Origin of the sequence: Virgibacillus senegalensis (assembly GCF_000821245.2) — a bacterium.
In the GTDB taxonomy this organism is placed as follows: domain Bacteria; phylum Bacillota; class Bacilli; order Bacillales; family Amphibacillaceae; genus Sediminibacillus; species Sediminibacillus senegalensis.
In genome coordinates, this window is sequence record NZ_LN611423.1 from 225,124 (window position 1) to 265,612 (window position 40,489).

Genomic DNA, 40,489 nt, shown 5'->3' on the forward strand with positions numbered 1-40,489 from the left:
CCACTGAAAAAGTCCTTTCTAATCCAGAAGAGATTTTAAAGTTTGTTGTTGATTCTCACGAATCGCTTATCGGTGGATGCTTGCCGCGGGCACGGCCTCAGCTAACTTGGTCAAGAAGATCACTTAACCAAGTGGATCTTCGGCTCGCGCTGTTCCCGCAGGCGTCACCACCGATCGCTCATCGTGGAATCAACAGAGGGTAAACGAAAAAGAAGTGATTTTCTTTGAAGGGCACCAGAAAATGACGTCATTGACCCCAGCTTACTAGCTCACTTCCGTCGTAAACGTCTGAAAGACATCAACCTTTTAGATCTCCTGAAGGGAAAAACCGTGGAGGTCGCGCTTGAGAAAGGCGTGATTCAATCGAAGTCTCTCATCCTTGATGCGACACACACCAAAGCACGATACAATCAAACATCTCTTCAAGAAGTATTGCGCTCCCGTTCCAAAAACGTCCGAAAAATGATTTATTCTATCGATGAATCCATGAAGGAATAGAGGGCACAAATCATTGAAATTAGATAAAAGCGGTCTGTATGGAAATCAAATTCCATACAGACCGTTTTTTTAAAATTCTACTTTTCAAAGACCTTCAGTTTTTCAGTGGCCTCTGTCGGCCGTTACGTTTTTTCGACCGAGGAGGTGTTTCTATCATCCTACTTAAGCCCCTTCCATCAAATCCCGTCTATGATAGCCCAGATAGCCAATTATCATCAAAGCGATGCTAATGACGATGATTGTAAGGAAGCTTGGAGCATTAAAATCTTCTAATGGCATTCGAGATAGCCAGCTTTGAATGGCCGTTTTGGAAAACCACTCCGGCAAGTCTAAAATGTTACCAAAATAGTTCAACGCAAAAGAGTAGCCAAGATAAACATAAACCACTTTACCTAATCGAGGTGCCCAACCGAGAGCTAATGCCGCTAAACCAATAAAAAATAATACGGAGGGTAAGAAATTGAAACCAGCAGCAAAAAAATCAACCATATCCATCGTTTCGTTCCCCCCCATGGCTGCGCTAGCTGTCCCTCCGAGACTGCCTGCTGCTAAGAAAATGCCTGCCAGGCCTGCCAAAACGGCTAAACCCATACTGGTCCAATAAAATTGGCTGCGGGTCACTTTAGTCGCATAAAGCTGACCTAAGCGCGATCGCCTTTCTTCTGAAAAAAGTTTGTTTACAATGACAATAGGTAAAATTGAAACCAAACTGATCATGACCACCATGATCGTTCCTGTGAAGGATTCTTCAATCGATACGCCTGATTGGGCAAACATTTGCTCCATCATTTCATTACTTCCAAGGAAGGTTTGCATGTCTCCATAAATGGAACCATAAGCAGCTCCCATAATGACAAACGCAATCAACCAACTAATCATGACGCCTTTGTTCATTTTAATAAACAAACCACGGACGGACAGTAAGGATTTCTTGGCTCTATCTCGTCCTTCTCTTTCAGGGAGATAGCCAGCCCCCAAATCCCGGTTTCCTTCAAGCGTAAAAGCAAGGACCACCATCATGATACTGAAAATCAAAGCAAAGATGAGCGGGAGCCAGTTATTATCCGTAAAGGGATAGGTTAAATAAGTCCATCCTAAAGGATTGACCATGGAAAAGTCAGCATTGGAGACATCTGTCCCCGCACGAACGATATAAAGCAAACCTATGATGCCAAGGGATGACCCCGTTGCCCCAGATGAAGCAGGCATAATTTGTGCCATAACCAAAGCAATCACGGCACCGAGAATCCCAGCCATTCCGATGGATGCTCCAAATAAAAAAGAGCCTTCAACAGAAATCGTATCAGCACCAAAGCTTAGCATCACTCCACCAATAAAGAGTGCTAATAAAACGTTGATGAAAAGGATTTCTATCATCGCAGCAAGCGAGTTTGCCTGGCGACCAATTTGAAAGGAGCGCACAAGTTCCAGCAGACCATGATCCTCTTCTTTACGAGTATGACTTACCACATGTAAAACAGCGATGACCATCGCAAATAAACTGCAGAAGAGTAACATTTCGTGTGCATACATGGCACCTAAAGTGTAATCAGCTGCTGTTTCGACAGGCGTAGGGCCAACCATACTTATCATAGCTGGATTCTGTAATGTTTCGAACATTCCCTTTAGCCCCTGCCCTTTGGTTATTTCTTCAAAAGCTGGAACATAAGCAGCTGAAAATAAACCAAGTCCCAGCACCCAAACCATGATCTTTTTCCAATCACGTTTTAGAAAAAGCAGAAACAGTGTAGGCCAACTTGCAAGTTTTTCCTTCATCGATTGTCAACCTCCTTCCAGGCGATTATCCTTCATAATGACGCATGAACAAATCTTCAAGGGTTGGCGGGACGGATTCGAATTTCTTAACCCCTAATTTGCTTGCTTTTAATAAAATGTCATCAAGGTGTTGGTTATCCACGGAGAATGTCGCTTCGTTATCTTTTTGGTTGAAATCAAATACACCCTTTAAACCAGCCATTTCTGCTACATCCTCCTTTGTTGCCAAAGTGACCGTAGAACGAGTCAGGTGACGGAGTTCATCGAGGGTGCCGGTTTCCACGATTTCACCTTGGCGAATGATGGCAACCTTGTCTGCCAAACGTTCTACTTCACTCAAAATATGAGAGGATAAAAGAATCGATTTACCAGCTTCCTTGATTTTTTCTACTTCCTCCTGGAATATGGCCTCCATCAAAGGATCAAGACCGGATGTCGGTTCATCAAAAATGTATAAATCCGAATCAGCAGCCAATGCGGCAATCAACCCTACCTTTTGGCGATTTCCTTTGGAATACCCCTTCGCTTTTTTCTTGGGATCCAATTCAAATCGTTTAATTAACTCGTCGCGTTTTCGCTTATCTCCCCCGCCGTGCAATTTAAGAAATAAATCAATTATTTCACCACCTGTCAGGTTTCCCCACAGTGTCACGTCTCCTGGAACATAGGAAATGCGTTTATGAATTTCAAGGCTGTCTTTCCAAACGTCCTTCCCGAATATTTTCGCACTACCGGCATCTCGTTTGATAATTCCAAGTAATATCCGGATCGTTGTAGATTTACCAGCTCCATTGGGGCCGATAAAACCGACAACTTCTCCAGCATTCACAGTAAAATTGACGTCATTTAACGCTTGAAACTTACCGAACTTTTTTTGTAAACCTTGTATGCTTACAATGTTTGTCATCACCATGCCACTCCTTAAATAGAATTATCGGCTCTTTCTGTCATGCCTTTTTAGATGAACGAGAAAAATACTTCTCTTCGGCCAAATTGCACAACAAGCTTTTGGGACATTGTTTTGTGATTCCATCACCGTAAATTGCCAAATTACCATGACACTCATTTATAAAAGCTATGCTTCAGAATGTGGGCATAACTCTCCCATTCTTTCAGATAGTAATCTCCAAACTCCCCGATATCTTCAAAGCTATTGAGTTGATGGATGGATTTCTCCCCAAAACCAAACATAGTCCAATTAAGAATTTCAATTGCTTTTTCGATATCGATATCTTCACGGAACTTGGTGTAATCAATATCTTTATAGATTAGCTTTGTCCCCTCCTCATAGATAGGATTAACTTTGTTCTTAATAATATCTATTACGTCAGCCGATTCCTCTTGAATGCAGGAAGCCAGGAAATCAAATGCGTGAGGATACTTTTTTTGAATGTGCATTTTCTGTAAGCCAATATTTTCAATTCTTTTAAATAAATCGGTTTCATTTAAATCAATTTGTTCATAAAGACGTTCAATCACCTGAATGCCGTATTCAATTAAATAGACGTAAAGATCTTTTTTGCTATTAAAATAATTAAATAAGGAACCTTTGGATATTTTTGCCTCTTTTACCATTTCATTTGTGGATGCTTGATCAAATCCGTTCTGAATAAATTCCTTTATTGCCGCATTAATAATAAGTGTTTTTTTCTCTGGGTTTAATTTATTAAAGCTTACGTTAATAATCGTGATCTCCTTCCCTCGATTATATTGACCACATTGGTCATTTTTATCTTAGCATTAGTGACCACGCTGGTCAATGATGGGCTTAAGATTATTTAATCATAGCTTCAGATTGATATCCAGCTTTGATACGACAAGAAAGAATCGCCTCATCGCCTTTACTCTTTATGAGGATTTGTTTTCCTAACGAGGAGAAGTTTGAGTTAAGTTATGAAGCGGTAGGAAGGAAAAAAAGTGGTGTCTCTTGTAGAGATTGCGCTCAACCATGAGGGAGTGAGTGAAAGGGAGAGAAACGACGGGCAAAGACGTACGAAGAAAGGGACAAAATAAATGGCTTATTGAGTGTTTGGATGATTTCTTGAAGAACATGTCTTCAACTATGCTTTCAGGAAATCCCAAACCAGGGAAAGCCAGTTGGGAACACAGAAGAAGAAGCGTTTGAGCAGCCTTAAATGAAGTACTTTAACAAAGTTATCCTCATCGATAGGAAAGGCACCAGGAGAAAAGGTGCTGATGGAATGAAGCAGAAGTATCTCCATCTGAAACACCAAATTCTCCTCCACTTTACAATCTCACAATCACTTCCGTGCCGTCTTGAGCTTTCACATTAACTAACTCCAGACCTTTGTTCTTTTTAAGTTCTTTAACAATACGTTTTAGTTCTTTTTTATCTATGGAAGGAATCGTAAAAGATATATTTTTCTTATCCAGGTGAGGTTTAGACCACCTGTTAGCATATCGGATCAATAATTTGGAGGTTAAGATGGAAGCGCCGAAGTCTAAAAGGACATAGGGGACTGGTATCATGAACTTTGCTTCATTTGTTTTCACCTTTACACGCAACATACTCTGCACCCTCTATTCAATAACTATTGAAACGGTATCACCGTTCGCCGACTTCACATCAACAATTTGGCCGTCCAGTTCATTTTCGATTGCTTCTAGAATCATATCGATATCTATATCTTTCACATATTGTTCAGACTGAGGAATCTTGGAAGCGATGTTGTGACCCGCTGATAGAATAACCTGAACCAGCTTGATCGGAAGGTTTACATTTACGTTGTCATTTTCAGTAGACACAACGCGTATTTTTAATGTTTTATCCATGTAACTAGTAGTCTTAGAAGGAGTATCACTTGATTCAACGGAAGTACCTTGTTCCTTTTCTTTTAAAACTTGAATTAATTCAGCGCCCTTTTCCGCATCAACCTGACCTTCTTGAACCATTGTCAAAACTTTTTCAATCTCCTTTTTCATTTAACATTCCTCCTATTCATCTTTTAACATTTTGATTGCTTCATCTGCCGTAATTTCTCCCTGTTCAAGCATCATAACAACCTTTTTCTCGTCTACTTCCTTCTTCTTCTTTCGTTCATAACCCAATGCGGATGCAATGTCGTTCAGCTTGCCCCGAACGGTTGGATAGGAAATTCCAAGTTCTTTTTCAACCTCTTTAATATTGCCTCTGCATACGAGAAAAACTTCAACAAAATGAAGTTGCTCTTTCGTTAGAGAAGCAAATTTGAATAATTCAAATTCGTTCTCGATAGTCGTCTGGCAATGTGAGCAATGCAGTTTCGTAATTTTCAGTGTTTGTGAACATACGGGACAATTGGTTAGTAGTGGATGTGCCATGTTAGATTCCTTTCTTTTTGTTTGATTTGATTATATACAATAAAATTAATAAAGTAAATAAATTAATTAAACAATTTTAATTAAAGTATTAATTATTTTCATTTATTGTTTTATTATATTAACGCTAACTGACTAAAAAAACTCCTTAACAGGAAAGTCTCGACAACCAACTTTTGATTTTTAAGTTGTTTTTCATCGATAGATAAGAAAGACGAGGCGGCCAATAGGGCCAACAATACAAAAAAGCTTCCCATATGGATAACCCTTATGAGAAGCTTACTTTATAATGGTGACTTAATTTACCCAGCGGATAATATTAACCGGCAGGAGCCGCGCCGTTCTGCCTTTGACCAAGCTCTTGATCGAGAAGCAATAATGCTGAAGAATTTTCTCCTGCCAATTTAAGACGATCCACTATCGTTAATACTTGTGCTTCCTCATCAATTTGTTCTCTTAAAAAGTCCTGAATAATGACTGTCGTTTGCGGATCCACTTGTTTAATATAATCATAAGCTTGGCGGTACCAGTTCGTCACATACTGCTCATGCTCCAGAACCTTTTGAAAAGTTTCGAGAGGTGTTCCGAAATCAGTAGGTTGAGCTGGAACATCGCTCAGTTTCACCACCCCATTTTTCCCGGTTAAATAATCGATTAAGGTCAACATATGTGTACGCTCTTCCTCTGATTGAAGTCTGAGCCACTTTGCCATACCTGTATAATTTTCGCTGTCTAAATAAGCCGACATTGCTAGATACAAAGTTGTTGAAATGTGTTCAATTTGAATGAGGTTATTTATAAGTTGTTGCACTTCTTCTCTAACCATTTGACACTCCCCTTTCTTTCATTTTTACCCTTATTAGGTTATGCACCCAAAAAAATTTTTGTTCTCAAAGAAAGGTGTCGGTAACAAGTAGTATTGGACTTAGCCAATTTTGAATTAAATGGAAGCTTAGTAAACCACAAACCGGTGTGGAAGGCTGCTTAAATTCCCTCCCAAGCACTGCATTGTACAGACTTAACACGAGACCATTCTCTCTTATATCTTGCAGTATTTCGTGTTCAAACAATTCATAATTATACTTTGTTACACGATAAGTAAAAGGGAGTGCTATGTGTGCTCCGCGAAAAAAAGAGGCTTGCCAAAAGTGCTGTAAACTTTTGGGAAACCTCTGTTAAACTCGATTTGAGCAAAAGTGTTAGCATTTCGCTCTCTTTACTAAATTGATTCTTTGCAGTTTCTTATCTTCTAGTTGAAATTTATAGAGAGAATATACTCAACCGCCATTAGCAATAGTACTATCAAAAGCGAAGTGACAACATTAATAGATAAATGGGCCACGGCGATAACGAAAGCCAGGACCAAAATTAGCACCCCGACGAAAACGAGAGCGAGGACCAAAACCTCGACGGAAGCGGTAACGAGGGCCGACACCGAATCCACCTATGAAGAATGGCATAAAAATTCCTCCTTTAGTAAATGATATTGTAGGTTATGCCAAAAAGGTGGACGCGGATAGAGACATATATGGAGAAATCTTTAAAAAAACTGCCGATGAATTTCTCATAAGTTACGGTAGTGGTACTAAGCATTTTCATTACTATCATTTCTTTCATAAGTAATTTTTCAACTAAAAAAAGAATCCTTTATAACCAGCGAATAATTGTCCACCATACTTATCAAGTGTAGATTGAATGAATGCTATCAGTTCTGTTTTATCATTCGTCTTCACGTATGTTTTTGTATATTCAGCTAGTTTATCAGACAGATCTTTATCGTATGATTTAAGGTTTCTAGCAACCCACTTTCCTTCACCAAACCAATTCCCCTCCACCCTTAAAATCAGTTCCGTTAACGTATTGATCAACTTATTTAAAATAAAGAAACTTTCTTCAAAGTCTTCTGAACTTCTAAAGTCTGACAAAAAATCTGTGATTTGATACCTTGCTGCATTTATTTTGTCGTCATCCCAAAGCTGTGGACCTTGTTCATAAAGTATTCTTGCCTCTCTTTGGAGTTCCTTTCCATCCCCTTGTTTATCCTCTATAAGTAAACCCTCTGCACACATTTTTATGATGGTGGGCATCCCTTTATATCTAGCTGTTTGAAATTCAAGCTCCAGAGATAAAGCTGTATAAATAAATGCTTCGATTTTCCATCCAAGAAAGTGAAAACATTCAAGTCTCGGTGTTTCTGTTTCATCAATGATAATCAAGTCAAGATCGGATTCCGTTGTTAGATTTCCATAAACGGCGCTCCCACCTAACCAGGCTATATCTGACTCAGGAAAGTGCGTAATGATAAACTGTTGAGCTATTCGCTTGATCGACTCTCTCATATGAAATACCTCCCATACCAGGATATTCACCTAAAGGATTAGTGTTCTAGAACGCAGGTGCTATCTGTAAAACAAATTCCTGTGCTCCCATCCATTTGCTTGGGAGGCGACAAATAATTTCCCCCTTCATTTTTGTCCCATTAACTTTTCCATATTTTTAAGCATAAGATGTTGGGTAAATACCAATTCACGTTTATTTGGCTCAAGAGGAGTGTTATTATGGGAGCTATCAATGGGACAGAATTTCTTAACCGGATAAATCAGCTAAATACAGAAATTTGGCTAGATGGAAAAAAGATTCAGGGGAAAATCTCTGAGCACCCTGCCTTTAAAGGGATCCTTCAGACAAAGGCTNACCAAAATTAGCACCCCGACGAAAACGAGAGCGAGGACCAAAACCTCGACGGAAGCGGTAACGAGGGCCGACACCGAATCCACCTATGAAGAATGGCATAAAAATTCCTCCTTTAGTAAATGATATTGTAGGTTATGCCAAAAAGGTGGACGCGGATAGAGACATATATGGAGAAATCTTTAAAAAAACTGCCGATGAATTTCTCATAAGTTACGGTAGTGGTACTAAGCATTTTCATTACTATCATTTCTTTCATAAGTAATTTTTCAACTAAAAAAAGAATCCTTTATAACCAGCGAATAATTGTCCACCATACTTATCAAGTGTAGATTGAATGAATGCTATCAGTTCTGTTTTATCATTCGTCTTCACGTATGTTTTTGTATATTCAGCTAGTTTATCAGACAGATCTTTATCGTATGATTTAAGGTTTCTAGCAACCCACTTTCCTTCACCAAACCAATTCCCCTCCACCCTTAAAATCAGTTCCGTTAACGTATTGATCAACTTATTTAAAATAAAGAAACTTTCTTCAAAGTCTTCTGAACTTCTAAAGTCTGACAAAAAATCTGTGATTTGATACCTTGCTGCATTTATTTTGTCGTCATCCCAAAGCTGTGGACCTTGTTCATAAAGTATTCTTGCCTCTCTTTGGAGTTCCTTTCCATCCCCTTGTTTATCCTCTATAAGTAAACCCTCTGCACACATTTTTATGATGGTGGGCATCCCTTTATATCTAGCTGTTTGAAATTCAAGCTCCAGAGATAAAGCTGTATAAATAAATGCTTCGATTTTCCATCCAAGAAAGTGAAAACATTCAAGTCTCGGTGTTTCTGTTTCATCAATGATAATCAAGTCAAGATCGGATTCCGTTGTTAGATTTCCATAAACGGCGCTCCCACCTAACCAGGCTATATCTGACTCAGGAAAGTGCGTAATGATAAACTGTTGAGCTATTCGCTTGATCGACTCTCTCATATGAAATACCTCCCATACCAGGATATTCACCTAAAGGATTAGTGTTCTAGAACGCAGGTGCTATCTGTAAAACAAATTCCTGTGCTCCCATCCATTTGCTTGGGAGGCGACAAATAATTTCCCCCTTCATTTTTGTCCCATTAACTTTTCCATATTTTTAAGCATAAGATGTTGGGTAAATACCAATTCACGTTTATTTGGCTCAAGAGGAGTGTTATTATGGGAGCTATCAATGGGACAGAATTTCTTAACCGGATAAATCAGCTAAATACAGAAATTTGGCTAGATGGAAAAAAGATTCAGGGGAAAATCTCTGAGCACCCTGCCTTTAAAGGGATCCTTCAGACAAAGGCTTCCCTATATGACATGCAGCATGATCCTGCATTGAAAGATGAGATGACTTTTCTTTCACCAAAGACGGGGGATTCTGTCGGGCTATCCTTCTTGCAGCCCAAAACGAAGGAGGACTTACTAAAAAGGCGAAAGCTAAGTGAGCATTGGGCAAGAAAAACGGGAGGCTTTATGGGAAGAAGTCCCGATTACCTCAATTCGGCTGTGATGAGTTTCGCCTCTTCTTCTCCTGTATTAAGAGGAAGAGCCAATTGTTTTCCGGAAAATATCCAATCCTTATATGAAATGGCGATGGAAAAAGACCTTTCATTCACCCATACATTTGTCTCCCCTCAAGTAAACCGTTCCAAGACCTATTATGAATCCTCTGAGAAAGAACCCATTGTCGCCCGGGTGATCGATCGAAACGAGGAAGGGATCGTTATTAAAGGTGCACGCCTTTTAGCTACACAAGGGGGAATAACCGACGAAGTACTCGTTACTAGTATTCCTAATTTTTTGCTAGATGAAGAGGAAGCTTTTGCCTTTTCTATTCCATCAGATATGAAAGGTTTAAAATTTATTTGCAGAGAGTCATTTGTTGGTGGGGATTCTCTTTTCAATTACCCCCTAAGTTCTCGGTTCGAAGAAATGGATACCATCCTTGTTTTCGACAATGTACTCGTACCATGGAATCGGGTATTCTATTATGACAATGGACTGGCAGCTGCAGAATTAGCCTTCCAAAGTTCTTTTCACGCTTTTACGTCCCATCAAGCCGTGATCAGACAAATTGTCAAAACCGAATTCATTTTAGGGCTGGCAGAGCTTCTAGTACAAACCATTAACGTGAGCGAGTATCCACATATTCAAGATAAACTGTCAGAAATCATCGTCGGACTTGAAACAATGAAAGCTCTATTGGAGAAGGCTGAACATGATGCCGCTTTAGACAAGTGGGGTACCATGCGCCCAAATGTTGTTCCGCTCCAGGTAGCCAACAACATCTTCCCAAAAATTTATCCCCGCTTCACTGAAATCATTCAATCGATTGGTGCCAGCGGACTGGTTGGTTTGCCTACGGAAAATGCATTTCATTCCTCTATCCGATCCGATCTCGATCAATATCTCCAATCCGCCACGAAGAACGCAGAGGATCGAGTGAAAATATTCCGGTTAGCCTGGGACCTGACCATGAGTTCATTCGGAACGAGACAAACGCAATATGAAAGGTACTTTTTTGGAGACCCGATCCGATTATCAGGCCGTCTATACAAATCCTATCCGCTTGCTGATTATGTAAAAGAAGTTAGCACATTCTTAGACTTGGAAACGGAAGAATAAACGAAGAGCACTCTCCCGCTTTCCCTACGACCATGAAGGCGCATTATCCAGCACAAGGCGATCCATTTCAATAATCGCCTTTTTCACCTTCTTTTTTACGGTATACACAAGCAATGAAATTAGAAGGCTTCCCAAAAGTTCCGTGAACTCCTGAGAAGCCTCCGTTACGATATATTGGTGATAACAATAACTGCTCTTGAGAAAATACATAGATAGATCATTCAGTTATAGGGAGTTGTGGTTTTTTGCAGAAAAAGAGTGCTAATCACAATCGATTAGCACTCCCTGTAGTACTTATTTTAACTTCATAACATCCGCAATCATTTTCGGCAAATCCGTATTGTCATGGAATCCTACAAACTCATCTGCTTGCGGTCCATACACATAAAGTGGAATGTGTGCTCCAGTATGATTGGTGCTTGACCAGCCAATCTTTGCGTAGTTACTTACAATCGTATTGATTGCAAGCTTAGGATTGCTTGCGTCTTCAATGGCTTGTACCTCTTCTTCTGATAACGCTAGCCCTGTGTACTCTTCCACTACTTCCCTTACGTTGGAACGTTCTTCATTTAATTGTGCGGCCATGTATTCACCAGTGGCGGTTACATTGCCTAAAACATCAGCACTTAATTCCATCGATTCATTTGCACCAGTTGTCATTCCACCAGTGTCATGGTCCCCAGCAACAACAACCATTGTTTTCCCATCTTCTTCTGCAAATTTCAATGCCTCTTCTACCGCTTTCTCAAAAGCAGCTACATCAGACATTGCCCATGCCGCATCGTTGTCATGTCCAGCCCAGTCAATTTGGCTGCCTTCTACGACAAGGAAGAATCCATCCTTATCTTCTTCTAAAACATCAATAGCTTGTCCTGTCATTTCAGCAAGACTTGGCTCTTCTGTTTCCCCACGATGTAATTCAGGAGCAAGTGCATCTTCTGCAAATAGACCTAACAATTTGTCCCCATCTTCAACATTCAAGTCTTCTATGTTTTGTAATTGATCACGCGTTTCTACAAAATTAAATCCTTTCTCATCTGCTTCTTCTATTAGATTACGCTCTTCCTGGTTTCCGCCTTCAGAGGATGGAAGAAAGTTATTTTTTCCTCCACCAAGTATTACATCTACTTCACTCTCAACTAGTTGTCTCGCAATTTCCGTTTCCTTGTTACGATCATCTACATGTGCTGCAAAAGAAGCAGGAGTAGCATGTGTAACCGTTGAGGTCGCTACTAAACCAGAAGATTTACCCGCTGATTCAGATTTTTCAAGGATAGTCGGTAACACTTCTCCTTCTGGATCAAGCCCGATAACCCCATTGTTTGTTTTTTCACCAGTTGCCATTGCCGTTCCCGCTGCTGCAGAATCTGTAATATCACTATTTGCAGAATTTGTTGTGTACATCCCTTTTAAATGCGCATCCCATATCGCATCTTCGCCTTTATACACACGGTAATTCGCAGCATAATCCGAGCTAAACCCATCTGGAATCATGTAGATGACATTTTCTACTTTTCCATTATTCGGTTTCCCTTTGTCACCAGCTTGATCAGACTTCGCTGCATCTACCACACCCAAACTTGATCCTGAGAATACAAGACCTGCGCTTAAAGCTAAAACACCCAATCTTTTATACATCATACCTCTCCTCTCAAATCCTATTTCAATTACTAATTTAGTAGAAAGATATTGACTGCGTATTAACGGCAAGTTAACGTTCAGTGAAGAATTTTCAATCTATTTGCCTACTACTTTCTTCACGGGCAACTTGAGAGGAACGGAAAGGTAAAAAGCTAAACGGTGTTTATATAATTTATTCATTATCTTGGCGACGAAGGAATTTGGGGTTCACATTGTGGATTCGAAAAATGATAAGGAGCATATCAATTAGTGTAATAGGAATCTACTTTTTCTCAGTAAAATTCATCCTTAACGAAGATAATTCGCGTACTTTTATAAATTTTATGGTATTTGTTTTAAGTCTTTTGGTAATAGAAGTATTCAACTTTTTTACTCGTTTGGAAGTTAGTGCTGGAACAGCTATTGTTATTGCTTTTATCACTTTGGTTTTAATAACCCTTAACTTTAGTTAGGAAGGAAATCGAAAATAAAAGCGGGTAATCTATCCATCTCAGCGATTAGTTTACGACGAATATGTAGACCATTATGTATTTGGACTAATTATTATAAATCCTCAGAAAAAAACACCTATTAGCTTGGGTATACGGTTTTTTCTTTTTCTTGGGAGCTGTACTTTTTAAATTTCCTTCTGTTTTAGATGCTTTCTTCTACATCACATACTCCCTCTCCTTTATAAAGAAGTGCGTTTATCTTATCATATCAATTTATTAAAGTAAAAAATTACTAATTACTATAAAAAATGGTGAAAACAAGGAAGATGTGCAGGAACAATGGTGTCAAGGCCGTTTAATTTTCTACAAAATCGGCAGGTTAAAATTATAAGCTACCGCCTTATTCGGCGGCTTTGTTTTTCATTCGAAAGCTTGGCCCTTCGACAGAAAATACTCTGGAATGATGGAGAACCGATCTAATTGCTGTCTCAATAATTCCCTCTCCTAACACTTTTCCCCACTGGCTGAAGGTTTGTTAGACGTTAAAATGACCGAACTATTTTCATACCTTCGACTAATTACTTGAAATAAATAATGTCCTTCATTGGTTGATAGATTCAATTACCCCAATTCATCAATAATCAGGGTTGAGGAAACGATAATCACTATATTTGGATTACCAATACTTTTCTCTTATAAGAAATTACCCTTATTTACCTATATTTTAGTAAATTTATCCATATTTATATATCCGATGTACAAAAGTTTTGTTACCATAGTTATAGAATGTTTTATACTAGGTTATTTTAATGGAGGTGGATGAATTGTTACTAGCTCATATTAGGAATAGTGACTATGCAGAGCAATCTGTTCAATCGCACTTAGAAGAGGTATCTTTAATCGCACGTGAATATGGCGACTCTGTAAACTTGGGAGCTCATGCGGAATTGGCAGGACTTTTACATGATATGGGTAAATTCACACAACACTTTACAACTTATTTACAAAATGCCGTTTTCAAAAAAGAAGTTACCAAGAAAAAAATAGACCATTCTACTGCAGGTGCCAAATACTTATATGATCGTTATTATAATCAAAATACCTTTCAGAATTACGTGGTTGAAACAGTTGGCATGGCGATTTTATCTCACCATTCGGGATTGCAGAATTTTATACACCTTGACTTAAAACCCTCTGACTATTTAAGGCGGGTAACCAATGTAGAACTACCTCACTATGATGAAGTGGTTGAGAATTTTGAATCGATAGAAGGAAATGAACAAAGAGTGAAGGCTCTTATCGAAGAGGCTACCAATGAATTTAGGGCATTCATAAAAAGTATAAAACCTTTCGCAAAACCTAATGTTTATTTGAACTTGATGCAAAAGTTAGTGTTTAGTTGTTTGATTGATGCTGATCGGACTAATACCAGATGTTTTGAGGAAAATGAAGAAAATAACCAGTCGCCCGAAAATGAGAACGTATTCAAGGATGGGTATAAGGAGCTTATGGCCCAGGTTACAAAATGGAAACACCAACAAGTGACACAAATAAATCAATTACGCAATGATTTATCAGAAAGTTGTGACCAATTCGCTAACAAATCTTCAGCTATCTATACATTAACTATTCCAACCGGTGGTGGTAAAACCTTTGCGAGTCTCCGTTATGCACTAAAACATGCCCAAACTCATCATAAATCCCGCATTATTTATGTAGTACCCTATACAACGATACTGGAGCAAAATGCAGAAGCTGTAAGAAGAATTATTAAGCAGCCTGAAGCTGTTCTTGAGCACCATGCCAATGTAATAGACGATGATAACTTGGATGAGGAAATGGATTATTATCAAATACAGAACCACAAGAATCTCCAATTAGGAAGAGACAATTGGGATTATCCGATTATTTTTACAACAATGGTACAATTTTTGGATGCCTTTTTTCAAAAAGGAACAAGAAAAAGCCGTCGATTACATAATTTAACTAACTCTATTATTATCTTTGATGAAGTGCAATCTGTCCCCTATCAACACTCCGAATTATTTAATGCAGCTGTGAACTTTCTACATATTGTAGGGAACAGCAGCATTGTGTTATGCACTGCAACACAACCCGCAATAGATAAATCGAACCATCCCATTCTACTAAAAGAAAATTCAGAGATGGTACCAAACCTTAATAGAGTAGTAGATGCGTTCAGACGGGTAACCTTCCACAATAAAGTAGAACGTGAAGGGTGGGATGTCGATCAAATAGGAAATTTTACTGAACAGATTGTACAGAAAGTAGATTCGGTATTGATAATATTAAATACAAAAACAGTAGTAAGAAAGTTATACGAGCGTCTAGCAGAACAAGAAGAAGCTTATGTTGTCCATTTAAGTACATCTATGTGTCCCTCACATCGAAAGGAAAAGCTAGCAGAAATTAAAGGAAAACTGGGGAAAGAAAAGGTTATTTGCATTAGCACGCAGCTTATTGAAGCTGGTGTGGATATTAGCTTTGAATCTGTCATCAGGTCTCTAGCCGGCCTAGATTCAATTGCCCAGGCAGCAGGGCGTTGTAATCGAAATAAAGAAGTAGAGATTGGAGACGTATATCTTATACGCGCAAAAGATGAACATCTTTCTAAATTACCAGAAATTCGTATTGGTGGGGAAGTAACAGAAAACTATATTCTGTCTAATCCTCAATACGCCGAGATGTTATTAAATCCTGAAACGATTAGAACATACTTCTCACATTTTCAGGCAGAAGCCTCTCGCGAAATTTTGAGAAACCCAAAAAGGTTAGATTATGAATTAATAGATCTGCTTAATGGGTCGTTCGCAGCGAAACAAAGCCCACAGACAAAATCCACGGGAATGTTCAAAACGATAGAACGATATTTTGAAGCCATATCTTCACCTACAACGGGTGTTCTGGTTCCATTTGGGGAAGGTAAAAATATTATTGCACGTTTAAATGAAAACATAAACGACCATACACTATTTAATCAATTGTTAAAACAAGCCCAACAGTACAGTGTTAACCTTTATGATTATGAATTGCAAAAATTAAGTTCTGAGAATTTAGTTACACCGCTCTTTAATGAGGCAATCTTTTGTCTGAATGATAAGGCGTATCACGAACAATATGGTGTCTCGTTAGAAGGAGAAGCAACATTAGATAACTATACCTTTTAAGGAGGTGAAAATAATGAGAAATCAGATTGAATTCATTGTTTATGGTAAATATGCCCTTTTCACTGACCCTACAACAAAGATTGGCGGAGAAAAATTCACGTATCAAGTACCAACATATCAAGCATTGAAAGGAATTGTGGAATCGATTTACTGGAAACCAACTATTACATGGTATGTTGATGAAGTTCGCGTGATGAATGCGATTCAAACGGAAGTAAAAGGGATTCGCCCAATAAAATATCAAAACAGTGATAATGATTTAATGTACTATACGTATTTACGTAATCCAGCGTACCAAGTCCGGGCTCATTTTGAATTTAATGAGAATAGACCAGACCTCGCCTATGACCGTAATGAACACAAGCATCATAACATCGCAATTCGCGCCACTAAAAGAGGAGGACGAAGGGATATCTTTTTAGGAACGCGAGAATGTCAGGGATACATTGAAGCATGTTCTTTTGGGGAAGGCGAAAGTTTTTATGATCATTACGGTGATATTAGCTTTGGACCGATGTTTCATGGATTCACCTACCCAGATGAAGGGGATCAAAAATTATTTCAAGCACGTTTATGGATGCCAACCATGAAAAACGGGATTATTTCATTCAAGCGTCCCGAGAATTGCGAGATTGTTAGAACAATACACAAAGATAGTATGAAACACTTTAAGAAGGGAACAAATTTCACTCCAGTTGATGAGGAGTATGAAACGATGTTTAAGGAGGTGAAGCGATGAGTTGGATGCAGCAATTAGCCGATGTTTATAAACGCAATGGATCACAAGTTGGAAAATTTGAAGAACGACGGAAACAACGTATAACATTGCTCCCGGTTTCACATGTGATGCAGAGTGCTCAAATAGAGATCTTAATCACTTCAGAAGGTGAATTTAAAAATGCAAAAGTCATTGACAAAGAAAATGCACGGACGATAGTTCCGGCAACAACAGCATCGGCAAACAGGGCGAGCACCAGTGCCCCCCACTTTCTGCACGATAAATTACAATATGTCGCAGGAGATTATGTAAACTATGGAGGGGAAGCAAAACGCAAGGGACATTATAACGATTACTGTAAACAAATGAAAGACTGGGCTGAAGCAAGAAATGCTCCTAAAAAAGTTAAAGCAATCTATTCGTATATTTCAAAGGGAACCCTAATACAAGATTTAGTTAACGAAAAAGTTCTTCCTATGGATGACAATAATAAAGTGATTGACAAATGGACTGCAAACAAAAAAGAAGAAAAGCCAAAAATCTATAAAGCAGTATCGGAAGGCGCTCTTTCAGCTTTTGTAAGATTTGATGTATTACATGAATCTCCGGATGACCCTGCTGTATGGGAAGATCATATATTGTTTAATAACTTTATAGATTTCCTAGAAAATTCACATGATCAGAAACAAGGTTATTGTTATGTGACAGGGAAACAAACAACCTTAACGACTCAACATGGATCTCGCATTCGTAATGCTGGTGATATGGCCAAATTAATCTCAGCAAATGATCACTCTGGGTATACATTCCGTGGCCGTTTTGCTGAGGCGACAGAAGCTGTACAAATTGGCTACAATGTGTCACAAAAAGCACACCATGCGCTAAGATGGCTGATTCAAAGACAAGGAACATACATTGATTCACGCTACTTTGTCTCTTTTGGTTTAGAACAGCCTGATGTACTTGATCCTTTTGACAACACAAAAGAATTAATGAAAGATGATATTTTTGCTCAAGATTTACTGGCTTTAAGTAAAGAACAAGTTTTAACAGAAGACGTAGTAGGTGAAGAGCTGAACAAAGCCTTACATGGAATGAAACATAATTTAGAAAAAGAAAATCTCAAAAATGTAGTAGTTATAGCACTTGACGCAGCAACCAAAGGAAGATTAGCCATCGTCTATTACCAACAGCTTAGTGCTGATTTATTTTATAATGCCATCATAAAATGGCATATGACGTGTCGCTGGATTCAAAGTTATAAAGAAGAAGGTACAAATGTCACAAAATCATATGTTGGAACCCCATCTACGTTCCGAATAGCCGAAGCAGTTTATGGCAGTAAAGCAGATAGCCGAGCCAAAAAAGATTTATATACACGGCTACTTCCATGTATCATCGAACAAAAACCGCTTCCCAAAGATATTGTACGGATGATCTATAATCGCGTTAAAAATCCGTTTAGTTTTACCAATTCTAATGATTCTTGGCAGGCAACACTCCATATTGCATGTGCACTCATTAATAAACAATATGAAAGTGAGGGATACACAGTGGCATTACAAGAAGACAATCATTCACGTGATTATTTATTTGGTCGTTTGCTTGGTATTGCAGAAGTTATGGAAAAAAGAGTTCTTGAAAAACGTGATGATAAAAGAGCTACCAATGCAACCCGTTATTTTAATGCTTTTTCACAGCATCCAGCTCGGACTTGGATGATTATTCGCAAACAGTTGGCGCCATATTTTGAAAATTCAAGTGATAATACGAGTTACTACGCAATGCTTTTACAACAAGTTGAAAACAAATTAAATACTGAACAAATGACCGATGATTCTCTCAAACCGATATTTTTACTTGGCTACAGTAGCCAAATTCAAAACATGTATACGAAAAAGGAGGATAATAAAAATGACAACATTGAATCATAAGATTGATTTCGCAGTTGTATTTACAGTCGATAAAGCTAATCCCAATGGTGACCCACTCAACGGTAACAGACCTCGTCAGGATTTTCATGGACATGGAGAGGTATCAGATGTAGCTCTTAAAAGAAAAATAAGAAATCGTCTGCAGGATGAGGGAGAATCAATACTTGTGCAGTCAGACGAAAGACGATCGGATGAATTTCGTAGCATTAAAGATCGCGTTGATTCTGTGGACGAACTGAAAAAGCTACTAACAAAATCTAAAACAACTGGTACTGATGAGCAAACAGCTGAAATGATTGCCAGTAACACCTGGTATGATGTGCGTGCTTTTGGACAAGTCTTTGCCTTTAAAGGAACCAAGATGTCTATAGGCATAAGAGGGCCAGTATCAGTACACACTGCAACAAGTATTGAACCTGTCGATATATCAAGTATGCAAATAACAAAAAGTGCTAATTCCATAACTAACGAGAAAGATCCCGGTCAAAAAACATCAGATACAATGGGAACTAAACACCGAGTCGATTTTGGAGTCTATGTCTTCTATGGCAGTATCAATCCACAACTCGCTGAACAAACAGGATTTACATATGAAGATGCTAAAAAACTTAAAGAAGCTTTAAAAACACTTTTCGCGAATGATGCGTCTTCTGCAAGACCTGATGGCAGTATGGAGGTAAACAAAGTTTTTTGGTGGGAGCATAATTCGAAGTTGGGTCAATATTCTTCTGCTGCTGTACATCGCACAGTAAATGTGAAACGAGTTAAAAATGATTTACCTCAGTCTATTCAAAATTATAAAATTACTGCAAATAAATTAGATGGATTGGCTGTCGAGGAATATGACGGACTATAAAGAAGATGAATATCTATTACTTTCAGGCATTCAGCATTTTGTCTTCTGTAAGAGACAATGGGCATTGATTCATATTGAACAAGAGTGGAAAGAAAATGTACTAACAGTGGAAGGTAATTACCTTCACGAAAAGGCAGATAATCCTTTTATACGAGAAAAAAGAGGAGAAACCATTTATGTCCGTGCTTTACCAGTCCATTCAAGAGAATTGGGTATCAGCGGTGTATGCGATATGGTTGAATTCATTCAAGATAAGGATGGTATTCCACTCGATCAAGAAGAAAATCTTTATCGTGCAAAACCAATAGAGTATAAACGTGGAAAGCCAAAAAAACATGATGCTGATATTTTACAATTAGTCGCACAGGTTATATGTCTAGAGGAAATGCTAGCCACCACTATTCATGAAGCAGCGCTTTTCTATAATGAAACAAAACGTCGTGAAAATTTTATGATCAACGAGGATATGAAGAGACGCGTCGTAAAAATGGTACAAGAAATGCATCATTATTATCATAGAAGATACACTCCTCGCGTAAAAACAGGGAAACATTGTTTACGCTGCTCTCTGCATAATTTATGTTTACCAAAGTTATTAGAAAGAGAAAAAGTATCTACGTATATGAATAGGATGTTGACAGATTGAAACAATTATTAAACACCGTTTATGTCTCTGAACCTGATATGTATTTGGCTTTAAAAGGGAAAAATATCAACCTGATGAAAGATAATAAGTCTATTGCACGTATTCCACTTCATAACATCGAAGCAATATCTACTTTTGGACACCAGGGTGCAAGCCCTGCACTAATGAGTGAGTGTATGGAGCAAAACATAAGCTTAACTTTTTTCACAAACAGTGGACGCTTCCGGGGTCGGCTAACTGGTAAAATAAATGGCAATGTTACATTAAGAAAAAAACAGTATCGTGTTTCAGATCATGAAGAGGAAAGCACTAAAATTGCTAAACATTTCATTGTAGGGAAAATCTTTAATAGTGAACAATTGCTGAAAAGAACAACTAGAGACCATGCTTTAAGGGTTGATGTCAATCGTATCAATCAAATAGTGAATAGATTACATGATTCTAGAAAAGAGGCTTTAAGCTGCAATAATTTAGATGAACTACGTGGTATTGAGGGAAATGCAGCAAATGCTTATTACAGTGTATTTGATGAATGCATTTTACATCAAAAAGATATATTTTTCTTTCGCGAACGTACTCGCAGGCCTCCCTTGAATCCTGTAAATGCTTTGCTATCTTTTGCCTATTCTTTACTTGCATCAGAATCGGCTGCAGCACTTGAAGGAGTTGGGCTGGATTCTTACGTAGGGTTTCTACATCGTGACAAACCAGGCAGAACATCATTGGCGTTAGATTTAATGGAGGAATTACGTTCAACCATAGCCGATAAGTTTGTTTTGAAGATAATCAATCGTAAACAGATAAACAGTAAAGACTTTGTTACTAAAGAAAATAAGGCAGTAATCCTTACAGATGAAGCCCGCCGTAATTTTTTACAGCTTTGGCAAAAGGAAAAGCAGTTAGAAATCACCCATCCCTACTTAAAAGAAAAAGTATCTTGGGGATTAATCCCCCATATCCAGGCGTTATTATTGGCTCGCTTTCTACGCGGAGACCTTGAGGCATATCCCCCTATTTTAGTAAGGTAGGTGTTAAAAAATGTTAGTATTAATCACATACGATGTGCAAACATCTTCTGAAAGCGGGAAAAAACGTTTGCGAAAAGTTGCCAAAAAGTGTGAGGAATATGGTGTTCGTGTACAAAACTCTGTATTTGAGTGCATAGTTGATAGTACCCAACTAAAACAACTGCAAATTGCACTTGAAGAAATTATAGACCCCTCAGTTGATAGTTTGCGTTATTACCGACTAGGTAATAATCATGATACTAAAGTGAAACATATGGGTGCTAAACCGGCAATTAAAGTCGATAAACCTTTAATTTTTTAGCTGCGAACCTTAAGTGAACATAATAATACCGGGGGGTTCGCGTGAAATATTGGTGGTTCACCTCTCATAAAAGTTTAAATAAACATGTGATAATTCTATTAACAAGAAGAAAAATCAATATATAGTATTATATTCGATACGTATACCTATATCTCGCTGTCGCTCCCTAGATTGGGAGCGTGGATTGAAATTCCAGGTTAGGACTCACTGTTTCCCCTCCTAAGTCGCTCCCTAGATTGGGAGCGTGGATTGAAATTTGTTTTGCTGTTAATTTAGCCATTTATGTCATCAGTCGCTCCCTAGATTGGGAGCGTGGATTGAAATAGAACATAACCAGCATGCTTTTCCATTGATTGCAGGTCGCTCCCTAGATTGGGAGCGTGGATTGAAATAGTTTTTCGGCAGCTGCCTGTTGCAATCCGGGTGTCGCTCCCTAGATTGGGAGCGTGGATTGAAATAGGCCGGTATATTGCATCAACTCATATTTTGCAAAGTCGCTCCCTAGATTGGGAGCGTGGATTGAAATATCGTGCGCGAAGAAACGGACATCGACAAAATCGTCGCTCCCTAGATTGGGAGCGTGGATTGAAATAATGACATCGTTCATTTGCTCGCCCTCCGTTTTGTGTCGCTCCCTAGATTGGGAGCGTGGATTGAAATCCTCGGTCCATTTAAATCCACGTGGATGCATGATGTCGCTCCCTAGATTGGGAGCGTGGATTGAAATAAACATTATCAGAAATGGAAAGCCAACAAGACCAAGGTCGCTCCCTAGATTGGGAGCGTGGATTGAAATCAAATTTTAAAGCTATTGCCTTCATGCGTGTATGTCGCTCCCTAGATTGGGAGCGTGGATTGAAATCATATCAAGCCCTGGTTCTTTTCAAAGCACTCCGGTCGCTCCCTAGATTGGGAGCGTGGATTGAAATCACGTCTTGGCCACAATAAGATTTGTATTTTTCCGTCGCTCCCTAGATTGGGAGCGTGGATTGAAATTAGCCATCAGCTGTTAACGGCAAGCCTTCCGCCCGTCGCTCCCTAGATTGGGAGCGTGGATTGAAATAAAACTTTCACCAGTCCGTCTGGTCGTACTTAACCGTCGCTCCCTAGATTGGGAGCGTGGATTGAAATAGTGCGTCGGAACAATCAACATCCAACTTTATGGTGTCGCTCCCTAGATTGGGAGCGTGGATTGAAATCGTGATGGAATAGGCCCGGTTGAAGGCACCGACCAGTCGCTCCCTAGATTGGGAGCGTGGATTGAAATAACATATCGAAGAAGGGTTGATTGATACGGTCCTGTCGCTCCCTAGATTGGGAGCGTGGATTGAAATTTCAAGTCGATTTGTCCGTCGTGTCCGATGATGATGTCGCTCCCTAGATTGGGAGCGTGGATTGAAATAATGCAAGACAATTCGCATTCGCGGCGACCGAAAGTCGCTCCCTAGATTGGGAGCGTGGATTGAAATTCCTCTACGGTGCCTGGCGTATATCCAATCGACCGTCGCTCCCTAGATTGGGAGCGTGGATTGAAATGAACACCTACGGGAACACGGTTGGACCGCAACCATGTCGCTCCCTAGATTGGGAGCGTGGATTGAAATTGCCAAGTCCAACTTCCAAACCTTGAATCTGGAGTCGCTCCCTAGATTGGGAGCGTGGATTGAAATTCTTAGAGAATACACCGGTCTGAAAGACATTGAAGTCGCTCCCTAGATTGGGAGCGTGGATTGAAATTCTACTCTTAATTTCCAAATCTCTGCCAACCGCTGTCGCTCCCTAGATTGGGAGCGTGGATTGAAATGAGTATCTTTTGTTTGTCTTCCGCCTGCTGAACTAGTCGCTCCCTAGATTGGGAGCGTGGATTGAAATTCTTATTTGCTTGTAGAGGACTTCCTGAACGTCCGTCGCTCCCTAGATTGGGAGCGTGGATTGAAATTTCGCAGTGAGTACGAAATCATCGAGCGCCCGGGTCGCTCCCTAGATTGGGAGCGTGGATTGAAATGTGCCTCAACCGCTTCTCTTAACACAGCCATTAAGTCGCTCCCTAGATTGGGAGCGTGGATTGAAATCTCGTTGCTGCTGTACCACTCGCTTAGCCAAGCGAGTCGCTCCCTAGATTGGGAGCGTGGATTGAAATTGGCGTTGTCGAAAACCCTTCCGCCGATAATACAGTCGCTCCCTAGATTGGGAGCGTGGATTGAAATCGGAGTCATCCGTTAAATGGCTATCCTATCGAGTCGCTCCCTAGATTGGGAGCGTGGATTGAAATCTTCTGTGATGAATGGTATCTCCGCCGTCCCGTTGTCGCTCCCTAGATTGGGAGCGTGGATTGAAATCTGATGCATTTTTCGAGGGGGATGACACTTTTAGTCGCTCCCTAGATTGGGAGCGTGGATTGAAATGAAGTCCTTTGCTGTCTCTTCTCTTCCGTACTTGTCGCTCCCTAGATTGGGAGCGTGGATTGAAATAATGATCGAGGTGGTCGAAGGATTTACCAAACCGTCGCTCCCTAGATTGGGAGCGTGGATTGAAATACATAGCTTTGAAATTGATTCAAGTGCCAGGGCTGGTCGCTCCCTAGATTGGGAGCGTGGATTGAAATAAATATCATGTCGATCAGTTCTTCATCCCGTTCGTCGCTCCCTAGATTGGGAGCGTGGATTGAAATAGCCGGGCTACACGCCAAGTGACGAACAACAGACGGTCGCTCCCTAGATTGGGAGCGTGGATTGAAATAATAAGGATTACACATTAATAGGAGACGCTTTTACGTCGCTCCCTAGATTGGGAGCGTGGATTGAAATGGTACTAAAGAAGGCAATCGTCGACTTACAGCCGGTCGCTCCCTAGATTGGGAGCGTGGATTGAAATTCTGTGATTTGGTTCAACAAGTAGGTATCAAAATCGTCGCTCCCTAGATTGGGAGCGTGGATTGAAATATCCTTTGCTAAGCACACCGAAATAAGTTATACGTCGCTCCCTAGATTGGGAGCGTGGATTGAAATATTATGAATCATACACCAACAATCACATCATCCCGTCGCTCCCTAGATTGGGAGCGTGGATTGAAATAGCTTTGCGATGGACATATTTCGTCAACTGTCTGACGTCGCTCCCTAGATTGGGAGCGTGGATTGAAATAAGTCGTTGGCGTGGCGAATCAAAACCATTGTCGTCGCTCCCTAGATTGGGAGCGTGGATTGAAATAATTTAAAAAGTTTTCCAAGAAGCAGCTGAAAGTGTCGCTCCCTAGATTGGGAGCGTGGATTGAAATAAATTAGTAAAATTAAATATCAAATACAATACGGGTCGCTCCCTAGATTGGGAGCGTGGATTGAAATCGTGAAAGGTAATCCGTTTCACTTTTGCGCGATCGGTCGCTCCCTAGATTGGGAGCGTGGATTGAAATTAAAGCGGATGTATTGATTACACCAAATAGCAAGTCGCTCCCTAGATTGGGAGCGTGGATTGAAATGGGAGCCATGACAATCGGTTTTGGCGGTTTGGGGTCGCTCCCTAGATTGGGAGCGTGGATTGAAATGTAAGCCAATCCATTATGCCACCCCACTCATGGCATGTCGCTCCCTAGATTGGGAGCGTGGATTGAAATAGCCATGTCATTTAAGGCATCATCTGCTTCCGACAGTCGCTCCCTAGATTGGGAGCGTGGATTGAAATAATTCCATCCCTCCTATTGTTCAGCTCGAAACGAGTCGCTCCCTAGATTGGGAGCGTGGATTGAAATTTGCAGCCCTGGCGCTTTCTCTCGGTTCTCTCGGTTCTCTCGGTCGCTCCCTAGATTGGGAGCGTGGATTGAAATAGCGGAAAGCAGGTGTCGAAGACGACGGTATCTACGTCGCTCCCTAGATTGGGAGCGTGGATTGAAATACCAGCTGTATATCGCTGGTTTTGGTATCATCGGTCGCTCTCCCTAGATTGGGAGCGTGGATTGAAATACTGTAGGAGAACAGGATGACGACGGAGAATGGACGTCGCTCCCTAGATTGGGAGCGTGGATTGAAATCGCACTGTTAACCGTGAATAGTTGGCATAAACAGTCGCTCCCCAGATTGGGAGCGTGGATTGAAATATCAAGGGCGATTTCTTTGTGCTTGATGATGCCCAGTCGCTCCCTAGATTGGGTGCGTGGATTGAGATACAGGGCCTTTTGCAAAGTCCCTGCCTACATTATGTCGCTCCCTATCGGCCAACCCACCCATGCCGGAAATCAGTAGATTCGTTGTCTCTATCAAGGAGAGACCGGTCAGCAGTCCGGCTACCTCAGCAGCTACAATAATGGCAAATATGACATTCACCCGCATTAAACTCAATGCAATGAGAACAAGAACTGAAATAATAACAACCCATTCCATTAACCTTCCCCCTTATGACTTCTATTCAGAAATTGTAATACCACATGCGCTGCAATCCGGCTTGTCATGTTACGAAAGTCAATCGTCGGATCAATTTCAACGATATCGATGGCACGTACAGGTTTTTCACCGCCAAGATATTGCACCGCCTCCAGAAGCGTTTCGCTGTCCATGCCTCCCGGGCCGATTGCGGGGCATCCGGGAGCAAACGCTTGATCCAATACATCCATATCAACGGAGACATAGATTACATCGACTTTTTCTTTCAAACGACTTACACTTTCTCGTAAAATATCAGTGATGCTGCGCCGCCGCACATCCCTCATCGTATAAATGGATACACCGTGGTGCTTCCCGTAATCATGGTATTCGCGGCTATTTGAAAAATTGCGGATGCCGATTTGGACGAGGTTTTCTCCTTTTAACGCACCGGACTCTATTAGATTTCGGAAAGGCGTACCGTTGGAAGGACCCCCATCTGTTAAATTCCGCAAATCATGATGGGCGTCGAATTGAATAACGCCGACTGTTCCCCTTGCTTTGGAAAAAGCTTTGATACTCGGGGAGCTTATCGAATGGTCACCTCCGAAAATGATCGGAGTCATTTCTGTCTGTGATCGGAATACTTCATAAAATGCATCTTCAATGCGTTGCTGGGATTTAATCAGGTCCGTCACGTGCATGTTCACGTCGCCAAAATCATGTAATTGGATAGACTTCAGATCCACATTGTCCTCGATGGCATATGTGGTGTAGGAAGAAAAAGCGGAACGGATGGCCCCGGGTGCACTCGCCGCACCAGAATGACTGATAGACGGCTTGGAAAGCGGGGCACCAAGAACACCAAAGCCTTTCACTTTTTCCCCATTCCATGGCACGATGAGTTCGTGCGCCTTTGTCACTTCACTATCTTTGAAAATCGCTTTTCCCGCAGGGCATAAATGGGGGATGTCAGCCATGCCAACCACCTCTTTCAAACACTTTTTCACCGTTTTTCCATACAGTGTTAACATGATTCACTCCATAATGATATGGAATATACAAGTAGTTTGACGCATCCCAGATGACGATGTCCGCAGCTCGGCCCACAGCAATTATTCCTGCTTGATCCCCGCGGCCGATTGCATGAGCCGCATTCACTGTTACCGCATGCCAAATTTCTTCCGGAGTCATTTTCAGGTTTAAAGCAGCCAGATTCATAATGAATTGCAAGTTTTCGGTTACGGAACTACCCGGGTTGAAATCGGTCGAAAGTGCAACCGACACCCCAGCTTCTATCATGTCTCTCGCTCTTGCATGCTTTTCTTTCCCAAGATAAAACGACGTACCGGGAAGCAATGTAGCAATCACATTGTTTTCCGCAAGCATTTGGATGCCTTTATCGCTTGTGCCGACGAGGTGATCAGCTGAAATCGCCCCGACTTCCGCCGCCATTTCCGCTCCCCCGAGAGGATTAATTTCATCGGCATGAATTTTAACCTCGAAACCGGACTCTTTTGCTTTTTGTAAATACTCACGGGACTGCTCTACACTGAAAACACCCGTTTCACAGAAGATATCAACAAATTCGGCAAGGTTTTTTTCTTTGATTTCGGGAAGCATTGCTATCATTTCATTTAAAAACGTATCAGGGTCGTTTTTATAATCTTCAGGTATCGCATGGGCTCCCAGGAAGGTCAAAACCACATCAAGTTTGTGCTCCTCCTGAAGTTGTTTCGCAACCTGCATTTGTTTCATTTCCGTTTCATAGTCAAGCCCGTATCCGCTTTTCGCTTCCATGGTTGTAATTCCATAGCTCATCATCCGGTTGAGATGAAATCTTGCTTTTTCGAGCAGCTCTTGCTCCGGCGTTTCACGCGTGGATTGCACGGTCGAAAGAATGCCTCCGCCCTGTTTCAAAATATCAAGGTATGGCACGCCTTGTTGTTTCAACGCCATTTCGTGCTCACGCGATCCGCCGAATACGAGATGCGTGTGCGGCTCGACGAGTCCTGGTGTCACTAATTTTCTTTGACAGTCAATTTTTTCTTTTGCCTCGATGTGTTTTAAGTCATCTGTTTTTCCAACAGCAATGACCTTGCCGTCTTTGATAGCGACTGCGCCGTCCTCCAAAACATCGAGCTTGCTCATATTTCGGCCTTTCACCGGCCCCTCGCTGCCATCCATCGTTAACAGTTGACCGATTTGATATAACAGTATATCTGCTTCTTGTGTCACTCTTCTCCACTCCCTGTAAAAGATAATGGGAAGCAGACAGTATTCTGGACTGCCTGCACTCCCGTAATGTCTATTCCATCATTGGTAAATGAACACCTTTTTCTTTCGCGGTTTGAATCGCAAGATCGTAACCGGCATCAACATGGCGGGCAATACCCATACCTGGGTCTGAGGTGAGGACTCGTTCCAAACGTTTCGCCGCTTCTTCTGTCCCATCGGCAACTATAACCATACCCGCGTGCATAGAATACCCCATTCCGACACCGCCGCCGTGGTGGACGGACACCCAGCTGGCCCCGTTCACACTGTTGATCATGGCATTTAAAATCGGCCAGTCGGCAATTGCGTCACTGCCGTCCTTCATCCCTTCTGTCTCTCGATTCGGCGATGCAACGGAACCACAGTCAAGATGATCGCGACCTATGACGATCGGTGCTGAAATTTCACCAGATGCGACCATATCATTAATGATTTTTCCAAACTTTGCTCTTTCTCCATAACCGAGCCAGCAGATTCTGGAAGGAAGTCCCTGAAAAGATACCTGCTCCCTTGCCATTTTGATCCACTTGCATAGGTGTTCGTTATCCGCAAACTCTCTTAATATCACTTCATCTGTTTTATAAATATCTTCTGGATCACCCGAAAGCGCAACCCAGCGGAACGGACCTTTTCCTTCGCAAAACTGCGGGCGAATAAATGCCGGGACGAACCCAGGGAAATCGAACGCACTTTTTAGACCCTCGTTATACGCTTCTTGCCGAATGTTGTTCCCGTAATCAAATGTAACAGCACCCGCCTTTTGCAACTCAAGCATCGCCTGAACGTGGTCTTTAATGCTTGATTTCGCTCGCTTCAAGTATTCGTCAGGATTGGTTTTTCGAAGCTCTTCGCCTTCTTTAAGGGACATCCCTGCCGGCAAGTAACCGTTTAACGGATCGTGTGCAGAGGTTTGATCTGTCACAAGATCCGGAACTTCACCACGGCGAACGAGTTCTGGCAAAATTTCAGCGGCATTGCCAAGAAGGCCGATCGACAGGGGTTTGCCTTCATTCATTGCTTCCTTCGCCAACGTGAGCGCTTCACTCAAAGACTCTACCATCAAATCACAATATTTCGTATCAATCCGGCGCTGAATCCGCTTTTTATCACATTCAATGGCAATGACCACCCCTTCATTCATCGTGACAGAAAGAGGCTGAGCTCCACCCATGCCACCGAGACCTGCTGTAACCGTTAACGTCCCTTTAAGTGAACCGTTAAAATGCTGGCGTGCTGCTTCCGCAAACGTTTCATATGTTCCTTGTAAAATACCTTGTGAGCCGATATAAATCCAGCTCCCGGCCGTCATTTGGCCGTACATCATTAAGCCTTTTTTTTCAAGGTCCCGGAACGTTTCCCAGTTTGCCCACGCAGGAACAATATTTGAGTTGGCAAGCAATACACGCGGCGCATCGGTATGTGATTTGAATACGGCAACTGGTTTTCCGGATTGGACAAGCATTGTTTCATCATTTTCAAGCGTCCTTAACGTTTCGACAATTTTATGATAGCTTTCCCAGTTGCGGGCCGCTTTTCCAATCCCGCCATATACCACAAGTTCTTCAGGCTTTTCAGCCACTTCCGGATCAAGATTGTTCATCAGCATCCGATAAGCGGCCTCCTGAATCCACCCCTTCGTATTTAATGTGGTTCCCCTTGGTGCACGAATGTTTGTTTTTACCTCTGCCATTACCATCTCTCCCTTTATATGAATTGTTTTTCTTTACTTACTGGATGTAAAATCGAATCCCAATTTTCTTGTTTCATCCATAATGCAACAGACTCAATATCTTTTGAAAAGGCACGGTCCTTTGTTATGGATTGGACAATCTCGCGCCCTTTCCGGTATATCCTCTGTGTTCGTGGAGCCATGTGTTGGACACCCCGAAACTCTGAAGCCTGCAATGCACAGATCATTTCGATTGCAACAACTCTTCTTGTATTAGTAATGATTTGCATAGCGTGTCTGGCCGCGATCGTTCCCATGCTGACGTGGTCTTCCTGGTTAGCTGATGACGGAATCGAGTCGACGCTGGCTGGATGTGCAAGTGTTTTGTTTTCAGACACGAGGGAAGCCGCACTGTATTGCATGATCATCGCTCCAGATTCCAGCCCCGGCTTGGCGCTTAAAAACGCCGGCAAATCGTTTAACTGAGGATTGACTAGCCGTTCAATACGGCGTTCCGAAATGTTGGCAAGCTCGGCAACTGCAATCCCTAAAAAGTCCATGGCCAATGCAATCGGCTGGCCGTGAAAATTGCCGCCTGAGATGATTTTCTGGCCGCCTTCAAAAATGAGTGGGTTGTCTGTGGCCGCATTGATTTCGATTTCAAGCTTATCTTTTACATAGTTAAGGGTTTGCCAAGTCGCGCCATGCACCTGAGGAATACAGCGTAGTGAATAAGCATCCTGGACCCGGATTTCCCCTTGCCTGGTAATAAGATTGCTTCCATCAAGATATCGACGCATCCGGGCTGCCACGTCAACTTGTTCCGGGTACCCTCTTGCGAAATGGATATCTTCGTCAAACGCATCAATGATTCCGCGTAACCCTTCCATCGTCACGGAAGCAGTCGCTTCGGTTTGTAGTGCGAGTTTTTCCGCTTCCAAATAAGAAACGACTCCCACCGCTGTCATGGCTTGCGTACCATTGATTAGAGCCAGGCCTTCTTTCGCGGTTAATGTAATCGGCGTAAGTCCGACATTGCCAAAAGCTTTCATTGTCGGCATTCTCTCACCTTTATAAAACACTTCCCCTTCCCCGATTAAAACCAATGCCAAATGAGAAAGGGGAGCAAGGTCACCGCTGGCTCCAAGTGAACCTTGTTGGGGAACAACGGGATGAACATGCTCATTCAGTAAGGCTAACAATTTTTCTATCAGTTGTTTTCTTACACCCGAATATCCCTTCAGAAGCGCATTCGCCCTAAGCAATACCATGGCACGGCTGACGATTTCGGGAAACGGTTCGCCGACACCGCAGGTATGGCTGCGAATCAAATTCAATTGCAGTTCTTCGACATCTCCTTTTTCGATTAGTACGTCACTCATCTTTCCGAATCCGGTGTTGATTCCGTAAACGGTTTTTCCTTCGTTGACTACATTCTCTACCGCTTGGCGGCTTTTGCTGACACATTCCCAGCTCTCCTTTGAAGCCTGCACTTTTTCCTGATCATACAACACGTGTTTGACATCATCTAACGTTAATGAATGTCCTTCCAATGTAATCATTTTATGCTCCTTTCCTCTACCGTAATAAAGTGGATATAAAAAGGGGCTGTACCGAAGAAAATTTGATTTCTTCGGTACAGCCCCCTATTCGCTAATATCTATGGGCTACATTATATGTGATTGATTCCCAATCCAATGGTTTCGTGCTCCAATCCCTTGACAGGAGCACCAATCGTTCCATAAAGCGCAATGGCCAACCATTCGCCTTCTTCTTCATTGTCGTACGGATTTCCCCGCACAAGCGCGAATCTTAATCCGACCGTCCGTAATATTGTACCCAACTGGACTTGCCCGCGGGTCACACCGTGAAGCGCTTCGATGGTCGCATGGTACAAGGCGTGCAATTCCCTGTAAAGATCGGCCTTGATAATACCGTTTCTTTTCGCCGCTGTTTCGATAGCTGCAACGACCTTATGTGAATCCATCGAACCTACTTTCCCTGTACAAAACTGCCACTTTTGACGCTCAATTTGCTTATTAAACTCAGGATCGTTTTCAAATTGTTCATTTAATACCAACAACATCGCCTGCTTGCCAATTCTTCGGTCAACTTGTAACAGCAAGTTCGATCACTCTCTTCTAATATCTAAAGAACTACCATTATTGTAATCGCTTACATAAATGATGTCAAAGTATTTTTTGAAAATTTTGTTGATTGACTCGGCTTTGTCTTCTAGTTGACTCTCGTCAATCCGGGGCGGAGCAATCAATAAATTCCCCCTCCTGATCTAACGAAAGCTCACTTATATTTTCTCGAATTCTGAATCAGGGATATCCTTTACATTTGCCCACTGTCAAACCAGCGTCACTATATTTAAAAGTTGTATAAGATGGCCCGTATCTAAATGAATAACGTACTGATAGATCAGCTGTTTCAAAGTATCTATAACCGATGAATAACCCTTCCTTATATCACTTGTTACTTGATCTGCAGGATAGAATGCCAAGAAAGGCACCTGAGTAATAACTATTGAGAAGGTTTCGCTTAATTACCACTCCTATTGTGTTTACCAAGAAAAGCATCAACGGCAGCTTTACTAAAACATGAGGAAGTTTTTTAGTATCCAGTCACCAAAAAGATCACCTAGATTTCAGAATAACAGAAATGGATCTTGAACCATTTCGGCTAATGCATTTAAAATATTGGGTTCACAAACTAGAAGTAGTTGCTAATGCTGGGGCTTTATCATTTACTTTTCATCCGTTCGACCCATAGATGGAGTAGGTTATTATACCGGGGAAGATTTTTGTGGATTTTAATGGCCACTTCTTCATTATAGGTATGGACGGTCAAATTTCGATCATTTACCATTTCCAAAGCCAGAACGGCCTCTTCATCCTCTAACAAATCAACCTCCCTGCAGCTGCGAATGACGCTCTTCGGAGAGCCGGCATCCACTCCTTCTACGTCATACAAGTATTGCTTAGCCGCTTTCCAACTAGCCTCGAAAGAGAATTCAAATCGTTGAATCCCTGCATCTCGTTCCACGTCGTTCGGGTTGTTAAGGTTAGCTAGCTTTTCAAAGGCAGCCAACGCTTTTTCTGCTGCTTCTAATCGTTGACGTAATCTTTCCATAAAATCCCCTCCTCTTTTACTTGTTGGACCAAAGCTTCATTGGCATCACGCAAATCCACTACATCTACCTTGTAAGGAATGGTAGACTCTTCTATTTGCTCGATTAGTTCAATCCATTTAAAAGGAGAGAGTGGGATGTCGGATTCGATAGCAATGTCGATATCCGAACTCTGTTTTTCTTCCTGTCGGGCCCAGGAGCCAAATAAGTAAATATGCACTTTTTCCTTGGCGAGTTGTTCATTCAAAATCGATTTTAGTTGTTCTAAAATTTGTTCCCTTAATTCTGCAGGAACTCCCATAATATCCCTTCCTCTTTTTTGTCCCATTATAGCATATGTACATTTTACTTATACGGAGTTTCCTGCTCCTCTTCCCTGATTAATAATGTGGTCGTACAATGACCATTATCACTACACCAAAACCAAACGTGGATTGCATTATATTGGGCTATTAAAATGAAACTCTGTAAGGTTAAATATATTTAAGGGGCTATTACCTTGAAATTCACTCTTAATTTTTTAATACTCATTTCTTCCGCTTTCAAAATAATTTCATCTGCTGCCCACTGCTGCTCTTTTCATCATCGCTTCCTTTGATCTTGTAATTCATCGACTTATACCCCTGCTTACGTTTTTCATACATAGTCTGCAACTCGGGAACCTGATAATCAACATAATCATATACTTTTACAACATTCTTATTCGTATGAACACGATGCAACCTACCGACATATTGTTGGAGCGTTCCTTTCCAGGCGATTGGCATGGCAAGGAATAAAGTGTCCAGTCTAGCATTGTCAAATCCTTCTCCGATATACTTACCAGTGGCAATAATAAGCCTCTCTTCACAATCTGAGAGATTTTCTATTAGCTTTAATCTATCTTTCTCTTCTTGCTTACTCAGCTTACCCGTTAATACGATGATATTCTTAGCAAAGCCTTCAAAGTGCTTTTCCAATTCATGCACATGTTCAATCCGCTCAGTCAAAATAATTGGGTGCGAATCATTCTCAAGTTCTTTCAATACATCATTGAATATCAGCTTGTTCCGTTTTTCATTAATAGCCAGGTTTGCATACACCTTTTGAAGATTTCCGTCACTTTTGAAGCTAGTAAAACGTGGAATAAGCACATGGTCAAACGGATGGAGTTTTGACTGATCTTTGGCGGTAACCTTATAACAGATTTCCCCGCACTGCATTGCAACTATCTTATGAAGCCCATCTTTTCTAGTTGGTGTTGCAGTTAGTCCATGAACGTAAGAAGCCTCTACTTCCCTTAGTACTTTTTCAAAACTTACCGCTGAAATATGGTGGCATTCATCGACAATGACTTGTCCATATCCCTTAACTCTTTCACGCACATCTTCTGATCTGCTCAAAGTCTGAATCATAGCAATATCCACTTTACCTGTTGGTTTCTTTTTACCCCCACCAATTTGACCAATCTTGTTACCGTCCAAATTAATAAACGTCTGCAAACTTTCTTTCCACTGGGAAAGCAGTTGCTTCGTGTGCACGATGATTAATGTGTTGATGTTTCTCTCCGCTATTAGCGCTGCTACTACGACAGTTTTACCAAAACCAGTTGCCGCTGATAGGACGCCACAACCACTTACCTTCATAGCATAGACCGCTTCATTTTGTTTTGGCAGAAGATTCCCTTGAAAATGAAAATTGTGGCCGCTTCCTTTGTAGGTTTGATCATCGATGTAGAAGTTGATCTCGTGCTTGGATAATATAGCTTTTATATCTGTCAGACAGCCGCGCGGGATAACCACCGAGCCCTCCGTCTCATAACTGCAGTCAATTTTTCTAGGAATACGGTGTGTTGACAGCCTTTTAGATTGGGCTTTAAAAAATTCAGGGTTATCGATGACGGCGAGGTTTATTAGCTCGTTCAAAATATTTGATGGAAGCTTATTTTTGGAAATATGTATGCCATTTTTTCTTATGATGGTGATTTCAAAGGGTTTATTCCTATCATATACTGCTGGTTCACTTTTTATAGTACACCCGCTAGGATTAATCTGCTTTGCCAGAATTGATTCAATCGCTTTTTTACTGATTCTTTTTACGGACGCCAGATAAGTCCATTGATCAGTATATGGTTCAAATTTTTCATTAACAAAGACACTGTGGCTGTTTTTCCTGGGGAATTGTTGTAAAGGTAGTGCAATCAAGTTGCCAAATCCACCTTTAGGCATTGTATCCTGATTGGGAAAAAATCGATCAAATGAATCAACCCCTGTCTCATACCATTTTTCCAAGGTCCGGTTCATAAGAAGTGCCCCTAATTTACGGGCTGTTTTCGCCTCTATTTTGTCACTGAAAAAAATCCAGACATGGCAACCATCTCCGGATCGGGAAATTTCCATGCTTGCAGGTACACCTATATCGTTACAAACACTAAGGAAAGTGAGAGCATCCTTTTGCCATTCTTTTTTATCAAAATCAACGGCCAAAAACCAGCATGTCTCATCTTTTAACTTAGAAACCGTCCTGTTCTTGGACGGTTATTTTTGTTGTCAAGGAAATTATAAAATTCGTTAGCTGTAAAATGGCAGTTTTCGTCAGTTAATTTAAAGGATAGAAAGATAGATTTATTGATACTTGATGAGTGATTATTAACAGAGCTTTCAGGGGAGAACATACTTCATGTATTGGAGATTATTGAAGCAAGGTTAAAGAGAACGTCTACCATTTTCTGTTCTTAGTACTACCCAGCAGGATGGCACTAAACTAGGACAATCACAGATAGCTGATGCGATGCTTGACCGGATTGTTCACGATTCTTATCAGATACTAGTGGATGGCGAAACTTCTATGAAATAACGTCATGAATTAGGATCTGTATGATACCTACTGAAGTTGAAGACCGCATAGCAAAGTATTTTCTTCACAAGTATTTGGCTGAGAAGTGATGATTAATTTGAAGAAGAACTATTACCACCTGCATATGGACTGAAGATAATAAGGATTTAGATCACGATAAACTTGTGGTCTACCCTATTGAGATTATTAAAGAACAATTATAATAAAATATCCGGATAAACTAAAGTAGTCACTAGAGTAGACCTCTGTTTTAGTAGCTCTCTAATCCGTAATTACTGGCTCCATCTATCCGCAATACTCAGTGCGCATATACCGTGATGTAAAAAACTGGAATAGACCTGGTAACAATTATGGAAAGAGTTGGTCATGAAGATTTAAAAACAACATGAAGATTTATACACATGTTACTAACAGAATGAAAAAAGATGCCTCCGATAAAGTAAAAACTTTTTATGGAGACATCCTTAATCAAGCTGAATCAAGTTTTTTGTGATGTTTTTGTGAGGTTTTTCGGGTTTTAGTCGATTTTCACTCCAAAAACATTGATATATCAGCGTTTATGGGCGGTTGTTTACATCATGCCGCCCATTCCGCCCATGCCACCCATGTCTGGCATGCCGCCGCCAGCGTTGTTGTCTTCTTCTGGAAGATCAGCAACGACTGCTTCGGTTGTCAGGAACATAGCTGCAACAGATGCTGCGTTTTGAAGCGCAGAGCGGGTAACTTTTGTTGGGTCGACGATACCGGACTCAACCATGTCTACCCATTCGCCGCTTGCTGCGTTGTAGCCTACACCGACTTTTTCGCCTTTCAAGCGTTCTACGATAATAGAACCTTCCAGGCCAGCGTTGTGGGAGATTTGACGAACTGGCTCTTCAAGTGCACGAAGTACGATGTTGGAGCCCGTTTCTTCGTCGCCTGTCAGCGTCAATCCTTTTACAGCGTTGTAGATGTTGACAAGAGCAGTACCACCACCGGCGACGATACCCTCTTCTACTGCAGCACGAGTAGAGTTCAGGGCGTCTTCGATGCGAAGTTTACGTTCTTTCAATTCTGTTTCGGTAGCTGCACCGACTTTGATGACAGCGACGCCGCCACCAAGTTTAGCAAGACGCTCTTGCAATTTTTCTGTATCGAATTCAGAAGTAGATTCTTCTACTTGTGCACGGATTTGTGCTACGCGTGCAGAGATTTTTTCTGGATCTCCGCTTCCTTCAACGACTGTTGTGTTGTCTTTAGTTACGACAACTTTAGAAGCGCGGCCCAGCTGTTCGATGCTGGTGTTTTTCAGATCCAGTCCAAGATCTTCTGTTACGACTTCTGCACCAGTCAAGGTAGCGATGTCTTCAAGCATTGCTTTACGACGGTCACCGAAGCCAGGAGCTTTTACAGCAACAGCGTTGAATGTACCGCGAAGTTTATTCACTACCAATGTAGCTAGCGCTTCGCCTTCTACATCCTCAGCAATCATTAGAAGCGGCTTGCCTTGTTGTACGACTTGCTCCAATACAGGTAGTACTTCCTGGATGTTGGAGATTTTCTTATCCGTAATCAGGATGTATGGATCTTCAAGGACAGCTTCCATTTTATCCTGGTCTGTAACCATGTAAGGAGATGCATATCCGCGGTCGAACTGCATACCTTCCACTACTTCAAGCTCGGTGTTGAAGCCTTTTGATTCTTCGATTGTGATAACACCGTCGTTGCCTACGCGCTCCATCGCTTCCGCAATTAGCTTACCTACTTCATCATCACCGGAAGAGATAGCTGCTACTTGTGCGATGGAATCTTTGCCTTCGATCGGCTTGGAAATTTTTCTAAGTTCTTGTGTTGCAACTTCTACCGCTTGTTCGATACCGCGGCGGACGCCTACAGGATTAGCACCGGAAGCAACGTTTTTCAATCCTTCACGGATCATTGCTTGAGCCAACACAGTAGCGGTAGTCGTACCGTCACCGGCAACATCGTTTGTTTTAGAAGCAACTTCGGACACCAATTGTGCACCCATGTTTTCGAAATGGTCTTCCAATTCGATCTCTTTGGCAATGGTCACACCATCGTTTGTAATCAATGGGGAACCGAATTTTTTGTCCAATACAACGTTACGGCCTTTTGGTCCCAATGTAACTTTAACCGCGTTTGCCAATGTATCTACACCGCGAAGCATCGCACGGCGAGCGTCTTCACTAAATTTAATTTCTTTAGCCATTTGTATTGCCCTCCTTGAACTTTAAAAAATTATGTTATTGTAAAATGGTTCTTCGCTTTATTAGCCGATAACAGCTAAAATGTCGCTTTCACGAAGAATTAAGTATTCTTTTCCTTCGTATTTAACTTCTGTACCAGCAAACTTCGAGAAGATGATGAGGTTTCCTTCAGCTACCTCTGGGGCAACTTTTTCTCCATTATCTGTGACACGTCCTGAACCTACTGCAACAACTTTCCCTTCCTGTGGCTTTTCTTTTGCAGAATCAGGAAGCACGATACCGCTTGCTGTTTTTTCTTCTTGCTCGACAAGTTCAATAATGACACGATCACCTAGTGGCTTTAACATGTGTGAAACCCTCCCTAACCGTTATTTAATTGGTTTGTTTGTTAGCACTCGTTAGTAATGAGTGCTAACACAGTTATTATAATAATCAATTCGTTTTCATTTTGCAAGCAATGTAATTATAATTTTTTCGACAAATTTTTATTGGCCTGCAGACAGCAAAAAAGTACCCCCGCCGCTGTTCAGCCACACTGCAGCAGGAGTTTTACAGCCCTTCTATTGCATGACTATTCTAATTGTATGTTAAAATACGTACAATGATGTAGTAAAGTAAATCTGTTTTTTGAAGGAGTAGTTAAAGGTGCCTAAACGATATTGGTATGTCATCATGACCTATATAATCATGCAGCTTTCCGGATCTGTACTCGTTCCGTTCATTGATATGTTCGATATAGATCGGTTCACCTTCAGTGTCAACTGGAGTATTATCAGTTTTATTGCAGCACTTGTGATCACCCTGCTTTTGCTAAGGCCGGACATGCGCCAGGTCAGCGACCGCAATGCTTCCGGAATCGGCGGCATCATCGGCTGGAGTGTACTCGGGGTAGTGATGGCTTACATGGCGCAATATGCCGCTGTTATCATTGAAACATTGCTTCTCGGAATCAAACCAGGTTCGGAAAACACCATGCAGATTATGGAGATTGCACGGGCAGCACCGATATTCATCATCATCCCTGCCCTGATTGCACCGATTTTAGAAGAAATCATTTTCCGGAAAATCATTTTCGGTAATTTCTACAAGCGGACGAACTTTTTTATCGCGGCTCTAGCATCTTCTGTTATTTTCGGACTTGTCCATATGGATTTCACCCATATCATTACCTATACCGGAATGGGACTGGTGTTTGCCTTCCTTTATGTACACACGAACCGCATCATCGTCCCGATTGTCACCCATATGGCCATGAATACGATTACGGTTATTGCCCAGTTCAGTGTGGACCCGGAAGAACTTGATCAAATGCTTGAACAATGGGAAAAAATGCAAATGATCTTAATTGGAGGCTAATCAATTTATGAGAACTTCCCCGTTGTTTATGGCTTTCTTGTATTTCGCAATGGGAGCTGTATTCACCTATATTGCAGCACAATCAGTAGAAGAAACGATTTGGAATTTCATTACGATCCTGCTGGCCATTTTCGCCACGCTGGACTTTGTCGTTTCGTTTCGATTGATCGGCCTGCATTTTAAAATTCAAAAATCCAAAAAGAACAAATAGCTCCAACCATAAAAAACAGCTGACACGTATCAGCTGTTTTTTGTATGGTTGTTTGGTTTTCCTTTTAAGATAAAGGAGATTGGGACGACAACCAGCATCAATATCGAAGAAAAAATAAATGCTTCGTTGATCGCCTGCAAGGCCGCTTCTTCTCCGGCCAATCCACTGACAGCGGAAATTTGCGCTCTTCTTACTTCATAGTAAATCGAGAAAAACACAATCCCGAAGGCAGAAAAAATTTGCCGCAATACGTTGTTCATCGCCGATCCTTGAGCGACCAGCTTTTCGGGTATGGCATTCATCCCGGCAGTGGTCGCCGGCATATTGGACATGCCAAGACCCGCACCACGGACCGTGTTGATCAGCAATATCAGCCAAAATGGTGTCGATAACTGAAGGTTCCCCAGGGCAAAGGTGGTAGCCGCCAACAGCAGCAGCCCTGGCGGAACCACATAGCGTGGCCCTTTTTTATCCAGCAGTTTCCCGCCGAGGGTCATGAACAAACCGCTGCATAAAGCCGCCGGCAGAAACAACAAGCCGGTCTGGATTTCGCTCAAGCCGTACACATTCTGGATCAATAGCGGCAATAAAAAAATACCCGAAAACAGTCCGATCGATGCGGTGGCCGTCACTACGATGGAAACAGCATAGGTCGGGACTTTGAAAACACTCAGTTCCAGTAGTGGCTGGTCTTGTCTTTGTTCGTAAATAATGAACAGAATAACTGCCGCCACACCGCCACTAATCAGCAGCAAACTGAAT

General features: G+C 41.4%; 33 protein-coding genes, 5 pseudogenes and 1 CRISPR repeat array. Of the genes and pseudogenes, 13 read left to right on the plus strand and 25 right to left on the minus strand.

What is annotated here, in order from left to right; all coding sequences use genetic code 11:
• Together BN1067_RS20070 and BN1067_RS20075 are read left to right on the plus strand one after the other, a co-directional pair.
• Nucleotides 1-203: hypothetical protein (locus tag BN1067_RS20070; protein ID WP_234400605.1), on the plus strand; the 203-nt coding region annotated here is incomplete at its 5' end.
• Nucleotides 204-231: 28 nt separating this feature from the next.
• Nucleotides 232-495, plus strand: a pseudogene (locus BN1067_RS20075) (IS5/IS1182 family transposase); the annotation flags it as partial.
• A gap of 165 nt (nucleotides 496-660) precedes the next feature.
• On the opposite strand, the gene BN1067_RS02500 reads toward BN1067_RS20075, so the two are convergent.
• The 9 genes from BN1067_RS02500 to BN1067_RS02545 form a co-directional block, all read right to left on the minus strand.
• Entirely contained in the window at nucleotides 661-2,274 is a 1,614-nt protein-coding gene (locus BN1067_RS02500) for an ABC transporter permease (protein ID WP_053217364.1), read from the minus strand.
• A gap of 25 nt (nucleotides 2,275-2,299) precedes the next feature.
• Nucleotides 2,300-3,181 carry an ABC transporter ATP-binding protein gene (locus tag BN1067_RS02505; protein ID WP_053217365.1) on the minus strand — a complete coding sequence of 294 codons (882 nt, stop codon included), beginning with the start codon at nucleotides 3,179-3,181 and terminating at the stop codon, nucleotides 2,300-2,302.
• A gap of 155 nt (nucleotides 3,182-3,336) precedes the next feature.
• Nucleotides 3,337-3,966, minus strand: coding sequence for a TetR/AcrR family transcriptional regulator (locus tag BN1067_RS02510; RefSeq protein WP_324777805.1), 630 nt, complete (start codon nucleotides 3,964-3,966; stop codon nucleotides 3,337-3,339).
• 555 nt (nucleotides 3,967-4,521) lie between these two features.
• On the minus strand, nucleotides 4,522-4,803 hold the full coding sequence (locus BN1067_RS02515; RefSeq protein ID WP_053217367.1) for a hypothetical protein: 282 nt from the start codon (nucleotides 4,801-4,803) through the stop codon (nucleotides 4,522-4,524).
• Nucleotides 4,804-4,815: 12 nt separating this feature from the next.
• Nucleotides 4,816-5,217: an SHOCT-like domain-containing protein gene (locus BN1067_RS02520; protein WP_053217368.1), complete on the minus strand. Its 402-nt coding sequence runs from the start codon at nucleotides 5,215-5,217 to the stop codon at nucleotides 4,816-4,818.
• A 12-nt stretch (nucleotides 5,218-5,229) separates the two neighbouring features.
• Nucleotides 5,230-5,595, minus strand: a complete 366-nt coding sequence (locus BN1067_RS02525; protein ID WP_053217369.1) for a DUF2089 domain-containing protein — start codon at nucleotides 5,593-5,595, stop codon at nucleotides 5,230-5,232.
• A 316-nt stretch (nucleotides 5,596-5,911) separates the two neighbouring features.
• Nucleotides 5,912-6,418 carry a ferritin gene (locus BN1067_RS02530; RefSeq protein ID WP_053217370.1) on the minus strand — a complete coding sequence of 169 codons (507 nt, stop codon included), beginning with the start codon at nucleotides 6,416-6,418 and terminating at the stop codon, nucleotides 5,912-5,914.
• An 805-nt stretch (nucleotides 6,419-7,223) separates the two neighbouring features.
• Entirely contained in the window at nucleotides 7,224-7,931 is a 708-nt protein-coding gene (locus BN1067_RS02540) for a nucleotidyltransferase domain-containing protein (protein WP_053217372.1), read from the minus strand.
• Nucleotides 7,932-8,556: 625 nt separating this feature from the next.
• Nucleotides 8,557-9,264 carry a nucleotidyltransferase domain-containing protein gene (locus BN1067_RS02545; protein WP_053217372.1) on the minus strand — a complete coding sequence of 236 codons (708 nt, stop codon included), beginning with the start codon at nucleotides 9,262-9,264 and terminating at the stop codon, nucleotides 8,557-8,559.
• Between the two features lie 219 nt (nucleotides 9,265-9,483).
• Between BN1067_RS02545 and hpaB the strand changes: the two genes are divergently transcribed.
• Complete coding sequence (gene hpaB / locus BN1067_RS02550) at nucleotides 9,484-10,938, plus strand: 4-hydroxyphenylacetate 3-monooxygenase, oxygenase component (protein ID WP_053217373.1); 1,455 nt, start codon at nucleotides 9,484-9,486, stop codon at nucleotides 10,936-10,938.
• Between the two features lie 294 nt (nucleotides 10,939-11,232).
• On the opposite strand, the gene BN1067_RS02555 is transcribed toward hpaB, so the two are convergent.
• Nucleotides 11,233-12,576 (minus strand): alkaline phosphatase, encoded by a 1,344-nt coding sequence (locus BN1067_RS02555; protein ID WP_053217374.1) that lies wholly within the window; start codon nucleotides 12,574-12,576, stop codon nucleotides 11,233-11,235.
• Between the two features lie 834 nt (nucleotides 12,577-13,410).
• A pseudogene (locus tag BN1067_RS20565) lies at nucleotides 13,411-13,631 on the minus strand (ATP-binding protein).
• 203 nt (nucleotides 13,632-13,834) lie between these two features.
• Between BN1067_RS20565 and BN1067_RS02565 the strand changes: the two are divergent.
• From BN1067_RS02565 to cas2, 7 genes are read left to right on the plus strand one after another with little or no spacing between them, the layout of a single operon-like run.
• The gene (locus tag BN1067_RS02565) at nucleotides 13,835-16,198 is read left to right on the plus strand and encodes a CRISPR-associated helicase/endonuclease Cas3 (protein WP_053217375.1); all 2,364 of its coding nucleotides are present in this window, start codon (nucleotides 13,835-13,837) and stop codon (nucleotides 16,196-16,198) included.
• A gap of 13 nt (nucleotides 16,199-16,211) precedes the next feature.
• Nucleotides 16,212-16,937 (plus strand): type I-C CRISPR-associated protein Cas5c, encoded by a 726-nt coding sequence (cas5c, locus tag BN1067_RS02570; RefSeq protein ID WP_053217376.1) that lies wholly within the window; start codon nucleotides 16,212-16,214, stop codon nucleotides 16,935-16,937.
• Complete coding sequence (cas8c, locus tag BN1067_RS02575) at nucleotides 16,934-18,850, plus strand: type I-C CRISPR-associated protein Cas8c/Csd1 (protein ID WP_053217377.1); 1,917 nt, start codon at nucleotides 16,934-16,936, stop codon at nucleotides 18,848-18,850. Before cas5c ends, cas8c begins: the two co-directional genes overlap by 4 nt.
• On the plus strand, nucleotides 18,831-19,706 hold the full coding sequence (cas7c, locus tag BN1067_RS02580) for a type I-C CRISPR-associated protein Cas7/Csd2 (RefSeq protein ID WP_053217378.1): 876 nt from the start codon (nucleotides 18,831-18,833) through the stop codon (nucleotides 19,704-19,706). Before cas8c ends, cas7c begins: the two co-directional genes overlap by 20 nt.
• Complete coding sequence (gene cas4 / locus BN1067_RS02585; protein ID WP_053217379.1) at nucleotides 19,693-20,352, plus strand: CRISPR-associated protein Cas4; 660 nt, start codon at nucleotides 19,693-19,695, stop codon at nucleotides 20,350-20,352. The genes cas7c and cas4 overlap by 14 nt, the downstream gene beginning before the upstream one ends.
• Entirely contained in the window at nucleotides 20,349-21,380 is a 1,032-nt protein-coding gene (gene cas1c, locus BN1067_RS02590; RefSeq protein ID WP_053217380.1) for a type I-C CRISPR-associated endonuclease Cas1c, read from the plus strand. The genes cas4 and cas1c overlap by 4 nt, the downstream gene beginning before the upstream one ends.
• 10 nt (nucleotides 21,381-21,390) lie before the next feature.
• Nucleotides 21,391-21,681, plus strand: coding sequence for a CRISPR-associated endonuclease Cas2 (gene cas2, locus BN1067_RS02595; RefSeq protein ID WP_053217381.1), 291 nt, complete (start codon nucleotides 21,391-21,393; stop codon nucleotides 21,679-21,681).
• Nucleotides 21,682-21,839: 158 nt separating this feature from the next.
• Nucleotides 21,840-25,842: a CRISPR direct-repeat array (repeat unit 33 nt; unit sequence GTCGCTCCCTAGATTGGGAGCGTGGATTGAAAT).
• A gap of 59 nt (nucleotides 25,843-25,901) precedes the next feature.
• Here the strand turns inward: cas2 and BN1067_RS20375 are convergent.
• The 11 genes and pseudogenes from BN1067_RS20375 to BN1067_RS20575 all read right to left on the minus strand — a co-directional run.
• A pseudogene (locus tag BN1067_RS20375) lies at nucleotides 25,902-26,057 on the minus strand (sodium:proton antiporter); the annotation flags it as partial.
• Complete coding sequence (hutG, locus tag BN1067_RS02605) at nucleotides 26,057-27,016, minus strand: formimidoylglutamase (protein WP_053217382.1); 960 nt, start codon at nucleotides 27,014-27,016, stop codon at nucleotides 26,057-26,059. The pseudogene BN1067_RS20375 and the gene hutG, both read right to left, overlap by 1 nt.
• Complete coding sequence (gene hutI / locus BN1067_RS02610; RefSeq protein WP_053217393.1) at nucleotides 27,009-28,223, minus strand: imidazolonepropionase; 1,215 nt, start codon at nucleotides 28,221-28,223, stop codon at nucleotides 27,009-27,011. Before hutI ends, hutG begins: the two co-directional genes overlap by 8 nt.
• Nucleotides 28,224-28,344: 121 nt before the next feature.
• Nucleotides 28,345-30,003, minus strand: coding sequence for a urocanate hydratase (hutU, locus tag BN1067_RS02615; RefSeq protein ID WP_053217383.1), 1,659 nt, complete (start codon nucleotides 30,001-30,003; stop codon nucleotides 28,345-28,347).
• A 14-nt stretch (nucleotides 30,004-30,017) separates the two neighbouring features.
• Nucleotides 30,018-31,544 carry a histidine ammonia-lyase gene (hutH, locus tag BN1067_RS02620; RefSeq protein WP_053217384.1) on the minus strand — a complete coding sequence of 509 codons (1,527 nt, stop codon included), beginning with the start codon at nucleotides 31,542-31,544 and terminating at the stop codon, nucleotides 30,018-30,020.
• Nucleotides 31,545-31,654: 110 nt separating this feature from the next.
• Nucleotides 31,655-32,107 (minus strand): hut operon transcriptional regulator HutP, encoded by a 453-nt coding sequence (gene hutP / locus BN1067_RS02625; protein ID WP_053217385.1) that lies wholly within the window; start codon nucleotides 32,105-32,107, stop codon nucleotides 31,655-31,657.
• Between the two features lie 6 nt (nucleotides 32,108-32,113).
• Nucleotides 32,114-32,254 (minus strand): hypothetical protein, encoded by a 141-nt coding sequence (locus tag BN1067_RS19745; RefSeq protein ID WP_199868455.1) that lies wholly within the window; start codon nucleotides 32,252-32,254, stop codon nucleotides 32,114-32,116.
• 476 nt (nucleotides 32,255-32,730) lie between these two features.
• Nucleotides 32,731-33,120 (minus strand): HI0074 family nucleotidyltransferase substrate-binding subunit, encoded by a 390-nt coding sequence (locus tag BN1067_RS02630; RefSeq protein ID WP_053217386.1) that lies wholly within the window; start codon nucleotides 33,118-33,120, stop codon nucleotides 32,731-32,733.
• Entirely contained in the window at nucleotides 33,096-33,419 is a 324-nt protein-coding gene (mntA, locus tag BN1067_RS02635; RefSeq protein WP_053217387.1) for a type VII toxin-antitoxin system MntA family adenylyltransferase antitoxin, read from the minus strand. Before mntA ends, BN1067_RS02630 begins: the two co-directional genes overlap by 25 nt.
• 241 nt (nucleotides 33,420-33,660) lie before the next feature.
• Entirely contained in the window at nucleotides 33,661-34,899 is a 1,239-nt protein-coding gene (locus tag BN1067_RS20570; protein ID WP_407701347.1) for a DEAD/DEAH box helicase, read from the minus strand.
• Nucleotides 34,900-35,175: 276 nt separating this feature from the next.
• Nucleotides 35,176-35,595, minus strand: a pseudogene (locus tag BN1067_RS20575) (TOTE conflict system archaeo-eukaryotic primase domain-containing protein); the annotation flags it as partial.
• 82 nt (nucleotides 35,596-35,677) lie between these two features.
• On the opposite strand from BN1067_RS20575, the pseudogene BN1067_RS20665 reads away from it, so the two are divergent.
• A pseudogene (locus tag BN1067_RS20665) lies at nucleotides 35,678-35,953 on the plus strand (ATP-binding protein); the annotation flags it as partial.
• Nucleotides 35,954-36,524: 571 nt separating this feature from the next.
• Here the strand turns inward: BN1067_RS20665 and groL are convergent.
• The gene (groL, locus tag BN1067_RS02650) at nucleotides 36,525-38,162 is read right to left on the minus strand and encodes a chaperonin GroEL (RefSeq protein WP_053217389.1); all 1,638 of its coding nucleotides are present in this window, start codon (nucleotides 38,160-38,162) and stop codon (nucleotides 36,525-36,527) included.
• A gap of 60 nt (nucleotides 38,163-38,222) precedes the next feature.
• Nucleotides 38,223-38,507, minus strand: coding sequence for a co-chaperone GroES (groES, locus tag BN1067_RS02655; RefSeq protein ID WP_026770877.1), 285 nt, complete (start codon nucleotides 38,505-38,507; stop codon nucleotides 38,223-38,225).
• 298 nt (nucleotides 38,508-38,805) lie between these two features.
• On the opposite strand from groES, the gene BN1067_RS02660 reads away from it, so the two are divergent.
• Together BN1067_RS02660 and BN1067_RS02665 are read left to right on the plus strand one after the other, a co-directional pair.
• The gene (locus BN1067_RS02660; RefSeq protein ID WP_053217390.1) at nucleotides 38,806-39,516 is read left to right on the plus strand and encodes a CPBP family intramembrane glutamic endopeptidase; all 711 of its coding nucleotides are present in this window, start codon (nucleotides 38,806-38,808) and stop codon (nucleotides 39,514-39,516) included.
• Between the two features lie 7 nt (nucleotides 39,517-39,523).
• Nucleotides 39,524-39,727: a YdiK family protein gene (locus BN1067_RS02665; protein WP_053217391.1), complete on the plus strand. Its 204-nt coding sequence runs from the start codon at nucleotides 39,524-39,526 to the stop codon at nucleotides 39,725-39,727.
• A gap of 29 nt (nucleotides 39,728-39,756) precedes the next feature.
• Here BN1067_RS02665 and BN1067_RS02670 read toward each other — a convergent pair.
• Nucleotides 39,757-40,489 (minus strand): MFS transporter (locus BN1067_RS02670; protein WP_199868456.1); only part of this gene is annotated, 733 nt, incomplete at its 5' end.

Excerpts from the sequence above, each read along its gene's own strand:
- BN1067_RS02500 (WP_053217364.1), bottom strand. The coding sequence starts at position 2,274 with ATGAAGGAAAAACTTGCAAGTTGGCCTACACTGTTTCTGCTTTTTCTA.
- BN1067_RS02505 (WP_053217365.1), bottom strand. The coding sequence starts at position 3,181 with ATGACAAACATTGTAAGCATACAAGGTTTACAAAAAAAGTTCGGTAAG.
- BN1067_RS02515 (WP_053217367.1), bottom strand. The coding sequence starts at position 4,803 with ATGTTGCGTGTAAAGGTGAAAACAAATGAAGCAAAGTTCATGATACCA.
- BN1067_RS02520 (WP_053217368.1), bottom strand. The coding sequence starts at position 5,217 with ATGAAAAAGGAGATTGAAAAAGTTTTGACAATGGTTCAAGAAGGTCAG.
- BN1067_RS02525 (WP_053217369.1), bottom strand. The coding sequence starts at position 5,595 with ATGGCACATCCACTACTAACCAATTGTCCCGTATGTTCACAAACACTG.
- BN1067_RS02530 (WP_053217370.1), bottom strand. The coding sequence starts at position 6,418 with ATGGTTAGAGAAGAAGTGCAACAACTTATAAATAACCTCATTCAAATT.
- BN1067_RS02540 (WP_053217372.1), bottom strand. The coding sequence starts at position 7,931 with ATGAGAGAGTCGATCAAGCGAATAGCTCAACAGTTTATCATTACGCAC.
- BN1067_RS02545 (WP_053217372.1), bottom strand. The coding sequence starts at position 9,264 with ATGAGAGAGTCGATCAAGCGAATAGCTCAACAGTTTATCATTACGCAC.
- hpaB (WP_053217373.1), top strand. The coding sequence starts at position 9,484 with ATGGGAGCTATCAATGGGACAGAATTTCTTAACCGGATAAATCAGCTA.
- BN1067_RS02555 (WP_053217374.1), bottom strand. The coding sequence starts at position 12,576 with ATGTATAAAAGATTGGGTGTTTTAGCTTTAAGCGCAGGTCTTGTATTC.
- cas5c (WP_053217376.1), top strand. The coding sequence starts at position 16,212 with ATGAGAAATCAGATTGAATTCATTGTTTATGGTAAATATGCCCTTTTC.
- cas8c (WP_053217377.1), top strand. The coding sequence starts at position 16,934 with ATGAGTTGGATGCAGCAATTAGCCGATGTTTATAAACGCAATGGATCA.
- cas7c (WP_053217378.1), top strand. The coding sequence starts at position 18,831 with ATGACAACATTGAATCATAAGATTGATTTCGCAGTTGTATTTACAGTC.
- cas4 (WP_053217379.1), top strand. The coding sequence starts at position 19,693 with ATGACGGACTATAAAGAAGATGAATATCTATTACTTTCAGGCATTCAG.
- cas2 (WP_053217381.1), top strand. The coding sequence starts at position 21,391 with ATGTTAGTATTAATCACATACGATGTGCAAACATCTTCTGAAAGCGGG.
- hutG (WP_053217382.1), bottom strand. The coding sequence starts at position 27,016 with ATGGCTGACATCCCCCATTTATGCCCTGCGGGAAAAGCGATTTTCAAA.
- hutI (WP_053217393.1), bottom strand. The coding sequence starts at position 28,223 with ATGGATGGCAGCGAGGGGCCGGTGAAAGGCCGAAATATGAGCAAGCTC.
- hutU (WP_053217383.1), bottom strand. The coding sequence starts at position 30,003 with ATGGCAGAGGTAAAAACAAACATTCGTGCACCAAGGGGAACCACATTA.
- hutH (WP_053217384.1), bottom strand. The coding sequence starts at position 31,544 with ATGATTACATTGGAAGGACATTCATTAACGTTAGATGATGTCAAACAC.
- BN1067_RS02630 (WP_053217386.1), bottom strand. The coding sequence starts at position 33,120 with ATGGAAAGATTACGTCAACGATTAGAAGCAGCAGAAAAAGCGTTGGCT.
- mntA (WP_053217387.1), bottom strand. The coding sequence starts at position 33,419 with ATGGGAGTTCCTGCAGAATTAAGGGAACAAATTTTAGAACAACTAAAA.
- groL (WP_053217389.1), bottom strand. The coding sequence starts at position 38,162 with ATGGCTAAAGAAATTAAATTTAGTGAAGACGCTCGCCGTGCGATGCTT.
- groES (WP_026770877.1), bottom strand. The coding sequence starts at position 38,507 with ATGTTAAAGCCACTAGGTGATCGTGTCATTATTGAACTTGTCGAGCAA.
- BN1067_RS02665 (WP_053217391.1), top strand. The coding sequence starts at position 39,524 with ATGAGAACTTCCCCGTTGTTTATGGCTTTCTTGTATTTCGCAATGGGA.